The following is a 55,470-nucleotide window of genomic DNA, read 5'->3' as shown; positions in this document are numbered from 1 at the left end:
CGGCCCGGACAGGGCGCGGAACGCCGGCGTGACCCTCATGGTCTACACCGACAGCAACACCGCCTACACCGACCTCCTGGCCGGCAACCTCGACCTCGTCGACGACATCCCCGCCGCGCAGCTGAAGAACGTCGAGGGCGACCTGGGCGACCGCTACATCAACACCCCCGCGGGCATCATCCAGACCCTCGCCTTCCCCTACTACGACAAGGCCTGGAACCGGCCGGGCTCGGAGAAGGTCCGCACCGGTCTGTCCATGGCGATCAACCGCAGGCAGATCACCGACACCATCTTCCGCGGGACCAGGACCCCGGCCACCGACTGGACCTCCCCGGTCCTCGGCCCCGGGGGCGGCTTCAAGGCCGGCCTGTGCGGCAGCGCCTGTGACTACGACCCCGTCCGGGCGAAGCAGCTGATCAAGGAGGGCGGCGGGATCCCCGGCGGGCAGGTGAAGATCACGTACAACGCGGACTCGGGTTCGCACAGACAGTGGGTGGACGCCGTGTGCAACTCCATCAACAACGCCCTCGGCAACGACCGGGCCTGCGTCGGCAATCCCGTCGGCACCTTCGCCGACTTCCGCAACCAGATCGGACAGCACAAGATGACCGGGCCGTTCCGGGCGGGCTGGCAGATGGACTACCCGCTCATCCAGAACTTCCTCCAGCCGCTCTACTACACCGGCGCCTCCTCCAACGACGGCAAGTGGTCCGACGCGGAGTTCGACCGGCTCGTGGACCTGGCCAACGCCGAGACGGACACCGCCAGGTCGGTCGCCGGCTTCCAGAAGGCCGAGAAGGTCGTCCGGGACAACATGGCCGCCATCCCGCTCTGGTACCAGAACGGCAGCGCCGGCTACTCCGCCCGGCTCTCCCACGTGGCGCTCAACCCCTTCAGCGTCCCCGTCTACAACGAGATCAAGGTCGGCTGAGCCGTCATGGGGCGTTATGTCGTCCGGCGGCTGCTCCAGATGATCCCGGTGTTCATCGGTGCCACGCTGCTGATCTTCCTGATGGTGAACGTGATGGGCGATCCCGTCGCCGGTCTGTGCGGGGAGCGGGCCTGCGACCCGGCGACGGCCGCCCAGCTGGAGAAGGAGTTCGGCCTCGACAAGCCGCTGTGGCAGCAATACCTGACCTACATGGGGAAGGTCTTCACCGGCGACTTCGGCACCGCCTTCAACGGGCAGCCGGTCACCGAACTGATGGCCACGGCGTTCCCCGTCACCGTCCGGCTGACCGTCGTGGCCATCTTCTTCGAGATCGTCATCGGCGTCACGCTGGGCGTCGTGACCGGACTGCGGCGCGGCCGGCCCGTCGACAGCGGGGTGCTCCTGGCCACCCTGGTCGTGATCTCCGTCCCCACCTTCGTCACCGGTCTGCTGCTGCAACTGCTGCTCGGCATCAGATGGCAGTGGATCAGCCCCTCGGTCCGCTACGGCACCCTCGACGAGCTGATCGTGCCCGGCCTTGTCCTCGCCTCCGTCTCGCTCGCCTACGTCACCCGGCTGACCCGCACCTCCATCGCCGAGAACAAGCGGTCCGACTACGTCCGCACGGCGATCGCCAAGGGCCTGCCCCGCCGCCGGGTCACCACCCGGCACCTGCTGCGCAACTCCCTGATCCCCGTGGTCACCTTCATCGGCACCGACATCGGCGCGCTGATGGGCGGCGCGATCGTCACCGAGCGGATCTTCAACATCCACGGCGTCGGCTATCAGCTCTACCAGGGCATCCTGCGCCAGAACACCCAGACGGTCGTCGGCTTCGTGACCGTGCTCGTGCTGGTCTTCCTGGTCGCCAACCTGCTCGTGGACCTGCTCTACGCCGTACTCGACCCGAGGATCCGCTATGCCTGAGCAGCCGCACCAGCCCGAGGGCGCGATCGCCGGCACCGGCATGGGCGGCGCGATGGACCTGGGCGCGAGCGAGGCCGTCACCCTGGAGCGGGCCCCCGGCGGACCGCCGGGCACGGGCCCCGCGGGCAGGCCCCGCTCCCTGTGGTCGGACGCCTGGCGGGACCTGCGCCGCAACCCGGTCTTCCTGCTCTCCGCGCTGGTCATCCTCTTCCTGGTCTTCATCTCCCTGTGGCCCTCGGCGATCGCCTCCGGCTCCCCCCTGACGTGCGACCTGGCCAAGTCCCAGGACGGCCCGGGGCCGGGCGCCCCCTTCGGGTACGACGGGCAGGGCTGCAACGTCTACACGCGCACCGTCTACGGCGCCCGTGCGTCCGTCACGGTCGGCCTGTGCGCCACGCTCGGCGTGGCCCTGCTCGGGTCGGTGCTCGGCGGACTCGCGGGCTACTTCGGCGGCACCTGGGACTCGCTGCTCTCCCGGCTCACCGACATCTTCTTCGCCATCCCGGTCGTCCTCGGCGGTCTCGTCCTCCTCTCCGTCGTGACCTCCAATACGGTCTGGCCGGTCGTCGGGTTCATGGTGCTGCTCGGCTGGCCCCAGATCTCCCGGATCGCCCGCGGCGCGGTCATCACCGCCAAGCAGAACGACTACGTCCAGGCCGCCCGCGCCCTGGGCGCCTCCGACTCCCGCATCCTGCTCCGGCACATCGCCCCGAACGCCGTGGCGCCCGTGATCGTCGTCGCGACCATCGCGCTCGGCACGTACATCGCCCTGGAGGCGACCCTGTCCTACCTCGGAGTCGGCCTCAAACCGCCCAGCGTCTCCTGGGGCATCGACATCTCCGCCGCCTCCCCCTACATCCGCAACGCGCCGCACGCCCTGCTGTGGCCCGCGGGCGCCCTCGCCCTCACGGTCCTGGCCTTCATCATGCTCGGCGACGCGGTCCGCGACGCCCTCGACCCGAAGCTGAGGTGATGGTGCCGTGCTGCTCGACGTACGGGACCTGCACGTGGAGTTCCGCACCCGGGACGGGATCACCCATGCCGTCAACGGGGTGGACTACGCGGTGGACGCGGGGGAGACGCTGGCCGTGCTCGGCGAGTCCGGGTCGGGCAAGTCCGTCACCGCGCAGGCCGTGATGGGCATCCTGGACACGCCGCCGGGCCGGATCACCGCCGGCCGGATCCTGTTCCGCGGGCAGGACCTGCTGACGCTGAAGGAGCAGGAACGGCGCAGGATCCGGGGCGCCGGAATGGCGATGATCTTCCAGGACGCGCTGTCGGCCCTCAACCCGGTGCTCTCCGTCGGCGACCAGCTGGGGGAGATGTTCGTCGTGCACCGCGGGATGTCCCGCAAGGACGCGCGGGCGCGGGCCGTCGAGCTGATGGACCGGGTGCGCATCCCGGCGGCGGCGCAGCGGGTGCGGGACTACCCCCACCAGTTCTCCGGCGGCATGCGCCAGCGGATCATGATCGCCATGGCGCTGTCCCTGGAACCGGCGCTCATCATCGCCGACGAGCCGACCACCGCCCTGGACGTCACCGTCCAGGCCCAGGTCATGGATCTGCTCGCGGAGTTGCAGCGCGAGTACCGCATGGGACTGATCCTGATCACCCACGACCTCGGGGTGGTCGCGGACGTCGCCGACCGGATCGTGGTGATGTACGCCGGGAAGATCGTCGAGTCGGCGCCCGTGCACGACCTCTACAAGGCCCCGGCACACCCCTACACCCGCGGACTGCTGGATTCCGTGCCCCGCCTGGACCGCAAGGGACGGGAGCTGTACGCCATCAGGGGCATCCCGCCGAACCTGACGCGCATCCCGCCGGGCTGCTCCTTCCACCCCCGCTGCCCGATGGCCCAGGACGTCTGCCGCACCGACGAGCCCCCGCTGTACGCGGTGTCCGACGGACGGGGCAGCGCCTGCCACTTCTGGAGGGAGTGCCTGCATGGCCCCGACCACTGAGCCGATCCTGGAAGTCGGCGGCCTCGTCAAGCACTACCCGCTGACCCGCGGCATCCTGTTCAAGAAGCAGATCGGCGCGGTGAAGGCGGTTGACGGCGTCGACTTCACGCTCGGCCGGGGCGAAACCCTCGGCCTCGTGGGCGAGTCGGGCTGCGGCAAGTCGACGGTCGCCAAGCTGCTGTGCAGCCTGGAGCGCCCCACGGCCGGCTCCATCCGCTTCAAGGGCGAGGACATCACCGGACTGTCCGGCAGGGCCCTGAAGGCCGTGCGCCGCAACATCCAGATGGTCTTCCAGGACCCGTACACCTCGCTCAACCCCCGGATGACGGTCGGCGACATCGTCGGGGAGCCGTACGAGATCCACCCCGAGGCCGCGCCCAAGGGCGACCGCCGCCGCAGGGTCCAGGAGCTGCTGGACGTGGTCGGCCTGGACCCGGAGTACGTCAACCGCTATCCCCACCAGTTCTCCGGCGGCCAGCGCCAGCGCATCGGCATCGCCCGGGGCCTGGCGCTGCGCCCCGAGGTCATCGTCGCCGACGAACCGGTGTCGGCGCTGGACGTCTCGGTGCAGGCTCAGGTGATCAACCTGCTGGACCGGCTCCAGTCGGAGTTCGACCTGTCGTACGTCTTCATCGCGCACGACCTGTCGGTCGTGCGGCACATCTCGGACCGGGTCGGGGTCATGTACCTGGGCCGGATCGTGGAGATCGGCCGGGACGCCGAGATCTACGACCATCCGACCCACCCCTACACCCAGGCCCTGCTCTCCGCCGTGCCGGTGCCCGACCCGGAGGGCCGCGCGCACCGCGAGCGGATCATCCTCACCGGCGACGTGCCGTCGCCGGTGGATATCCCCTCGGGCTGCCGCTTCCGCACCCGCTGCTGGAAGGCCCAGCCGCGCTGCGCCCGGGAGGTGCCGCTCCTGGCGGTGCCCGCCGCCTTCCGCGCCACGCCCGGCCCCGCGGCCCACCCCTCGGCGTGCCACTTCGCGGAGGAGGCCGTGCCGATCACGCCCGCCCCGCCGCGGGAGCACGGGGTGAACGGCGACGGGCCGAGGTGACATGGTGCACCCCGGCCCGTCTACGGCACCCGCACGGCCGTACGGAGTTCAGCCTTCCCTGTCCGTATATCGGTGCCGCTTCCGCGAAGTTGCCTGCGTGTTAACGCAGTTCACGGGCGACCGGCCGGGGGGAGGGAGCGCCGGAGGAAGTCCAGCTGAAGCCGCAGCAGGTTCTCCGCGACGGTCTCCTGCGGGGTCATGTGGGTCACTCCGGACAGGGGCAGCACCTCGTGCGGGCGGCCGGCGGCCAGCAGGGCCGAGGACAGCCGCAGGGAGTGGGCGACGACCACGTTGTCGTCCGCCAGCCCGTGGACGACCATCATCGGGCGGTGCGGCTCGGCCGCCTCGACCAGGCCCGCGTCGTCGATCACCGAGTTGCGGCGGTAGATCTCCGGCTGCTCGCTCGGGTCGCCGAGGTAGCGCTCCTGGTAGTGGGTGTCGTACAGCCGCAGGTCGGTCACGGGTGCGCCGACCACCGCCGCGTGGAAGACGTCCGGCCGGCGCAGCACCGCCAGCGCCGCCAGGTAGCCGCCGAAGGACCAGCCCCGGATCGCCACCCGGCCCAGGTCCAGCGGATACCGCTCGGCGAGCGCGTGCAGCGCGTCGACCTGGTCCTGGAGCACCACGGCCGCCACGTCGTCCCGGATCGCCTTCTCCCAGGCCGGCGAGCGGCCCGGGGTGCCCCGGCCGTCGGCGACGATCACCGCGAAGCCCTGGTCGGCGAACCACTGGGAGGTGAGGTGAGCGTTGTGCGCGGCCACCACCCGCTGGCCGTGGGGGCCGCCGTAGGGGTCCAGGAGGACCGGCAGGGGAGTGTCCCCGTGGTAGTCCCGTGGCATAAGCACGGCGCACGGAATTTGGCGTGCGCCCCCCTCGGTGAGCGTCACCCGCGGGGACAAACCGGGATCTTCGGCGTACGACCGGACAGTCGCCGCCGGTTTTCCGTCACTCAGCACCTGGACACGAGTGCCGGGCCTGTCCAACGCCGCGGACACGAGGACGGTCACGTTTCCGGCGCGCACCGCCGAGTGCACCCCGGGCTCCTGCGACAGCCGTTCCACGCCCAGCTCGTTCACCCGGTACACATGGACTTCGCCAATCTCCGGCGCCGGGGCCTCCGCGCCCGCCGAGGCGGAAACGAGTACGTCCTCCGCACCCACGTCCAGAACCGCGCGGATGTGCAACTGATCGCTGGTCAGCGGCCGTTCCCCGACCGCCAGCACCCGTGCGCCACCCTCGTCCGCGATCCGGACGAGCTGCCCGGACGGGCTCCAGCAGGGCACTCCGGCGAACAGTTCAAGCCAACTTGGATCTTCATCCGCGTGCACCATCCGGGTGGTCCCCGTGTCCGGGTCCACCGCCAGGAACAGCTGGCTGCGCTGATCCCGCGCCTGCACCAGCAGCAGCGGCGCACCCGCGGCTGACCAGTGCACACGCGCCAGATACGGATAGCGTGCCCGGTCCCACGCGACCTCCGTGCGCTCCCCGTCGAGGCCGATGACGAACAGTCGCACCTCCGCGTTCGGTGTGCCCGCCGCGGGGTACCTGACGTTACTTGGCTCACGCTCGGGGCGGGCCGGATCCGAGATCCACCACTGCCGTACCGGCGTGTCGTCCACGCGCGCCACGAGCAGCCGGTCCGACCGCGGCGCCCACCAGAAGCCCCGCGAGCGGCCCATCTCCTCGGCCGCGATGAACTCCGCGAGACCGTAGCCGGCCTCCGCCGACTCCGGCTCGGCCAGCGCCCGGTCGCCGCCGCCCTCGGCGCCCACCACCCGCAGCGCACCCCCGCAGACGTATGCGACATGTCGGCCGTCGGGGGACGGACGCGGATCGATCACCGGCCCCGGAACGGGGAGTTCACGCGCCGTGCCGGCCCGCAGCTCCGCCGTGAAAAGCCGCCCTGACAAGGCGAAAGACGCCAACTCCACGGCGCCGTCGGTGGCGTAGCCGACGATGCCGGCGCCGCCCTCGCGGCTGCGCTCGCGGCGGGCCCGCTCCTCGGGCGGGAGTTCTTCGGAGGCGCCCTGGAGGAGGGTGCCGGGGTCGGCCGCCAGGCGCTCGGTGCCCTCCGGAAGATCCAGTACCCACAGGGAGTTGGCCCGGTCGGTGCCGGAGCCGGAACGCAGGAAAGCGACACGCGAACCGTCGGGTGCCACGGTGAACGCACGCGGCGCGCCGAGCGTGAACCGCTGGGTCCGGGCGTGCCGACGGGGGAAGGAGTCAGCCTCGGTCGTCATACCCCGACCATATTGGCCATGCGCCCCCTTGTGCGGCCGTGCGCCGAGCGATGCGCGAGCACGGATAGTTATGATCACTACCGCACTGTGGGTATGAACCTGCTGGCGTCTGCATGGATTTGCTCAACTGATCTAGAACCCGCGTCCCTGGGATCTTTGGAGGTGAGCCGCCGTGGCACTCTCGATTTCGGCGGTGGTGCTGCTGGCGATCATCGTCTTCTTGTTGATCAAGAAGTCAGGTCTGAAGGGCGGTCATGCGGTCGTCTGCGTCCTGCTCGGCTTCTATCTCGCATCGTCGACCGTCGCGCCCACGATCAGCGAGTTGACGACCAACGTCGCCAGCATGATCGGCAGCATCAAGTTCTGACGGCCGGCGGGTCCCACGGGCTCCAAATCGGCGCGGCCGCGGTTCCGGCGGGCGGCGGGATCACGGTTCTGACGGCCGGTGGGGCCTGGAGGGCGTCTCGGCCGCTGACGGGCCCCGCGCCTGGCTCCGGCGACCATCCGGCGCCGCCACGGCCTCCACGGCCCGCACGGAGACGCGGTGGCCGCTTCTGCGGGTGGCGCGGCGGCTGTACCGGAGGGCTGGGGGCGGGTGACCCAACCGCCGGGTCAGTCCTCGGACGCGTACGACACGAAGCGGGCCCACGTCCCCGGCGCCAGCGCGAGCCGGGGGCCTTCGGCGTCCTTCGAGTCGCGGACGTGGACGGTGCGGGGGGCGAGGGCGACCTCGACGCAGTCCCCGGGGTCGCTGTTGTCGCTGTAGCTGCTCTTGAACCACGCCAGGCCCGAGGTGTCCCCGGTGGAGTCCCTGCGGATCATGTTTCTCCCAGCAGTTGTCTGATGAAGGCTTCTGACTCCCGCGGGGTCAGGGCCTCTGCGCGGATGCTGCCATAGCGCAGCTCAAGGATTCGCAGCTGCCTCGGCTCGGAGACGGGGCGGCCGCCGTATCCGTCGTCCATACGGCCGACTGCTGTGCCGTCCTCGAACTTCAGGACCTGGATCCGTCCTCCCATGCCGGGATGGTCCCAGCGGTCTGTCGGCATCACCTGGATCTGTACGTGCGGTAACTGGCACATGTTCAAGAGGTGTTGGAGCTGCCTGCGCAGTACCGATGTGCCCCCGATGGGGCGCCTTAATGTCACCTCTTCCAGCACGAAACTCAGTTCAGGAGCGGGGGAGCGCTGGAAGATCTTCTTCCGGCTCAAGCGCCCGGCCACCGCCTGCTCCAGTTCGGCCTGGGGGAGCTTGGGGCGTTGCGACCCCATCAAGGCCCGCATGAACTCCTCCGTCTGCAGCAGCCCGTGCACATGATGATTGCCGTACGAGAGCAGTTCGACGGCCTTGCCCTCCAGATCAACCAGCGCCCGGACCTTCTTCGGGTACCGGACCCTGTCCACGTCCTCCTTCATCGCCGCGAGCAGGCCGCCTGCGCTCAGGACTTCATCCGCCCGGTCGAGGAACTCCGGCCGGGGGATCCGCTTCCCGCTCTCAATTTTGTAGACCATGTCCTCGCCGTAGCCGACCGCCTTGCCGAAGTCGGCGGCCCGCATCCCCACGGCCTCGCGGCGCAGCTTCAGTTGCCGGCCCACGGTCGTGATGACCGCGACTCCCCACTCGTCGTCCGGGTCGACTTCCCACCCGGGCTCGCTCACGGACTCCGTGTCCACCGACATCCGCGCCCTCCGTCGTATCCGTGGTTCTTCATCACGGTAAGTGCCGACGGCGACACGGAGTGATGCGAACGCCGGAACCCGACCCCACGAGTTCCGGTGGCGTCGGCCGCCTAAAAGCCAAGGACGGACGGGGGAAAAGAACCCCCACCGAGCCCCACCCCTCCCGCCCGGAGCGCACGCTCACTCGGGTGGGTGAATATGCCCCGGTCAGCTGGATTCTGTGGCCACAGGCGGCTCTACGCTCGGCGCAACACAACCGCAGACATGCGACGGCCCCCGCCGGGACGGCAATCCCAGTGCGAGGGCCTGACCACCGAGGAAGGTAAGGACTTCCCGATGGGTACCCAGAACCCTAGCGCGCCCCCGCGCGCCCAGGCCCCCGTTGCGGGCGACAAGCACCCGATCCGGCGTCCCCGCTCCGGTGGGCTCACCCACGACAACACCCGCCACGCCAGCCGTTTCACGGTGATCGGCAACCACCTCACCCAGCACCCGGACCTCTCCCTCCTCGCGATCGGTCTGGCCTGTCACATCCAGTCGCTGCCGAGGGGCGCCCGCGTCGACATCAAGAGCCTCGCCGCACGGTTTCCCGAGGGGGCGACCCGTATCGCGGCGGCCCTGCGGGAGTTGGAGGCTCACGGTTACCTGCGGCGCGAGCGCGAACGCGTCCCCGACGGCCGCATCGTCACCCGGACGGTCTCCTGCAATCAGCCGACGACCGCCCACCACCGGCCCGCCGCCCACCCCCGGCCGGGGGCCCTCGACCGGCCCGCCGCCCTCGACCGGCCCGGGGCCCACGGCCGCCCGGAGTCCCGGGCGGCGGCTCCACGGCGGCGGGAGACGTGCGAGGGCGGCGAGACGAACCCCGCACGGTCGGCGCGCGAGGAGCGAGCGCCCCGCAAGCCGCTGCCGGCCGTGCCGAGCCCCGGGTACGCCGCCCCCGCGCTCCTGGAGGCCGCCACCGGCCTCCTGGCGGACCTCCACCGCCACGACCCGCGGTTGCTCCTCTCCGCCCGTGACGCCGCCCACCTGGCCCCGGGCGTCGCCGCCTGGCTGGAGCGGGACGTCGCCCCCGCCGCCGTACGCCGCGCCCTGACCGCCGACCTGCCCCCCGAGGGCGTACGCCGCCCCGCGGCCCTGCTGGCGCACCGCCTCGCCGCCCAGCTGCCGCCCCCGCCGCCGTTCCGTGCGCCGGCCGCTCCGCAGTCACCCCGTCACCCGATGCGGAACTGCGACGGCTGCGACCGCGCCTTCCGCTCACCCGCCCCCGGAACCACCCGCTGCCGCGACTGCCGAACCGACTCGCTGGGGGCCGCCTAGCATGAAAGCGACGATCCTTGCCCCTGGGCACAGACGACGAGGAGCGAGCGCCATGACCATCGCACCGGACGACGCGCGCCAGGGTGCCTCCCACATCTACCGAGCCATGCGGGATCTCGTTCAGTCCATGGACGACACCATTCCGGGCAAGTTCGAGATCACGAAAAAGGGGATCGTCCACGACATGACGGCGCCGATCGGTCCGCACGAGCTGACCACACTGCACGTCCGGAAGCGGCTTGAAAAAGTCATGCCGGACGAGATCGTGGCGCACACCGGAGAGCCCGACGTCGAGAACGAACTCGAGGGCATTCTCCGGCGACCCGATGTGATGGTGATCGCTTGGGAGGACATGGACGTACCAGGCTCCTTCGACCCCCGCACGCTGTTCGCCGCCGTCGAGATCGTCTCCCGCTCCAACCCCGACAACGACTGGGTGGGCAAGGTCCGCGACTATCCCCTGACGGGCGTCCCCGTCTACGCGGTCTTCGACCCCCGGACCGGTACCGGCGCCGTCTTCTCGGACATCCACCCCACCCCCGGCGGCCCCCGCTACGCCACCCGCAAGGACTTCGTCTACGGCGAGGACGTCACCATCGCCGACTGGACCATCTCCACCGAGGGCCTGCCGCGCTACGAGGACCAGAGCGCCCGGGAACCCGGGCCCTGATGTCGAAGCGTGCCTTCCGGATGGGGATGGGCCGGTTTCGGCCGACTTGGCCGGGAGGGACGGCGCCCCCCACCTCGTAGGGTGGTCCCATGACGGAACTGCCCGCGCGGCGTCTGCTCCTGGTGCACGCGCACCCGGACGACGAGTCGATCAACAACGGCGCGACCATGGCCAGGTACGCGGCCGAGGGTGCGCACGTGACCCTGGTCACGTGCACCCTGGGCGAGCGGGGCGAGGTCATTCCGCCGGAACTGCGGCACCTGACGGGCCCCGCCCTGGGCGCGCACCGGCGCGGCGAGCTGAGCGCCGCCCTGGCCGCGCTCGGCGTCACGGACGGCCGGCTGCTCGGCGGAGCCGGGCGGTACGGCGACTCGGGCATGACGGGCCTCGCCGACAACGACGACCCCGGCTGCTTCTGGCAGGCCGACGTGGACGAGGCCGCCGGACGGCTCGCCGAGGTGATCCTGGAGGTCCGCCCGCAGGTCGTCGTGACGTACGACGACAACGGCGGCTACGGCCACCCGGACCACGTCCAGGCCCACCGCGTCGCCATGCGCGCGGTCGACCTCGCGGCCGAACGGGGCCACCGGGTCGACAAGGTGTACTGGAACCGCGTCCCGCGAACCGTCGCCGAAGCCGCTTTCGCCCGCCTCCAGGACGAGCTGTCCGCGCTGCCGTTCGAGAAGAGCGCGGCCGTGGACGACGTACCCGGCGTGGTCGACGACGAGCGGATCACCACCACGATCGACGGCACCGCGCACGCCGCCGCCAAGGCCGCCGCCATGCGTGCCCACGCCACCCAGATCGAGGTGGCCGAGCCGTACTTCGCGCTCTCCAACCAACTCGCGCAGCCCCTGTTCACCACCGAGTACTACGAGTTGGTGCGCGGAACGGGACAGCGCGGGGAGACCGACCTGTTCGCCGGCATCGAGGAGGCGTCATGAGCAACGGCGGACCGGGCTCGCTGCTCGCCCAGCCGCTGCGGCCGCCCTCCGCGGGGCGCGCCGCCGCCCACGTCGGCCTGGTCCTGCTCGGCGCGGTCACGGGCCTCGCCGGGGCCCTGGTGCAGGCCGCCTGGTTCCCCGGCGGGCTGCTGCTCGCCCTCGCGGGCTCCGCCGGGCTCTTCCTCGGCGGAGCGTACGCCACCAGGAGCCGGAGCGGGGCGGTCGCGCCGGCGGCGGGCTGGATCGTCGCCGTCATCCTGCTCACCACCACCCGCCCGGAGGGCGACTTCCTGTTCGGCGCGGGCATCGGCTCCTATCTTTTCCTGCTCGGCGGCATGGCTGTCGCTGTGATCTGTGCCACCGTCGGCGCCGGACGGCAACCCGGTGCCGACTCCGCCCGACTTGGCAAGTGACGTACCACTTCGCCGTGCGGCGCGCGTGCGAGTCCCGTGTGGGTTTCCTCAGCGGTCCTGGGATAAGCGTCAGAAGCGGCCAGTATGGTGGTGCGCGCCGCCGAGCCTCCCCCAAGTTCTCGACTGCGCTCGAACAGGGGGTACCCCCACCTGAGGTCGAAACGGGCGGCGGAGCCAACCGGGAGAACCTGCCTTGAGTCGTGAAACTGACACTCCGTCCTCCGGGCCCAACGGGCGCGGAGGAGCCGCATACCCCTCCGGCACGCCGCCGTACGGGACCCCCATGGCTCCCGATGACGGTACGGACGCCGGCCGTTCGGGAACGCGGCCGGAGGAGAAGAAGACCGAGACCACGCTGACGACCCGGATCCGGATCAACATCCCCGGATCCCGGCCCATCCCGCCGGTCGTCATGCGCAAGCCCGTCGGGGACGGCGAGAGCACCGTGGACGAGGCGCCCGCCGCCGAACCGCGGCCCGCGGCCGACCCGGCGCCCGCCGGCCCGGCCGGCACCACCGACGCGCCGGCCGAGCCCGCGGCCCAGGCGGAGGAGAAGGCCAGCGACTGGTTCGCGCCCCGCAAGTCCTCCGCCCCCAAGGGCGGTCCGGGCGCCGGCGGCACGAACGGCGCCGGAATCCCCGGCGGTTCCGCCCCCTCGGCTCCCTCCGCCGCAGCGCCGGGCCCTCGTAAGGGTGGTCCTGGTGCGTCCGGCTCGGCCGGTACCACCGGCGCGCGCCCCGGCGGCGGCCGTCCCGGCGGCGTGGTCGGCTCGATGAGCGTGCCCGGCGGCACCCGCTCCGGCGCCACGAACGGCAAGGGCCTGCCCGGTGCCACCGGCGGCCCGGTCGCCCCGGGACACGGCGGCGGCACCGGCTCCTTCGACGTGACCGAGGCGCTGACCGCGGGCCCGCTGGGCGGCGGTTCCCGCCCCGGCTCCGCCGGCCCCGGCGAGCCCCGCCGGGACGACCTGCCGTACTTCTCGGAGAACCGGCCGGAGAACGGCGACGGCTTCGGCGCCGGTACGCCGGGCGAGAACGGACGCGACGGCTTCGGCGGTGCGGCGGGCGGTGCCCACGGGCACGGCGGTGCCGGCGGCTTCGACGGCCCCGGCGGCGCCAGCGGCTTCGACGGACCCGGTGGCCCCGGCGCCCCCGGCGGCCCGCAGGGCCCGGCCGGTCCCACCAGCGGCCCGGTGACCGGCGACGGCACCCTCGTGCCGCGCGCAGCCGGCCGCGGCACGGGGCCGGGCGAGCCCTTCGACGGCCCGGCGGTGCCCGGCTTCGCCGGCCAGGGCACCCCGCCCGCCCGCAGCGCCCTCGCCGATCTCGCGGACCTCGACGGACCCGCCGGCTTCGGCGGGCCGGGAGCCGGCCCGGCCGGCGGCCCCGCGGGCACCCCGCCCGCCGGCGGACTGAGCGACGACACCGCGATCCTCACCCCGCAGAAGCCGGCCCCGGAGCCGGGCGCGCCCGGTTACCGCTCCCCGGCCGCCGACAACGTCTCCGGACACACCGTCACCAGCGGTATCCCGGTCGTGCCCGGCGCGGGCAAGCCCCCGTTCGGCACGCACGCCGACGGCCCGGCGACGGCCCCGGCGCCCAAGCCCGAGCCGGCCGCCGCACCCAAGGCCACGGCCAAGCCGAAGAAGAAGGGCCGCAGCAAGCTGGTGCTGCTCGGCGTCGGCGTGGTCGTCGTCGCGGGCGGTGCCTACGGCGCCGGACTGCTGATGAACCACACCGACGTGCCCAAGGGCACCACCGTCCTCGGTGTCGACATCGGCGGCGGAACCCGTGACGACGCGGTCAAGAAGCTGGACGACGCGTTCGGCGGCCGGGTGAACAAGCCGCTCAAGCTGGCCGTGGGCGGCAAGACGGTCACCCTCACGCCGGAGAACGCGGGTCTGCAGTTCGACTACCAGGCCACGGTCAGCGAGGCCGCGAAGAGCGACTACAACCCGGTCAACGTGGTCGGCTCCCTGTTCGGGGAGAAGCGCGTGGTCGAGCCGGTCATGCCGGTCGACGAGGAGAAGCTCCAGGCCGCCCTCCAGCAGGCCGGCGGATCGGGCTCCGGCGCGCCCGGCGACGGGACCATCGAGTTCAAGTCCGGCAAGGCGGTGGCCGTCTACGGCAAGGCGGGCAAGGCCATCGACGCCGGCCGGTCCACCCAGGCGGTCGAACAGGCCTACCGCACGCTGGTCGAGACGGGCAGCCCGGCCCCGGTCACCGTACCGACCACCACCAAGCAGCCGACGGTCTCGAACACCGAGGTCGACCGGATGATGAAGGAGTTCGCGCAGCCGGCGATGTCGGGCAGGGTGACCGTGCAGACGGACGCGTCCCACTCCGTCCCGCTCAGCCCGCAGAACTCGCTGTGGAAGTTCCTCAGGGTCACGGCCGTCGACGGCAAGCTGGTCGACAAGCCCGACCTGAACGCCCTCAAGCAGCTGTACGGCCAGGCCTTCGACGGGGTGCTCATCACCCGCGGCAACGGCAAGAAGACGCCCGTCACCCCCGAGGACGTCTACGCCGCCCTGCGCCCGGCGCTGATGAGCAAGACCAACCGGCTCGGGATCATCGCGACGAACCCGAGTTAGCCGTCACCGCACGCACAGGGGCGCCCTCGGCCGGGGGCGCCCCTGTGCCGTTCCGTCGTCGGGTCACCTTCGTACCGTTCCGTCGTCCGGTCGCCTTCCTGCGGTCGCCGTCATCGGGGCGCGCCTTCCTGCGGTCGCCGTCGTGGGGTCGCCCTCGTCGCGGCGCCTTCGTGCGGTCGCCGTCGTCCGATCGTCGTCATCCGATCCGCATGACATCTGTCATCCGGTGGTCAGGACCGCCGACACTGCCCGGCACCCGGCCCTCACCGCGACCATGGTCGCCATGACGACGACAGCGGCACCGGCCACCACCCCGGTGGTCGGGTTCGACCAGGTGACCAAGACGTACGGGGACGTGCGGGCCGTCGACGGCCTCTCGCTCCGGCTGTACCCGGGCGAGACCGTCGCCCTCCTCGGCCCGAACGGGGCCGGCAAGTCCACCACCCTGGACCTGCTCCTCGGGCTCAAGCCCGCCGACGGCGGCACGGTGAGCCTGTTCGGGACCAGCCCGCGCGAGGCGATCGTCGCCGGGCGGGTCGGGGCCATGCTCCAGAGCGGCGGGCTGATGGACGGGGTCACCGTCGCCGAGCTGGTGAAGCTGTCCTGCTCCCTGCACCCGCGGCCGTACCCGGTGTCGGACGTGCTGGCCCGCGCCGGCATCGCCGCGATCGCCGACCGCAAGGTCGACAAGCTCTCCGGCGGCCAGGCCCAGCGGGTCCGGTTCGCCCTCGCCACCGCCGGCGACAGCGACCTGATCATCCTGGACGAGCCGACCACCGGCATGGACGTCTCCGCCCGCCAGGCCTTCTGGGCCACCATGCGGGAGCAGGCCGACCAGGGCCGCACGGTCCTCTTCGCCACCCACTACCTGGAAGAGGCCGACGCCATCGCCGACCGGGTGCTGGTGCTGCACCGCGGCCGGCTCCTCGCCGACGGCACGGCCGCCGAGATCAAGGCCAAGGCCGGTGACCGCCGGGTCTCCTTCGACCTGGAGGGCGCGATCGACGAGACGGCCCTGCGCGGCCTGCCCTTCCTCACCTCGATCGACGTGTCGGGCCAGACCGTCCGCATCCAGTCCTCCGACGCCGACGCGACCGTCCACGGGCTGTACGGCCTCGGCGTCTACCCCCGCAATCTCGAAGTCGCCGGACTCGGCCTGGAGCAGGCCTTCGTCGCCATCACCGCCGCCGAGGAGGCGAAGCAGTCGTGAACAGCCTGATCAAGCTGGAAGTGTCCCGCGCCCTGCGGAACCGAAAGTTCCTGTTCTTCTCCGTGATCTACCCCGCCGGACTGTTCCTGCTGATCGCGGGCGGCTCCGACGGCCACGACAAGATCGACGGCACGGGCCTGACCCTGCCGACGTACATGATGGTCTCGATGGCCTCCTTCGGCGCCCTGACCGCCGTTCTCATGGGCAACAGCGAACGCATCGCCAAGGAGCGCGAGAGCGGCTGGGTACGGCAGCTCCGGCTGACCACCTTGCCCGGGCGCGGGTACGTCCTCGCCAAGACCGCCAGCGCGGCCGTGGTGAGCCTGCCGTCCATCGTGGTCGTCTTCGTGGTCGCCGCGGCCGTGAAGGACGTACGCCTCGACGCCGGGCAGTGGCTCGGCCTGACCGGCGCCATCTGGGCCGGCAGCCTGGTCTTCGCCGCGCTCGGTGTCGCCCTCGGCTACCTCGCCAGCGGGGACGCGGTCCGCCCCATCACCATGATCATCTACTTCGGTCTGTCCATGCTGGGCGGCCTGTGGATGCCGACGACCACCTTCCCGCAGTGGCTCCAGGACATCGCCGAGTGGCTGCCCACCCACGCGTACGCTTCCCTGGGGCGCGCGATCGAGGAGAGCCGGGCACCGCATGCCCAGGACCTCACCGTCCTCGCCGTCTCCTTCGTCCTCTTCGCCGGCGGCGCGGCCTGGCTGTACCGGAAGGACACGCTGAAGGCGTGAGCACGATGACGGATGACCGGCAGGCGGCAACGCCGAAGCACACGCCCGTGGGCTGGCCGCCCCGCAACCGGCGCGAACTGCTGGTCAAGACGCTGTGGATCGGGGTCTGGCTGATCTTCCTCAGCTCGCCGGTCGAGGACCTGGTCGACGGCGGCCACGGCACCGGCGCCACGGTGGCCGGCGCACTCGGCCTCACCGTCTTCGTCGGGGTCTATCTGACGCTGGTCTTCCGCAACATGGGACGGCCGTTCGCCCCGCGCCACGTGTACACCCTGGGCGGGATCCTCGGCGTGCTCGCCCCCGTACTGGCCTCCACCCTCGGCAGCGCCTGGCTCGGCCTCTTCGTCTACCTGTCGGTCGCCTGGGGGGCCACCCTGCCGCTGCGGGCGGCCTACTGGGCCATTCCCGCCTCCGGCGTGGTGATGTACCTGATCGGCCTCGGCTTCCACGAGGAGAAGGAGGCCAGGGGACTGCTCGTGCTCGTCGTGCTCATCGGGTTCGCGATGACCGGCGTCGGCCAACTCGTGCGCACGACCATCGAACTGCGCAAGGCCCGGGCCACCGTCGCCCAGCTCGCCGCCAACGAGGAACGCCTCCGCCTCGCCCGCGATCTGCACGACCTGCTCGGCCACTCCCTCTCCCTGATCACGCTGAAGAGCGAGCTGGCCGGCCGGATGCTGCCCGGCCACCCCGACAAGGCCGCCCAGCAGGTCGCCGACATCGAACAGGTCAGCCGGCAGGCCCTGGTGGACGTCCGGGAGGCCGTCACCGGCTACCGGCGGCCCCGGCTCGCCGCCGAACTCGCCGGCACCCAGGTGGCTCTGACCGCCGCCGGGGTGGTGGCCGAGATGCCCGCCGAACCCGATCTCACCGGCACGCCCGAGGAGTCCGAGTCCGCGCTTGCCTGGGCGCTGCGCGAGGCGGTCACCAACGTGGTCCGGCACAGCGGCGCCGACCGCTGCGTCGTCCGGCTGGTGCACCGCCAGACCCTGGACGGGCCGGTACTCGAACTCAGCGTCGAGGACAACGGCTCCGGCGGCTCCGGCAAGGGCCCCGGCAACGGTCTGACCGGCCTGACCGAGCGGCTGGAGAAGGCCGGCGGCACCCTGGAGGCGGGCCGGGTCAAGCACGGATTCCGGCTGGTCGCCCGCGCGCCCACGGCCCTCGCGGCCGACGTAGGATCCGGTGCATGACGAGCACGATCAAGGTCCTGCTGGCCGAGGACCAGTCGATGGTCCGCGAGGCACTGGCCGCGCTGCTCGGCCTGGAGGACGACATCGAGGTCGTCGCCCAGGTCGCGCGCGGCGACGAGGTGCTCGCCGCCGTCGGCGCGCACGGCGTGGACGTCGCGCTGCTCGACATCGAGATGCCCGGCTGCACCGGCATCGAGGCCGCGGCCCGGGTCCGCCGCGAGTTCCCGCGCGTCAAGCTGGTCGTCCTCACCACCTTCGGCCGGCCCGGCTATCTGCGCAGCGCCATGGAGGCCGGCGCCGACGCCTTCCTCGTCAAGGACGCCCCCGCCGCCCAGCTCGCCGAGGCGATCCGCAAGGTGCTGGCCGGCGAGCGGGTCATCGACCCGACCCTGGCCGCCGCCGCGCTCGCCGAGGGCGCGAACCCGCTCACCGAGCGCGAACGCGAGGTGCTCCGGGCGGCGGCCGACGGCTCCACCAACGCCGAACTGGCCCGCGCCCTCCACCTGTCCCAGGGCACGGTCCGCAACTACCTGTCGACGGCCATCCAGAAACTGGCGGTACGCAACAGGGCGGAGGCGGTACGTACGGCCCGGGACAAGGGCTGGCTGTGAGCATGTGCGCTGTCTGCGGGCGCCTGGCTGCGGTACGGGGCAGTGCGGAGGCGGTTCGGGCGGTCCGGGGCAAGGGCTGGCTGTGAGCATGTGCGCGGTCCGCGGGCGCCTGGCCGCGGTACGGGGCAGTGCGGAGGCGGTTCGGGCGGTCCGGGGCAAGGGCTGGCTGTGAGCGCGTGCGCGGTCCGCGGGCGCCTGGCCGCGGTACGGGGCAGTGCGGAGGCGGTACGGACGGCCCGGGACAAGGGCCGGCTGTGAGCATGCGCGCGGTCCGCGGGCTCTGGGCCGCGGGTGGGCGGACGGGTTCGTCAGGAGGGCGCGTGGGCGCGTCGGCGGGGCCGGCGCACGAGACCCCGGGCCGCCGGCACCTCAGTTGAGCTTGGCCCGCGCGATACGGGCCTCCTGCCGCACCTTCCCGGCCGCGGACTCGTCGACCACCTCGATCAGGTCGGCGTACGCGACAAGTTCGTCGGCGCCTGCCATGAACTCCCCGCGCTGCACCAGCAGTTGCCCGCGCTCGTAGCGCAGCCGCGCCGGATGCGAGGGGATCAGCAGCGCCAGCTCCACCGCCCGCAGCGCGACATCCGACCGCTCCGGCCGCGCCGCCGCCCACGCCCGGATGTTGTTCAGAACGCGCTGCACGACCTCCAGGGGCGGCGCCGGCTCCAGCATCGAGGGCTCCAGCGGCGTACCCGTGGCACCCACCACCAGCAACTCGGCGTCCGGCCCGGTCAGCACCCGCCCGGTGTCGAACGGATCGGCCAGCACCTGCTCCGCCGCCGTCCCGAACCCGACCACGAAGTGCCCCGGCAGCGCGACCCCGTACACCGGGGCCCCCGCCCGGCGCGCGACCTCCAGCCACACCACCGACAGCAGGATCGGCAGTCCGCGCCGCCGCCGCAGGACCTCGTGCAGCAGGGACGACTCCAGCCGCTGGTAGTCGCCCGGCGTGCCGTGGAACCCGTAGCGGTCGCCGAGCAGCCGGCGTACGGCCTCCGCCCACGCCCGCGGCCCGCCCGGCCGGTACGGCAGCTCGCCCGCCAGCCGGTCCAGCTCCGCCTGCGCGGCGTCGATGCCGGTCTCGTCCAGCGAGCCGTCCGTCTCCGCGCCGATCAGCAGGCACAGCGCCGACAGGTCCGGCCGCTCGGACCGGGCCTCCTCGGCGAACCGCCGCCGCAGCTCGGCGGAGCGCTCGGGCGGGGGCGGGTACGGGGGCGGCAGATACGGGTGACGCATGGCAGGCTCATGCCCTTCCACGGCGGGTTCTACGAGCGTTCGGGAGCAACGGATGTCTCCGGCTCCGGCGCCCGGTAGTGGTGGTAGGCGTGGTGCGGGACGAAGCCGAGCGCGCGGTAGAGCGCCCGGGCGCCCTCGTTGTCCGCCTCCACCTGCAGCCAGGCCGCCGAAGCGCCCTCGTCCAGCGCGCGCCGGGCCAGTGCGGCCATCACCTCGGTGGCCAGCCCCTGCCTGCGCCGGGCGGGGTCCACCTCGACCGCGGCGAACCCGGCCCACCGCCCGTCCACGACACACCGTCCGATCGCCGCCGGCGGCTCGCCGGCACCGGCGCCGGGCAGGGCCGCGAACCACACCGACGGTCCCGGCTCCCGCCCGGCCTCGCCCGAGCGGGGGGATTCCGAGCCGAGCACCCGCAGGGCCACCTCGCTCACCCCCTTGCGCCGGTACCGGGCGAGCCACGCCTCGTCCACCGTCCGGGACAGGACCACACCCGCGCCCTCGGCCCGGTCCGCGACCGGCGCCAGCGCACCGGTCCACAGCTCGGCGGTCACCTCACGCACCCAGCCGCGCCGCTCCAGCTCGGCGCAGAGCAGCTCCTGCGTGCCCTCGGCGCCGGTCGCGGTCTGCACGTAGGCGGGCAGGCCACGCTCGCCGTACCAGCGTCGTACGGCATCCAGGGCCGCGTCGAGGGGAAGCCCGGGATCACCGAGCGGCAGCACACTGTTGGCCCGCCGGGTGAAGCCCGCCCGGCGTCCGGTCACCGCCCCTGCCGGACGCCCCGCCCCTGCCGGACGCTCAGCCCCTGCCGGACGCTCCGCCGGTGCCGGGGGCGCGGGGGTGCCCTCGTCGTGCGGCACGTCCTGGACCGCCGCCCGCAGCTCCCACTCGCCGAGCCGCTCGCTCTCCACCGGCCGCCACGCCCGGGCGGCGATGCGCGCCAGCTCCGGGTACGAGGCGGCGGGACCCCGGCGGCGCGCCGGAGCGGACGGCACGACCTTCCCGGCTACCAGAGCCGACTGGGGAATCCTGACACTTTCCCCGTCCCGTCGTGTGATCATGAGCACGCCGCCGTCCCATGATGTGAGAACACCGACCGTGTCAGTGAACTTCTCCGGCCCAGCACCAGGTTCGCCCAAGCGCCTTACGACCACCCGTTTCCCCACGTCAGACGGGGTAATTCGGACTTCAAGGCGTCCTGTCGCCGAGATTTCCACTGGTCAATTCACCCCTCCTGTGCGGATCATGCTCCGGAACGGAGATACTAGGGGCGGGCATCGACGACGCCGCGCTCCCGCGCGCCAGGCGGCGGAGCCTGAGGAGGCCCGCCAGCGCCCTATCGAGGAGGAACGACAGCGTGACCTACGTCATCGCGCAGCCTTGTGTCGACGTGAAGGACAAGGCGTGCATCGAGGAGTGCCCGGTCGACTGCATCTACGAGGGCCAGCGGTCCTTGTACATCCACCCGGACGAATGCGTCGACTGTGGTGCCTGTGAGCCGGTCTGCCCGGTCGAGGCGATCTTCTACGAGGACGACACTCCGGAGGAGTGGAAGGACTACTACAAGGCGAACGTCGAGTTCTTCGACGAGCTGGGCTCGCCCGGCGGCGCCAGCAAGCTGGGCCTGATCGAGCGCGACCACCCCTTCGTCGCCGCGCTGCCGCCGCAGGGCGGCGAGTGACCGTCTGAACGTCAGCGGCCGACCCCCCGGTTCCCGGCTCCGCGCGGCCCGGGGGACCTCGGCGCCGCCTCGGTCCCGTACGGCCCGATCACCCTGATCGGCGCCGCACGGGACCGAGGCGTTTGCCGCCCCGTACGAAAGTGAGCCTGATTTCCGTGTCCGCAGTCTCCGACCGGCTCCCCACCTTCCCCTGGGACAAGCTCGAGCCGTACAAGAAGACGGCCGCCGCGCACCCCGACGGGATCGTCGACCTCTCCGTGGGCACCCCGGTCGACCCGGTCCCCGAGCTGGTCCAGAAGGCCCTGATCGACGCGGCCGACTCCCCGGGCTACCCGACCGTCTGGGGCACCCCCGCCCTGCGCGACGCGATCACCGGCTGGCTGGAGCGCCGTCTGGGCGCCCGCGGGGTCACCCACCGCCACGTCCTGCCGGTCGTCGGCTCCAAGGAACTGGTGGCCTGGCTGCCGACCCAGCTCGGCCTCGGCCCCGGCGACAAGGTCGCCTACCCGCGCCTGGCCTACCCCACCTACGAGGTGGGCGCCCGCCTCGCCCGCGCCGGGTACGAGGTCTACGACGACCCGCGGGAGCTGGACCCCTCGAACCTGAAGCTGCTCTGGCTGAACTCCCCGTCCAACCCGACGGGCAAGGTCCTGTCCCGGCAGGAGCTGACGGAGATCGTCGCCTGGGCCCGCGAACACGGCGTCCTGGTGTTCTCCGACGAGTGCTACCTGGAGCTGGGCTGGGAGGCCGACCCGGTCTCGGTCCTGCACCCGGACGTCAACGGGGGCTCCTACGACGGCATCGTCGCCGTCCACAGCCTCTCCAAGCGCTCGAACCTGGCCGGCTACCGCGCGGCCTTCATCGCCGGCGACCCGGCCGTCCTGGGACCGCTGCTGGAGATCCGCAAGCACGGGGGCATGATGACCTCCGCGCCGACGCAGGCCGCGGTGGTGGCCGCCCTCGGCGACGACGCCCACGTCCGGGAGCAGCGCGAGCGCTACGCGGCCCGCCGCGAGGCCCTGAGGGCGGCGCTCCTCGCCCAGGGTTTCCGCATCGAGCACAGCGAGGCGAGCCTCTACCTCTGGGCCACCCGGGACGAGTCCTGCTGGGCCACGGTCGCCGGCCTGGCCGAGCTGGGCATCCTGGTGGCTCCGGGCGACTTCTACGGCGAGGCGGGCGAGAAGTTCGTCCGCGTGGCCGTCACGGCGACGGACGAGCGGGTGCGGGCGGCGGTGTCCCGCCTGACGGCGTAGCCGCCCACCGCAGGGCGAAAGCCGAAGGGGCCCGGGCGGGAAGGCCCCGGGCCCCTTCGGCGGTCACAGCCGGGCGCTCAGCCGCCCAGCGGCAGCCCCTTGGTCGGCAGGGACGACGTCGGCAGCCCGCCCTTGGTGAGCGAGCCCGTCGGCAGTCCGCCCTTCGTCGCACCGGCGGCGGCGTCCCCGAGGGCGGACCCCGCGGTCCCGGCCGCGGCCCCCGCGGCCTTCTGCGCCACCGGCGCCGCCTTCTTCACGGCACCGCCGCCGGTCTTGCCGGCGGCCGGCACCGCCTGCTCGACCGCCTTGCCGCCCGCGTGGCCCGCGAGCTGGGTGACGTTCTGCGCGGCACCGTCGACGGTGTTTCCGACGTGCGCCCCGTCCAGCGCGGTCACGCCGCCCAGGTTCGGGGTGGCCGCCGGCAGGTTCGTGGCCGCACCGGCGGAGCCGGCCGCACCGACCCCGGCAGCCGCTCCCGCTGCGACGAGCAGCGCGGCACGGGCGATCCGGCGGGTCAGAGGGAGGGACATGATGCTCCATTCGACGGGAGAGAACGGTGTGTGTGTCCGGGCTCGTGTCCGGCTCGGACGCCGTGACTACCGCTCGAAGCCCGCGAAGGTTGCGGACGCCCTAGGTAAAGAATGGGTAACGCATCGCATTATCAGGTGTGGATAAAAACGGGCAAAGAGCTTCTGTCCCGCCCTGTGCAGAATCCTTCCGGCCCGTGATTTCCAAGGGTTTCCGTGCCGGGCGCACCGCCCGCCCGGACGGCCGGGCCGCCCGGCGCCGCACAACCCGCCGGGGTGACCCGCCGTACTACTGTCCGGTCAGGATCCGGACCGCCTCCGCGGACCTCTCCGCTCCCGCGGCCCCCTGCGAGCGGGCCGTCCGCCACTCGTCGCTGCTGCTCCCCGCGGTCCACTCCCGCCCCGCGTACGACACCCGCTGGATGTGCAGGGCCGACGAGTTGGCGACCGCCCACTGCGCCAGCTGCCAGCCCCGCGCGCCCTCGTCGCGCCCGGTCGCGGCCGCCCGCGGGCCCTCGCTCACCGGAACGGTCACCGTCCGCCCGCGCGCGGTCGCCGTCACGCTCGGCGACGGAGACGGCGACGGGACCGGCGTGCCGCCGACCACCGCCCCGGTCTCCTGGAGCGCGTCCCGCCCGAAGTCCCGTACCAGCGCCGCCCGCACCGCCTGCGGACCGGTCGCCGAGGCCGTGCGCTGCGGGCGCCCGTCACAGGTCAGCGTGGCCGCCGCCCGCCCGGTCAGGGCCGCCGACAGCAGCGTGGCGTCCGTCTCGTGCTTGGCGTACGCCTCCGGGTAGCCGCTGCGCTGCACCCGCTGTGCGGCCACCGTCAGCGGCAGGTCGGTGTAGTCGGGCACCTTGGCCAGGTGCGCGTAGAAGATGCCCGCCGCGTACGTCGGGTCCATGATCTGCCGCTCGGTGCCCCAGCCCTGCGAGGGCCGCTGCTGGAACAGGCCCAGCGAGTCCCGGTCACCGTGCTCGATGTTGCGCAGCCCCGACTCCTGGAGCGCGGTCGCTATCGCGATCGTCACGGCCCGCTCGGGCATGCCGCGCCCGGTGCCGACGGCGGCGATCGTCGCCGCGTTGCTCGCCTGCTCGGGCGTGAACTCGTACGACGAGCTGCCGTCGGAGGCCGAGACCACCTTGCAGCCGCGTGCTCCGCCGCCTCCGGTGATGTACTGCACCACGAGGTACGCGACGACGCCGCACAGGACCAACAGGGCCGCGGTGAAACGGAAGAGGCGACCGCGACGCTTGGGACGGGTGGGGGACGGCTCTGGCACGCGTACAAGGTACTGGAGCCCTGCCCGGCCCTCGCGGGGGGTCCGCGTCACGCGCCGGGACCGGCCCCGGCGAGCGGCGCGCTAGGGTCGTGGCCATGGCCGACACCTCGCTTGATCTCACGCTGGACGCCGCCTCGCTCACCGCGCGGCTCGTGGACTTCCCGTCCGAAAGCGGAACCGAGAAGCCGCTCGCGGACGCGATCGAGACCGCCCTGCGGGCCCTGCCGCACCTGACGGTGGACCGCCACGGCAACAACGTGATCGCCCGCACCGACCTGGGCCACGCCGAGCGCGTCATCCTGGCCGGCCACATCGACACCGTCCCGATCGCGGACAACGTCCCCTCGCGGCTCGACGAGGACGGCGTGCTGTGGGGCTGCGGCACCTGCGACATGAAGTCGGGCGTTGCGGTGCAGCTGCGCATCGCGGCCACGGTGCCCGCCCCCAACCGCGACCTGACCTTCGTCTTCTACGACAACGAGGAGGTCGAGGCGGAGCGCAACGGGCTCGGGCACGTCGCCGAGGCCCACCCCGCGTGGCTGGCGGGCGACTTCGCGATCCTGCTCGAACCCTCCGACGGCGAGGTCGAGGGCGGCTGCCAGGGCACGCTGCGGGTGCATCTGAAGACCAAGGGCGAGCGGGCCCACTCGGCACGCTCGTGGATGGGCTCGAACGCCATCCACGCGGCGGCCCCCATCCTGGCCCGTCTGGCCTCCTACGAGGCGCGCCGGCCGGTCATCGACGGCCTGGAGTACCACGAGGGCCTGAACGCGGTGGCCGTCCGCGGGGGAGTGGCCGGCAACGTCATCCCCGACGAGTGCGTGGTGACGGTCAACTTCCGCTACGCCCCCGACCGCACCGAGGAAGAGGCCGTCGCGCACGTCCACGAGGTGTTCGCGGACTGCGGCGTCGAGGAATTCGTGGTCGACGACCACAGCGGCGGCGCGCTGCCCGGACTCTCCCACCCGGCGGCGGCGGCCTTCATCGAGGCGGTGGGCGGCACCCCGCGGCCCAAGTTCGGCTGGACGGACGTGTCCCGTTTCTCCGCGCTCGGCGTCCCCGCAGTGAACTACGGACCCGGCAACCCCCACTTGGCCCACAAGCGCGACGAGCGCGTGGAGACCGCGAAGATCCTCGCGGGCGAGGAGCGCCTGCGGAACTGGCTCACCGCATAGCGGACGCCCGCCGCCGCACGCATGGCGGACATGCGCGGGTCCCCCCTCCGCAACCCGGCTGGATCTAGTCTGAGATCGAACTACCGGCAAGCGGAGGGAGCGCACATGGCTACCGGCAACCCCCAGGGGAAGAAGCAGCCGCCGGACGAGCAGCGGCTCGGACCGGTCCTCCGGCGGCGGGGCCAGGTCACCGCGAGTACGACCGACCAGCGGCTGCTCGACGCGGGCGGCCCCTCGGACTGGGTCCACACCGACCCCTGGCGCGTGCTCCGCATCCAGTCGGAGTTCATCGAAGGCTTCGGCACCCTGGCCGAACTTCCCCCTGCCATCAGCGTGTTCGGATCGGCGCGGACGCCGGTGGACTCCCCGGAGTACGACGCGGGCGTGCGGCTCGGCCGAGGGCTGGTGGAGGCGGGCTGGGCGGTCATCACGGGCGGCGGGCCGGGAGCCATGGAAGCGGCCAACAAGGGGGCGTGCGAAGCGGGCGGCACCTCGGTCGGCCTCGGCATCGAGCTGCCCTTCGAGCAGGGGCTGAACCCCTACGTCGACATCGGCCTGAACTTCCGGTACTTCTTCGTCCGCAAGATGATGTTCGTGAAGTACGCGCAGGGGTTCGTGGTCCTGCCCGGCGGCCTCGGCACCCTCGACGAGTTGTTCGAGGCCCTGACCCTGGTCCAGACCCAGAAGGTCACCCGCTTCCCGATCGTCCTGTTCGGCAGCGAGTACTGGGGCGGGCTGGTGGAGTGGCTGCGCAGCACGGTGGTCGCCCAGGGCAAGGCGGCGGAGAAGGACCTGCTCCTGTTCCACGTGACGGACGACGTCACGGAGGCCGTGGCCCTGGTCTCGAAGGAGGCGGGCCGCTAGCGCGGGGCTCCGGCCGACATCGCTTCCCCGCCCACCCGCCCGGCCCGGCCGGCCGCGCACCCCAGTCCGCCGGGAGCGGGGCGGGGCCGGTCAGGCCAGGCCGCGGCGTGCCACCGCGGGGACCCGGTGGCCGGCGATGGACGCCACCATGTCCAGCACCTGACGGGTCTCGGCCACCTCGTGCACCCGGTACACCTGCGCCCCGAGCCACGCGGAGACGGCCGTCGTCGCCAGCGTGCCGATCAGCCGTTCCTTCACCGGCCGGTCCAGCGTCTCGCCGACGAAGTCCTTGTTGGACAGCGACACCAGCACCGGCCAGCCCGTCGCCACCATCTCGTCCAGCCGCCGCGTCGCCTCCAGGCTGTGCCGCGTGTTCTTCCCGAAGTCGTGCCCGGGATCGATCAGCACGGACTCCCGCGGCACACCGAGCGCGACCGCCCGCTCCGCCAGCCCGAGGGTCACCTCCAGGATGTCGGCCACGACGTCGTCGTACGTCACCCGGTGCGGACGCGTACGCGGCTCCACACCCCCGGCGTGCGTGCACACCAGCCCCGCCCCGTAGCGCGCCGCGACCTCCGCGAGCCCCGGGTCGACCCCGCCCCACGCGTCGTTCAGCAGATCCGCGCCCGCCTCGCACACGGCCTCGCCGACCTCGGCCCGCCAGGTGTCCACGCTGATGATCACATCGGGGAACCGGCGCCGTACCTCCGCGACGAAGCCCACCGTCCGGCGAGCCTCCTCCTGGGCCGTGACCTCCTCGCCGGGTCCGGCCTTGACCCCGCCGATGTCGATGATCGCGGCGCCCTCGGCCACCGCCTGCTCGACGCGCGCCAGGGCCGGCTCGTCGCGGAACGTGGCGCCTTGGTCGTAGAAGGAATCCGGCGTCCGGTTCACGATCGCCATGATCACCGGCTCGTGCGGCCCGAATTCCCGCCTGCCCAGCCTGAGCATCCGCTGTGACCTTTCCTAGTACGTCCCGCTGTACGGCCGCCTGTGACCCTAACTGTCAGACTCGCATGGCACGATCGGAGCCTGACAGATTCTGCTTCCGGCACAGCGTCCGGTACCGAGCGTGGGGACCCCTGGCGATGCTGATGTTCTTCTTCCTGGTCGTCGCGCTGGCCGTCGTGGTCGCCGCGGTGACCCTGGCCGTGGTGGGCGGCGGCGAGAGCGCCCCGCTGCCCGAGGCGGCACCCGAGCGGCTCCAGGACCCGCTGCCCGTGGACCGCCCGGTCGGCCGCACGGACGTGGAGAGCCTGCGCTTCCCCCTCGCGCCGCGCGGCTACCGCATGGCGGACGTCGACGACGCGCTCGGCCGGCTCGCCGCGGAGCTGGGCGAGCGGGACGCCCGTATCGCCGATCTGGAGTCGGCGCTGGCCGGTGCCAGAGCCGCCGCGGCGCACGAGCGGCACGGCCGGCCGGACAAGACCGAGGGTCCGGAGGACCAGCGATGACCTCCGGTGCCGCCGTCGCCGGTCCGGACGGCGCCCTGCGCTGCCCGTGGGCCCTGTCCACCGACGACTACGTGTCGTACCACGACGAGGAGTGGGGCCGTCCGGTCCACGGCGACGACGCCCTCTTCGAACGGATCAGCCTGGAGGCCTTCCAGTCGGGCCTGTCCTGGATCACGATCCTGCGCCGCCGTCCGGGCTTCCGCACGGCCTTCGCCGACTTCCGCATCGAGAAGGTCGCCGCCTTCACCGACACCGACCGCGAGCGCCTCCTGGCCGACCCGGGCATCATCCGCAACCGGGCCAAGATCGACGCCACGCTTTCCAACGCGCGCGTTCTCGCCGACTGGGCCGAGGGCGACCTGGACGAGCTGATCTGGTCCCACGCCCCCGACCCGGCCACCCGCCCGGCCCCGAAGACCCTCGCCGACGTCCCGGCGGTGACGGAGCGGTCCACGGCCCTGTCCAAGGCCCTGAAGAAGCGGGGCCTGAGATTCGTCGGCCCGACGACGGCGTACGCGCTGATGCAGGCCTGCGGCCTGGTCAACGACCACTTGGAGACGTGCGTGGCGAGGAGCGCCCCGTAAGGGACGCGACCGTATCGCCATGCGGGTCCGCCGCAGGGGCGAGAGCCCGCCGCGGCGCACCGGCGGGCGGGCTACCGCCCCAGGTACTTGGGCCTCTCCTTGTTCACGAACGCCTGGACGGCGATGGCGTGATCCTCGGATGCCCCGGCCCGCGTCTGGAGTTCGTCCTCCTTCTCCAGCGTCTCTTCGAGGGAGTGCGTCAGGCCGTAGGCCACGGCCTCCTTGAGCGCCGCGTACGCCACCGTCGGCCCCTCGGCCAGCGCCCGGGCCACCTTCTCCGCCTCGGCGCGCAGCTCCGCGGAGGGGACGACCCGGTTGGCGATGCCCAGCTCCAGCGCGTCCTGGGCGCTGATGCTGCGCGGGAAGAGGAGGAGGTCGGCGGCGCGGCTCGGGCCGATCACCCGGGGCAGCGTCCAGGAGATGCCGGAGTCGCCGGTCAGGGCCACGCCCGCGAACGAGGTGTTGAAGGCGGCGGTGTCGGCCACCAGCCGGTAGTCCGCGGCGAGCGCGAAACCGAACCCGGCCCCGGCCGCGACGCCGTTCACCGCCGCGACCACCGGCTTCGCCGCCCCGGCGAGCGCGCGCACGATCGGGTTGTAGTGCTCCTTGACCGTGTTCATGGTCTGCCGCGTCCCGGTCTCCCGGTCACTGACCAGCAGCCCGATGTGCTCCTTGAGGTCCTGGCCCACGCAGAACGCCCGGTCCCCGGCGGCGGTCAGCAGGATCGCCCGTACGGCCGTGTCGCCGGCCGCCGATTCCGCCGCCTCCCGGAGAGCGACCTTGGTCGCGACGTTCAGCGCGTTCATCGCCTCGGGGCGGTTCAGCGTGATCGTCGCGAGTCCGTCGCTCACCTCGTAGAGCACGGTGTCGGCCATGGCGGATCCCCTCCGGTGTTCGCGGCTGGTGACGTACCGCTCAGTACGTCCATGTCTGAGGACAGCATGGCGGACATCACCGGCCGAGGACCGGACCGGACGTGTGACCTGCGTCAAAGAATTACGGAGCGGAGCCGGTCGGCGGATCTTCGTGCGGTGGCGCAGTATCGCAGGCACATCGCCGAATTGGGTGGTTTTGCTCGCGCGCGTTGCCCAAGCGATGCCTACTGATGTTGGTCATCGGGTCCTGCGATGCGGGATAATGGCTGGGAAGCAATGTGTTCGATGCCGGTGTCGCGTGTCCGTTTCGGATGGCGGGTGCCCTCGTGGGGCCGTCGGCAGACGATGAGCTGGTTTCAGGAAGGGGAACGAGCATGGCGGCCATGAAGCCGCGGACGGGTGATGGCCCGCTCGAGGTGACCAAGGAGGGGCGGGGCATCGTCATGCGCGTTCCGCTCGAAGGCGGCGGTCGACTCGTCGTCGAACTGACCCCTGACGAGGCCGAGGCGCTCGGAGACGCCCTCAAGAAGGTCGTCGTCTGACGTCCCAGTGATCCTGTTCTCGCGCCTGCCCCGGCATCGTACGCGGTGTCGGGGCAGGCGCGTCCCCGGGGGCCGTCGCGCCCCGGATCACCGCTCGGCGGCGCACAGCGGTCCGTCTACCGCTCGGCGGCGCACGACAGTCCGTACAATCGCCCGACGGCGCACAGCAGTCCGTCCTACCGCTTGACGGCGCACAGCAGTCCGTCGCCCACCGGCAGCAGCGACGGGACCAGCTCCTGGCTCTCCCGGACGGTGCGCAGCAGCTCCCGCAGCCGCAGCACCTCGGTCGGCTGCGGACCCGAGTCCACCGTGCGGCCGTTCGCGAAGACGCCCTCGAAGACCACCAGGCCGCCCGGCCGCAGCAGGCGCAACGATTCAGCGAGGTAGTCCGGGTACTCCAGCCGGTCCCCGTCGCAGAAGACGAGGTCGTAGCCGGCGTCCGCCAGACGCGGGAGCACCTCCAGGGCCCGGCCGGGGATGAAACGGGCCCGGTTGCTGGCGAAGCCGCAGACCCGGAAGGCCTGCCGGGCGAACTGCTGGTGCTCCGGCTCCGGATCCACCGTGGTGAGCACCCCGTCCGGCCGCATCCCGTGCAGCAGATGGATCCCGGACACCCCGCAGCCCGTGCCGATCTCCGCGACCGCCTTCGCGTCCACGGAGGCGGCGAGCAGTCGCAGCGCGGCGCCCGTGCTGGGCGACACCGAGCGCAGCCCTGACTCCCGGGCCCGGTCGCGGGCCCAGTGCAGCGCTTCGTCCTCGGCGACAAAGGCGTCGGCGAACGCCCAGCTCGTCTGCCGGTTGCCGGTAATGACCCTCTCCTGTCCCCGTGGTTGCCTGGGCGTGACTGTATCCGTTGGCGCCGGGAACCCGCAGATGGGACCAGGCGTTTATAGGGATGAGACGGTGGCCGTGGATGCGACGGGGGGCGAGAGGTGGAGCAGGGCGCCGAGCAACTGCTGACGCAGCAGTATCAGCGTGTATCAAATTCTCGTAAAACCGCTTATCCGGAGCTAACGGGCGAGGTGGCTATGGTAGGGGCTCCACTGGACACCACCAGAGCCGACAGGGGAGGTGCGGCTGCGCCCGGGGACCGGGGCGGAGTGCTGCGGCGCTTCCTCGGGTCGGCGGGCAGGCCGAAATCCGTGACCGACACCGCTGCTGACAGCCGCGCCGCCGCCGCAGGCGACGCCCAGACCGCGACCTTCGCCACCGACGCGGACGGGCAGGCGTGGACTCCGCCCACGTGGGACGAGATCGTCAGCACGCACAGCGGCCGGGTCTACCGACTCGCCTACCGTCTGACGGGCAACCAGCACGACGCCGAGGACCTCACCCAGGAGGTCTTCGTCCGCGTCTTCCGCTCCCTGTCGACGTACTCGCCGGGCACCTTCGAGGGCTGGCTGCACCGCATCACCACCAACCTCTTCCTGGACATGGTCCGGCGCAAGCAGCGCATCCGCTTCGACGCCCTCGGCGAGGACGCGGCCGAGCGCCTGCCCAGCCGCGAGCCCACCCCGCAACAGCTCTTCAACGACGCGCACTTCGACGCCGACGTCCAGCAGGCCCTCGACACCCTGGCGCCCGAGTTCCGCGCCGCCGTCGTCCTGTGCGACATCGAAGGACTGTCGTACGAGGAGATCGCCGCCACCCTCGGCGTGAAGCTGGGCACGGTCCGCTCCCGTATCCACCGCGGCCGCTCCCAGCTCCGCAAGGCCCTCGCGCACCGCTCCCCGGAGGCCCGCGCGGCCGAGCGGCGCTCCTTCCTGGCCCGTGTCCCCGCTCTGGGGGGAGGGGGCGCGACCGCGTGAGTGGATCTCGGCCGAAACCTGTCGAGGAGGCACACCTCGCAGAGCAGCACCTGGGAGACCGGCTCTCCGCCCTGGTGGACGGAGAGCTCGGTCATGAGACGCGTGAGCGTGTCCTCGCGCACCTGGCCACCTGCGCCCGGTGCAAAGCCGAGGCGGACGCCCAGCGCGCGCTGAAGAACGTCTTCGCGGAGGCGGCCCCGCCCCCGCCCTCGGCGAGCTTGCTGGCCCGTCTCCAGGGCCTCCCCGGAGGAGGTGACCTGGACGGCGGCGGCACGCCGTCGCCCGGGGGCGGATTCCTCGGCGGCGGGTCCGCCACCGGGGCCTTCGGAGTGAGGCGGGGCGAGCGCCTCCCGTTCGGGTACGTCCCCGCCCCCGCGCACGGCTTCGTCCCCGCCGCCGCGGACGGCACAGCCGGACCAGAGGGCGGCGGCTTCCGCATCCACCCCGTCGGCCGCCCGGACGACGGCCGCTCCGCCTCGCGCGGGCTGCGGTTCGCATTCGCCGCCGCCGGCGCGGTGTCGCTGGCCGCGGTCGCCCTCGGCGGCGTGACCACCGCCTTCCCCGGCGACCTGACCACGGACGCCCGCGGCGGCTCCGGCAACGGCAGCAATGTGACCCCGTCGCGCTCGGCGGGCAACGGCGGGGGCGGGGGCGCGGCCACGCCCGACAGCCAGCGCCGGCGTCCGGCCGGACCGCTGCTCGCCCAGGGGGGCGCGCTGCTCGGCCCGGCCCCGGTGGCGCCGACCACCCTGTCCGCGCCGCTGCTGCCCGGCATGCCCGTCACGGCCACCGGACAGGCCCCCACCGGGGCGGTACGCGGCCTGACCGCGCCGGTGTTCGCCGGTGCGGCCGCCGTCTCCCCGCTGATACGCCCGCTCGACGAGACGGTGGCCCTCCCGCTCGCCGACTGGTCCACGACTCCCGGAGCCACCGGCCCCGGTCTGCTGTCCGCCCCCGTCCCCGACACCACGCCCGCTCCCTCCGCAGCCCCGGTCTCCCCGGTTCCTCCCACCGCGCCCCACGGGTCGCCCTGACCGGTCACTGCGCCCCGGCCCGCGAACCTGGTTCAATCCTGTGAGGCCGTGCCCGCGGCGACGACCCCGGGGCGGTGGACGACGTCCCGTGGCCGTGGCAGTGCGCGGTCGCGGCTCAGCCGTGGGGAGAGCATGAACGAGGGGAACCGTGTCCCGCCGGTGGAAGAACCGGAGGGAGCGGCGGATGCGACACCGGCCGGCCGGACGGAGAGCGCCGACCGGCCCGTCAGCACCGGGGGCGCCGTACCGGACGCCACCGGGGCCGACGGGGACTTCGAACTGGCCAAGCCGGTCCCGGCCCCGCCACCCGCCACCGACGGCGAGACCGCGGAAGGGGCCGGGGAGAGGGCCGTAGCGGTTTCAGGGACTGCCGTGGCGGCCGGGGAGACCGCCGTGCCGTCCGTCGCGGAGCGGCCCGAGCCTCTTGCGGCGGGCCCCGAGCCTGACGCCGAGCGGTCCGGACTCGTCGCGGAGCGGTCCGAGCCCGCCGGGGAGACCGCCGTAGCGGCGTCCGGTGAACGGCCCAAGCCGTTGCACGACCCCGATCCCTACAGCACCCCGCCGTACGGCGAACCCGGGCCCTGGGCGCCCGCGCCGCCGGTGCAGCACCCGGTGGCCGCCTCGGCACCCGGGACGGCCGTACCCCCGCCCGCGGTCCCGCCGGCGCCCCTGCCCACGCCGGCGCCCGCGCCCCACGTACCGGGCCCGGCGTCGGCGCCCGCGCCCCACGTACCGGGCCCCGCTTCGGTGCCCGCGGCTGCCGTGCCCGGCGGTGCGGCACCGGCGCCCACGACTGCCGTACTCCCCGGTGCCGTCCCGGCCTCCGTACCCGCGGCCTCCGTACCCCCCGCCGCCGTACCCGCGGCTTCCGTGCCCCCGGTCGCCGGCTCCGTTCCGCAGGGCGGCGACGCCTGGGGCCGTTACGATCCCTGGGCCGGCGGCTCCCCCACTCAGCAGGCGCTCGCCCGGGGGCCGTTGCAGCAGACCGGTGAAGCGGTGCTGACGGACGGCCGGCGCAATCGCCGGGCGCGGCGCCTCGCCGTCGTGTGGACCCTCCTCGTCGCCCTCGTCTCCGCGGGCATCGGCGGAGCCGTCGGCGCCTACGTGGAACGCGACGGTCTCGGCGCCGACATACGGCTGCCGCAGGCCGGGAGCGTGCCGGCCGGCCGGACACCGGACAGTGTGGCCGGGATCGCCGCCCGCGCCCTGCCCAGCGTGGTCACGCTGCACGTCAGGGGGGCCGACGAGGCGGGGACCGGCACCGGTTTCGTGCTCGACGCCCAGGGCCACATCCTCACCAACAACCACGTGGTCGAGCCCGCCGGGACGGACGGCGAGATATCCGTGACCTTCAGCAGCGGCGACACCGTCAAGGCCAAGGTCGTCGGCCGGGACAGCGGCTACGACCTCGCCGTCGTCCAGGTGCACGGCGTCCGCGGACTCACCCCGCTGCCCCTCGGCAACTCCGACGACGTCAGGGTCGGCGACCCCGTCGTCGCCATCGGCGCCCCCTTCGACCTCGCCAACACGGTCACCTCCGGCATCATCAGCGCCAAGGAGCGGCCGATCACGGCCGGCGGGGGGAAGAGCGACGGCAGCGACGTGTCGTACGTCGACGCCCTCCAGACCGACGCCCCGATCAACCCCGGCAACTCCGGCGGTCCGCTGCTCGACTCCCGGGCCCAGGTCATCGGCATCAACTCCGCCATCCGCTCCGCGGGCAGCGGCTCCGACTCCTCGGGCGGCGGCCAGGCCGGCTCCATCGGCCTCGGCTTCGCCATTCCCGTCAACCAGGCCAAGCGTGTCGCCGAGGAACTCATCAACGACGGCCGCGCCACGCACCCTGTGATAGGCGTCACCCTCGACATGGGCTACACCGGCGACGGCGCCCGTATCGACGCCAAGAGCGCGAGCGGCGGTCCCGCCGTCAACCGGGGCGGCCCAGGTGAGCGGGCCGGTCTCAAGCCGGGCGACGTGGTGACCGGGGTCGGTGGAGAACGTGTCCACACCGGTGAAGAGCTGATAGTCAAGATCCGCGCCCACCGGCCCGGCGACCGGCTGCGCCTGACGGTCGAACGCGGCGGGACCGAGCGGGAGATCTCACTCGTGCTGGGCGCCTCGGAGCAGAACTGACAGAAGTCTCACCAAGGGACGGTACCGGTCGGACGGTGACGCCGGGTACCGTTGAGCGACCGAGGACATCGCAAGGAGCGTCAGGTGTTCAATGACATAGGACCACTGGAGCTGGTGACGATCGTCGTGCTCGCCGTGCTCGTCTTCGGTCCGGACAAGCTCCCGAAGGTGATCCAGGACGTGACGCGGACGATCCGGAAGATCCGCGAGTTCTCGGAGAGCGCCAAGCACGACATCCGCAGCGAACTGGGCCCGGAGTTCAAGGACTTCGAGTTCGAGGACCTCAACCCCAAGACCTTCATCCGCAAGCAGCTGGACAACGATGACCTGGGGCTGAAGGAGATCCGCAACGGATTCGACCTGAAGAAGGAGATGGCCGAGGTCACGGACGCGGTGAACAGCCGCGACAGCGAGGCGTCCTCCTCGTCCTCGCCGTCCTCCTCGGCCCCTTCCTCCGGCGGGCGCATCGACATGGCCAAGAAGCCCGAGACGCCCGGCGACGACGACCGGCCGCCCTTCGACGCGGACGCCACCTGACCGCGCTCCTCCGACACGCGCACGCGGGCGTACGCCGCACACGTGACGCGTTTCATAGCGCACACCCGTCGCGCACGGCCTGAACAGGTCGTTCGTGCGACCCACGCATCCAGCGCCTGCCCTGCTGGTCTCAGCGGTGTGGATATGCTGCCGAGTTGTTGTGCGGACCGGACGCGTACGCCCGAAGGGGGGCGGGTCAGCCCGGTCCGACGAGAGCGAGGAGGCGTCCGGGCAGATGGAGACGACGAGTCGGGTGGGCGCGCAGGCGCCGGCCGCGGAGGGCGGACAGCAGTTCCCCTCCGCCCGGCGCACCATCGACGGTTACCTGAGGGCGCCCTTCCCGTGGTACGGGCTCGACGAGGCGTTCACGGGGCCTCGCTGGCTGATGCAGGTCGGTACGACGGCCGACGGCGCCGTCGAGCACGGTTCGATCGGGCACGGCGACGAGCCCTCGGTGCGCAACGAGTCCGGGAGCGCCGGTGAGCCGCGGGAGAAGTTCGCCGTCGTGGTGACGGTCGCCGCGCAGCCGTCCCGGCGGACCGCCGACGGCACGGGGCTGCTGGAGGCGACCTCAGTGTCCTCCGCGGCGTGGCTGGCGGGGGTGGGGCTGCTGTCGTTCACCTGGCCCGGCCAGATGGACCACAGCCTGCGGGACGACTGGCTGGAGCAGCAGACGGAGACGGCCTGGGCCCTGGCCGACGATCTCGACGGCCCGGAGTGGTCCAGGCTCTCCCTGCCGGTGGACGGCGTCGCGGCCCAGTTCCACTACCGGGAGTCGGAGTACGGGTGGGTGCTGGCCGGCACCACCGAGTCCGGGGTTCACCTGGGCGCGTACGGGCGGGGGATGAGCGCGTACGGACTCGGCTTCGCCGTGATCAAGGACATCGCCGTCTACGCGTAGACGGCGTCCCGGTCGCCGCCGCGGCGGCGACCGGACGACGGCGCCGGCGCCACCGAGAGCGCGGAAGCGCGCGACGTGGAACCGCCGGCGCCGCAGCACGCCCGCCGTCACCGGCTCCGTCGCTCCAGGGCGCCCGCCGTCGTCGCGGTCACCGGTGACGTGGATCCTCGGGCCGGCCCCCTGCCGATGACCGTCGAGGTGGCCGCCCGCCGGCGGTCCGGGCGTGGCTCAGCCGGGGCCGTCCGTGGCCGTCTCGGGTTTCGTGTACAGGACGTCGCGGGCCTGTTCCGCGGCGCGGGCGATGCTCTCGCCGACGAAGTCGAGGAAGCGGGCGATGTTCTCGAGGCGGACCGCGGCCGGAGTGTCGGGGCCGAGGACGCCCACGCCCTGACGTGCGGTCTCGGCGAGCCGGAAGTTGGACTGGGCGGCGGCGGCCATCGACTGGAACCAGATGTCGTCGTTGACGGCGTAGCGCTCGCGGCGGCGTTCGTCGCGCTCCCGGCTGATGAGCCCCTGGTTCTCCAGGAACGTGATCGCCTTGGACACGGACGCCGGGCTGACCTGGAGACGCTGGGCGAGTTCGGACGCGGTGAGGCTGCCCGCGTCGGTGGTGAAGAGGCAGGTCAGCACCCGGGACATCATCTTCGGCAGGCCCTGTTGCATGAGGAGGGCGGTGAACGCCTCCTCGTACTCGCGTACGGCCTCGGGGTCGCGGCCGTCGTCGGCGCGCGGGGGCGCCTCCGCCCCCCGGGGCGCGGCCTGCCTGCGCCGGTGGGCGCGGCGTTCGGTGGCGTGGTGGGCGAGTTCGGCGCGGTAGGCGGTGGGGCCGCCGTTGCGCATGACCTCGCGCGTGACGGTCGAGGTCGGGCGGTCGAGGCGCCGTGCGATCTCCGCGTAGGCGAGGCCGTCGGCCAGCCCCAGCGCGATCTGCTGACGCTCCTGCTGGGTGAGTCTGCCTCCCGGCATCGCGGTCTCCTTCGTGTTGCTCGGCTGCCTCCACTATAGCGTTCACTTCCGAGTCATTGCAACGGTAGGAGTGGTGATTGTTGCGTTCTCATCAGGTCCATTGCAACAATTTCTAGGCATTGACCTGCATATATGGCATCCGTGCGCAACGAATGCGTTGCTCAATCCTTGAACGCAACGTAGCGTTTCCAGTGTCAGAAACGACGGGCCGACGGAGTGCCCGACGCAGACGAAGGAGCGCACGATGCAGAAGTTCGACACCCCCGCCCCGGTTTCCGCCGTCCTCGACATCCCCGCGGGACACATCCGGTTCATCGCCGCCGACCGGGCCGACACCACCGTCGAGATCCTCCCCGCGGACGCCTCCAAGAGCCGCGACGTGAAGGCGGCCGAGCTGGTCGAGGTCGTCTACGGCGACGGGGTGCTGAGGGTCGAGGCCCCGGCGGCCAAGAACCGGCTCCTCGGCCACTCCGGGGCCGTCGAGGTGACCATCCAGCTGCCCGCCGGCTCCCGCGTCGAGGCGAAGGCCGGCGCCGCCGAGTTCCGGGGCGTGGGACGGCTCGGTGACGTCGTCTTCGAGGGCGGCTACCGCTCGGTCAAGGTCGACGAGGCCGCGAGCGCCCGCCTCACCGCCCACGACGGCGACGTCTCGGTCGGCCGGCTGTGCGGCCCCGCCGAGATCCGCACCCACAGGGGCGACATCCGGATCACCCAGGCCGTGTGCGGCACGGTCACCCTGCGCACCGAGCAGGGTGAGATCTCGGTCGGTGCCGCCCGCGGAGTCTCCGCCTCCCTGGACGCCGGCACCGGCTACGGCCGGGTGAGCAACTCGCTCCGGAACGCCGACGGTGCCGACGCCCCCCTGAACATCCGGGCGACCACCGCCTACGGCGACATCACCGCCCGCAGTCTGTGAATCCGCAGTCAACTAGAGCGAACAAGGGGGCACCTCTCATGACCCACCCGGCCATCGCGGCACACGGGCTGCGCAAGTCCTACGGCGACAAGACCGTCCTGGACGGCGTCGACCTGGCCGTCGGGGAAGGCACGATCTTCTCCCTGCTCGGCCCGAACGGCGCCGGCAAGACCACCGTCGTCAAGATCCTCTCCACCCTCGTCTCCGCCGACCCCGCCTCCGGCCCGATCCGCGTCGGCGGCCACGACCTCGCCGCGGACCCGCGGGCCGTGCGGGCCGCGATCGGTGTCACCGGGCAGTTCTCCGCCGTCGACGGCCTGATCACCGGCGCGGAGAACATGCTCCTCATGGCGGACCTGCACCACCTCTCCCGCGGCGAGGGGCGCCGGGTCACCGCCGAGCTGCTGGAGCGCTTCGACCTCACCGAGGCCGCGTCGAAGCCCGCCTCCACCTACTCCGGCGGCATGAAGCGCCGCCTCGACATCGCCATGACCCTGGTCGGCAGCCCGCGGATCATCTTCCTCGACGAGCCGACCACCGGACTGGACCCGCGCTCCCGGCACAACATGTGGCAGATCATCCGCGAACTCGTCACCGACGGCGTCACGGCCTTCCTCACCACCCAGTACCTGGAAGAGGCCGACGAACTCGCCGACCGCATCGCCGTGCTCGACAACGGACGCATCGCCGCCGAAGGCACCGCGGAGGAACTCAAGCGGCTCATCCCCGGCGGACACGTCAGGCTCCGCTTCACCGACCCGGCCGCCTACCGGAACGCGGCCTCGGCGCTGCGCGAGGCCACCCGGCACGACGAATCCCTCGCCCTCCAGATCCCCAGCGGCGGAAGCCAGCGCGAACTGCGCTCCCTCCTGGACTGGTTGGACGCCGCCGGCATCGAGGCCGACGAACTGACCGTGCACACCCCCGACCTGGACGACGTCTTCTTCGCCCTGACCGGCCCCACCGGCATCCCCGACCAGCACAAGGAGACCGCCCGATGAGTTCCCTCTCCCTCGCCGTACGCGACTGCTCCACCATGCTGCGCCGCAACCTGCTGCACGCCCGCCGCTACCCCTCCCTCACCCTGAACCTGCTGCTCACCCCAATCATGCTGTTGCTGCTCTTCGTCTACATCTTCGGCGACACCATGAGCGCGGGCATCGACGGCGGAGACCGCTCCGACTACGTCGCCTACATCGTGCCGGGCCTGCTGCTGATGACCATCGGCTCCACCACGATCGGCACCGCGGTCTCCGTCTCCAACGACATGACCGAGGGCATCATCGCCCGCTTCCGCACGATGGCGATCCACCGCCCCTCGGTCCTCGTCGGGCACGTCGTCGGCAGCGTGCTCCAGTCGGTGATGAGCGTCGTCCTCGTCGGCGCCGTCGCCGTGGCCATCGGCTTCCGCTCCACGGACGCCACCGTCCTGGAATGGCTCGCCGCCTTCGGGCTCCTCGTGCTCTTCGCCCTGGCCCTCACCTGGATCGCGGTCGGCATGGGCCTGATCAGCCCCAACGCCGAGGCCGCCGGCAACAACGCGATGCCGCTGATCCTGCTGCCGCTGCTGTCCAGCGCCTTCGTCCCCCTCGACTCGATGCCGGGCTGGTTCCAGCCGGTCGCCCGGTACCAGCCGTTCACCCCCGCCATCGAGACCCTGCGCGGCCTGCTGCTCGGCACCGGGATCGGCGACAACGGCTGGCTCGCCGTCGCCTGGTGCCTGGGTCTGGCCGTGCTCGGCTACTTCTGGTCGGCCTCGAAGTTCGACCAGGACCCGAGGTAGCCGCCGTGACGACGCGGGCCACGTCCCCGCAACCGCTGCCCCGTCGCTACGCCGACCTCAGCGCTGACTGTTGCGGAATCCGATCACCACGGCACCCCACCAGCAGACCTGAGACACGAGAGCTGTCGCGGCTGCCCGGGCGAGGAAGCGCGGGGCAAGCGTGGCAGAGCACTGTTGCGTCATGCGCCTGTTCAGGAGCCCGGCCTGGAGGCCGTTGAGCGTGAGGACGAGCACCAGCCCCAACTTGATGCGGGTGAGGGCGGAGCCAAGGTCTGGGTGGAGCATCACGCCACTGGCTACCAGACCGACGAGGCCGGTCCAGATGGGGACGTGGAGGCGGCCCGCGCTGTTCAGGGCGTCACTCAGGGTGCAACGGCCCGTCAGGCACAGGAGAGCGTAGTAGTCGGCCACCAGGACCGCTCCGAAGCCGAGCACCAGCGAGGCCAGATGGGCAAAAAGCGCCATGGTGTGGAGGGCGGCATCCACGCGCAGGTGCAGGGATATCCAGGCACATGCCGAGAGACCCAGGCAGGCGGCGAGTGCGGCGGCTCCGACCGTCCACCACGTGTCGTACAGCCCCAGCCGCCGGGTGGGCGCCGTCTGAGGGGACATGGACGACTCCGGGGGCAGCACGGACACAGACGACTCCTAGGACAATCACAGGTGAGGTTTAGGTAAGGCTCACCTAACAGTGATTTCAAGTCAAGGTCGGAAAGTGAGCGGGGTTCCAGCCGCGACGCAAGCGTGATCAGGGCGTGCCACTCCCGCGACCTGCCCTTGAAGGGCGCGGCTGTACAGCAGCGAAGTACAGCGACCCCGCCGACCAGCACCGACCGTCCATGCCCTTCCCGGCTCGCATGGCCCCAGCAGGTCCCAGCGACCTTCGTGCCCGTAGTTCGCATCGAGGGGCATGCCGCGACACCCCCACTCGGGCCGTCTCCGGGCCGTGCGGGGGCGCTCGACGACAACAAACGTTGACAAACGGTGACGGCTCCGCCGCTGGTCAGAAGGTTGACCAATGACGGAGCCGCAGATCGCAGACGTGCGAATTCAGAACTTGTTCTTCGGCGTGATCCCCAGCGAAAGGCCCGACAGGCCGCGCTGGCGGCCGCCCAGCTTGCCGGCGATCGCGCGCAGGGCCGAGCCCGCCGGGGAGTCGGGGTCGGTCAGGACGACCGGCTTGCCCTCGTCACCGCCCTCGCGGAGGCGGACGTCGATCGGGATGTTCCCGAGGACCGGGACCGTCGTACCGGTGGTGCGGGTCAGGCCGTCGGCGACCAGCTGGCCGCCGCCCGTGCCGAAGACGTCGACCATCTCACCGCAGTGCGGGCAGGGCAGGCCGGACATGTTCTCGACCACACCGACGATCTTCTGGTGGGTCTGCACGGCGATGGAGCCGGCCCGCTCGGCGACCTCGGCCGCCGCCTGCTGCGGGGTCGTCACGACCAGGATCTCGGCGTTCGGGACCAGCTGGGCCACGGAGATCGCGATGTCGCCCGTGCCGGGCGGCAGGTCCAGCAGCAGGACGTCCAGGTCGCCCCAGTAGACGTCGGCGAGGAACTGCTGGAGTGCGCGGTGCAGCATCGGGCCGCGCCAGACGACCGGCGCGTTGCCCGGGGTGAACATGCCGATGGAGATGACCTTCACGCCGTTCGCGGACGGCGGCATGATCATGTTCTCGACCTGGGTGGGCCGGCCGTCGGCGCCGAGCATGCGCGGCACGCTGTGGCCGTAGATGTCGGCGTCCACGACACCGACCTTCAGACCGTCGGCCGCCATCGCCGCCGCCAGGTTCACCGTCACCGAGGACTTGCCGACGCCGCCCTTGCCGGAGGCGACCGCGTAGACGCGGGTGAGATTGCCCGGCTTGGCGAAGGGGACCTCGCGCTCGGCCTGGCCGCCGCGCAGGGCCGCCGCCAGCTCCTTGCGCTGCTCGTCGCTCATCACGTCCAGGGTGACGTCCACGCGGGTGACGCCCTCGACCCGGGAGACCGCCTCGGTGACGCGCTGCGTGATGGTGTCGCGCATCGGGCAGCCGGACACCGTCAGGTACACGGTGACCGCGACCGCTCCGTCCGCGCCGATCTCCACCGATTTGACCATCCCGAGTTCGGTGATCGGGCGGTTGATCTCGGGGTCGTTCACCGTCGCCAGTGCCTCGCGCACCGCGTCTTCCGTAGCCATAAGGACGATGGTACGGCGCGCCGAGGGGCCTTCGGGATGCCCCTCAGCGGTCGTCTGTGTCACGTCCTGGTGGGCGTTCCGCCCGTTCCGCCGGGAATACGACATGGCCGGCGTGTCCGTCGTGGTGGCGGCGCTCCTCCAGTTCCTTCATCAGGTCCTGGAGCTCCGAGCGGATCCAGTCCCGGGTGGCCACCTCGCCCAGGCCCATGCGCAGCGCGGCGACCTCCCGGGTCAGGTACTCGGTGTCGGCGATGGACCGCTCGTTCTGCTTGCGGTCCTGCTCCAGGTTGACCCGGTCGCGGTCGTCCTGCCTGTTCTGCGCGAGCAGGATCAGCGGGGCCGCGTAGGACGCCTGGAGGGACAGCATCAGGGTCAGGAAGATGAACGGGTACTGGTCGAAGCGCAGCGTCACCGGGGCGGCCACGTTCCACAGCACCCACATGATGATGACGACCGTCATCCACACGATGAAGCGTCCGGTGCCCAGGAACCGGGCGATCTTCTCCGACAGGCGGCCGAAGGCCTCCGGGTCCCACTCGGGCAGGAACCGCCGGCGCGGCGGGCGCGGCTGGTCCAGCCGGGGCGTCCGGGGCCGGGGAGCGGCCGTGGCACCCGCCGGATGACGCTCGCGGGACGCGGTCTCGCGCTCAGGAGCCATGGGCGGGCGCCTCCTCTCCCTCGTTCAGATGGAACTCCGTCTCCCGCCAGTCGTCGGGCAGCATGTGGTCCAGTACGTCGTCCACCGTCACCGCGCCGAGCAGCGACCCGGACTCGTCCACCACGGGCGCCGCCACCATGTCGTAGGTGGCGAAGAACCCGGCGATGACCGGCAGGGTGGCGTCCGGGTCCAGGGGCAGCAGATCGTCGTCCAGAACCGAGCTGACCAGCGTGTACGGCGGGTCGCGCAGCAGCCGCTGGAAGTGGACCGTGCCGAGGTACTTGCCGGTCGGGGTCTCGTCGGGCGGGCGGCAGACGTAGACCTGGGCGGCGAGGGCGGGGGAGAGGTCCGGGTTGCGGACCCGGGCGAGCGCGTCGGCGACGGTGGCGTCGGGCCGCAGCACGATCGGCTCCGTCGTCATCAGACCGCCGGCCGTGTGCTCCTCGTACGACATCAGGCGTCGCATGTCGGCCGCGTCGGCGGGCTTCATCAGGCTCAGCAGCCGCTCCTTGTCGGCCTCGGGCAGTTCGGAGAGCAGGTCGGCCGCGTCGTCCGGGTCCATCGCCTCCAGCACGTCCGCCGCGCGCTCCTCCTGGAGCTTGCCGAGGATCTCGATCTGGTCGTCCTCGGGCAGCTCTTCGAGCACGTCGGCGAGCCGGTCGTCGTCCAGGGCGGCGGCGACCTCGGCCCGCCGTTTCGGGGACAGGTGGTGCAGGACGTTGGCGAGGTCGGCGGGGCGCAGCTGCTCGAAGGTGGCGAGCAGGCTCTCCGCGCCCTGCCCGTGCTCCTCCAGGGAGAAGCCGGTGACGGCCGACCACTCGACGGTCAGCGTCTCACCCTTCGCCCGCCGGAAGGCACCGCCCTTTCTGCCCTTGCGGAGGAAGACGCGGTCGACCTCCCAGTCCCGGCGGGCGGGCAACTGCTGCACGGACAGGTCGAGCACGGTGACCTCCTCACCGGTCTCCACCAGCGTCACCCGCCGGTCCAGCAGCTCGCCGAAGACCAGCCGCTCGGTGGGGCGCTGCTCGAAGCGGCGGACGTTCAGCACGCCGGTGGTGATCACCTGGCCCGACTCGACGCCGGTCACCCGGGTCATGGGCAGGAAGATGCGGCGCCGCGTGGACAGCTCGACGACCAGTCCGAGGACGCGCGGGGGCCGCCGCCCGACGCGCAGCATGACGACCAGATCACGTACGCGGCCCACCTGGTCGCCGGCCGGATCGAAGACCGGGACCCCGGCGAGGTGCGAGACGAAGATCCGGGGGGCGCCGGCTGCCATGGCTCTGCTTCCTTTGCCTGGGAAACGAGGGGGACTGGGGTGGGTGGAATTTGCTCGGATTTGCCCGCTCGGGTGCGCTTCAGGCTAGCCCGTACCGCTCGGATACGCCCTGGTGGGGGGTCCGGACGGACTGGCTCCGTCAGGCGGCCGACGCACCGGTACGCTGCGGTACGCCGCTCAGGAACCGTCAGAAAGGCAGCCCCACCTGTGACTGCGATTCCCCCGGGCCGTACCCGCCGGACCGCACTGGCGACCGCGACCTGCGCGCTGGCCGTGGCGGGAGCGATGGTGCTGTCGGGGTGCGGCGGCGACGATCCGGACGCGGGGACGAACGGGGTGGGCAAACTGCCCCCCGACAAGATCCAGGCGAAGACGCGGGCCGCGGCGGACGGGGCCGCTGCCGTACGGCTGTCCGGGACCGTGGTCACCAGTGGTCGTACGTACCGGCTGGACATGCAGCTCAAGGCCGACGGCGGGACCGGTTCGGTGACCTCGCAGGGGGCGACGTTCAAGCTGCTGCGGGTGGGCGAGAAGCTGTATCTCAAGGCCGACGCGGACTTCTGGAACCACGCCGACCGCAGCGACGGCGCCACGGGCAAGCTGGACGGCAAGTATGTGAAGGTGCCGCAGGGCGACCCCGCGTACAAGAAGTTCAGCGGCTTCACGGACAAGGACGTCCTCCTCGACGGTCTGCTGACGCTGCACGGGGCGTTGGCGACGGACGGCCACCACGCCGATCAGTCGGGTACCCCCACGATCCGCATCACCGGCGACGAGGGCTCCGGCGGCACGCTGGACGTCTCCCTCCAGGGCCGGCCGTACCCCCTCCGCCTGGTCCGCGGCGGCGACGCGGGCACGCTCCGCTTCTCGGACTGGGGCAAGGACTTCACCGTCAAGGAACCGGCCGGGTCGGACACGGTGGACTACGGCAGACAACTCCCGACGTCATAACCCACCCGCTCCCCACACCCAGCGAAGGACGCGGCAGCCGGGGCACCATGACGACGCCCCACGCTGCCACCCGCTCCCCACACCCACCGAAGGACGCGGCAGCCGGGGCATGCTGGGCAGCGGCGGACGGTTCCTGGGGGATGGGCAGGATCGACCATGACGACACCCCGCTCCCCACACCCTGCGACCGGCACCACAGCCGGGGGCGCCAGCGCGTCGCCCGCACCTCGGGTCCGCCGCGACGGCGCTCGGCCCCAGCGGCGGGATCCGGCGGTCCGGACGGCGCTCGGCCCCAGCGGCGGGATCCGGCGGTCCCGACGGCGCTCGGCCCCAGCGGTGTGGCCCGGTCGTGTCGGCGGCGCTCAGCTCCCGGCGGTCACTTTCTCTTCCGGCGCTTGAACAGCAGTTTCGGCAGGGCCGCCGGTACCGGGCGGCGGGTCGTCGCCGGTGTCGGCACGGGCCGCTCGGCCAGGCTGTCGGCCGGGACCGGGTTCACGGCCCCCGTCGGCACCAGGCGGAGCACCCGGCACTCGCGGGCCCAGCGGGCCGGCATCTCCTCGCCGTCGGGGGCGTTCAGCCGCTTGCCCTTCAGCTCGGCGACCACCGCCTCCCACTCCTCGGAGCCGGACGCCAGCTCGGACACGGTCACCGGGAACGACACCAGCCGGCCGCCCTTGTCCTTGCTGCGCACGCTCACCTCGGCGGCGCCGCCGTCGGCCAGCCCCTCCAGCGGCTGCTCACCGGGCCCGTCGCCGACCACGCACACCGCGCCCTCGTGCCACACATGCCACAGCGCACGCGCGGCCGGGGCGGCGGCGCCCCGGACCCAGATGAGGCCGGACTTCTTCGAGGCCTCCTCGATGAGGGCCCGGTCGAGCAGCTCGCTTGTCATGCGCCCCAGCCTATCCAGGCCGTCCGCGCCCGCTCACAGCCAGCCGTTGCGCTTCAGCGTGCGGTGGATGCCCAGGCAGATGACTCCGGTGATGGCCATGATGACCGGGTACCCGAACCGCCAGTGCGTCTCCGGCATGTAGTCGAAGTTCATGCCGTACACCCCGCACACCATCGTCGGCACGGCGACGATCGCGGCCCAGGAGGTGATCTTGCGCATGTCCTCGTTCTGCGCGACGGACGCCTGCGCGAGATTGGCCTGGAGGATGGAGTTGAGGAGTTCGTCGAAGCCCAGCACCTGCTCCTGAACACGGGCCAGGTGGTCGGCGACGTCCCGGAAGTACTTCTGGATGTCCGGGTCGATCAGCCGCATCGGCCGCTCGCTCAGCAGCTGCATGGGCCGCAGCAGGGGCGCCACCGCGCGCTTGAACTCCAGCACCTCGCGCTTGAGCTGGTAGATCCGCGCGGAGTCCACACCACGCGAGACCCCGCCCTTGCGGCCGGGCGAGAAGACCTCGGTCTCCACCTCGTCGATGTCGTCCTGCACCGCGTCGGCGACCGCGATGTAGCCGTCCACGACGTGGTCGGCGATGGCGTGCAGGACGGCCGAGGGGCCCTTGGCGAGCAGCTCGGGGTCGTCCTGGAGGCGGTGCCGCAGCGCCCTGAGCGAGCCCTGGCCGCCGTGCCGGACGGTGATGAAGAAGTCCCGGCCGGTGAAGCACATGACCTCGCCGGTCTCCACGACCTCGCTGTTGGCGGTGAGCCGGTCGTGCTCGACGTAGTGGATGGTCTTGAAGACGGTGAACAGCGAGTCGTCGTACCGCTCCAGCTTGGGCCGCTGGTGCGCCTGTACCGCGTCCTCGACGGCCAGCGGGTGCAGCCCGAACTCACTGGCGATACCGGCGAATTCCGATTCGGTCGGCTCGTGCAGGCCGATCCAGACGAACCCGCCGTCGCGGCGCACCAGCCGCATCGCCTCCTGCGGGGTCAGCGGCTTGGCGCTCTGCACGCGGGCGCCGTCGCGGTAGACGGCGCAGTCGACGACGGCCGAGGGCGTCGCGGGGTCGCGCGTGGTGTCGTAGGACGCGCTGGTGTCCTTGCGCAGCGAGACGCGGGACGACGGGCGGACCACGGCGCGCAGGTCGCGGATCATCGACATGGGCAGGCTCCTTCGCGGGCGGGCAGCGAAAGCGCCGGGCAACGGGTGGAACTACCCGGAATGGGGACGTCCTTCAGGGGTCTCCCGCCCTTGGTGAAGGGAAGGATGTTTGGCACGTCCGCAAAGCGGGGAGCACCGCACCGTCGCGGTGGCGACTTCGCTACTGATGCAGAACTGATTCAGATCAGACAGATCAGGCAAAGCGAGACGAAGTGCTCTTCCGAACGACGACGCGCAAGGGAAGGCGGCGGCCAGCCGGTAATTACATCAGCAGCCGGAAGAGCGAGTGGTACTGCACGGTCGACTTCGATCCATGACAGCCCCACCTCCTCCGGCCGGTCCCTCGTAAGGGAGTCTCATCGGTGTCGGGACTCCGCGGTGACTTCCCGGTGCCCGAAGGGCTTGGGGGCCAGGCGCGCTGCCCCGAACCACCGGCTCAGAGTACCAGCCGCCCGTACTGTCAAGGCGACGCTTTGCCCGCTGCTGACGAGTTCTATGCTCAGCGCATGGCAGATGTTCTTCCTCTGGTCGAGGCCCGGTTGAGCACCGCACTGGGCGAACCGGACGCCCGCGCCGCGGTCACCTTCCTCGGCACGGACCGCATCGAGGTGCTCCGTTTCCAGGAGGGGGACGTCGTCCGGTACGCCACCCTCGGCATGTCCCGGCAGCCCATGGCGGACCCCACGGCGGTGCTGGCCGACCCTGTCAAGGGCCCCCGCGCCGAACTGGTCCTGTCCGTACGCGCAGGGCTCGCCGACACCGACAAGGTGCTCCGGCCGCTGGCAGTCCTCGCCGCGACCCCGCAGGTGGAGGGCCTCGTGGTCACTCCGGGTGCCTCCCTGGACGTGGGCGAGCCGCTGTGGCCCGGCGCCGGCTTCACCTCCGTGCTCGTGGGTGAGCCCGGCGGGCTCGTGGAGGACCTGGAACTGGACGCTCCGATGGACCCCGTACGGTTCCTGCCGCTGCTGCCGATGACCCCGAACGAGGCCGCCTGGAAGCGCGTGCACGGTGCCCAGGCCCTCCAGGAGCGCTGGCTCGCGAACGGCACGGACCTGCGGGACCCGGCCCGCGGATCCGTCCCGCTGGACTGACTCCGACCGCCCGCCGAGTGACTGATCTCACCCCAACATAAGGCCGGAAACGGTCAGTTGGTGAAGGTGCCGACTCCGTCCTCGGCCGCGTGCCGGGGCTCCTGTTCCGCCGCCATGGGGATCCCTCCGCTCGAGTGAAGCCGAGAGTGGGGGAGGGTGAGGGCCCGGCGCCGTACGAGGACCACGAGCGCGCCCAGCACCGCGGTGACGGCCGCGACCACGAACGGGACGTGGATGTCGGTCCACTCCTCGATCCGCGGTGCGAAGTAGGGCGCCGCGGCGGCGGCGAACCAGCGGACGAAGTTGTAGCCCGCGCTCGCGACCGGGCGCGGTGCGTCCGACACGCCGAGGGCGAGTTCGGTGTAGACGGTGTTGTTCACGCCGATGAACGCACCGGACAGGACCGTGCAGACGACGGCCGTGGTGTGGTCGCCGTAGCCGAGTACGAGCACGTCGGCCGCGAGCAGCACCAGCGAGCCGCCGAGCACCTTCAGCGAACCGAACCGGGTCTGCATGCGCGGGGCCACGATCACCGAGAAGACGGCGAGCAGCACGCCCCAGGCGAAGAACACCGCGCCCGAGCGGTACGGCGTCATGTCCAGCACGAACGGCGTGAAGGCCAGCACGGTGAAGAACGTGTAGTTGTAGAAGAACGCCGAGACCGCCGCCGAGGCCAGGCCGCCGTGGCCGAGCGCCTTGAGGGGGTCCAGGACCGAGGTCTTCCGGGCCGGCTTCGGCTGCTCCTTCAGGAACGCCGTGATGCACAGGAAACCGATCGCCATCAGCGTGGCCGTACCGAAGAACGGGTAGCGCCAGCTGACGTTGCCGAGGACCGCGCCGAGCAGCGGGCCGCAGGCCATGCCGAGGCCGAGGGCGGACTCGTAGAGCAGGATCGCCGCCGCGCTGCCCCCGGCCGCCGCGCCGACGATCACCGCGAGGGCGGTCGAGACGAACAGTGCGTTGCCGAGGCCCCAGCCGGCCCGGTAGCCGACGAGCTGGCCGACCGAGCCGGAGGTGCCCGCCAGGCCCGCGAAGACGACCACGAACGCGAGGCCGAGCAGCAGTGTCCTGCGGCCGCCGATGCGGCTGGAGACGAAGCCGGTCAGCAGCATCGCGACGGCGGTGATCAGGAAGTACGAGGTGAAGAGCAGCGACACCTGGCCGGCGGTGGCGTGCAGGCCCTGGGCGATCGACGGCAGGATCGGGTCGACGAGGCCGATGCCCATGAAGGCGACGACGGAGGCGCCGGCCGTGGCCCAGACGGCCTTGGGCTGTCGCAGGAGGCTGCCGGTTCCCGCGTCGAAGGGGTCCATGTGCTTCTCCCGTCCTCACTGGATGGTTGGGTTATGCACATAGTAAGTTAGCGCATCTAATTAATGCAAGATGCAACCATTTTGGCCGGTCGGGCATATGGTCGGGTCTTCCGTCCGGACGGGTGATCGTCCTTGACGTGGGCGTGCGGGGGTAGGACCGTGGGGCCCTATGAGGGGCGAACCCAGTTGCCCGAAGTGCGGTGGCCGGGTCAGGGCTCCCGGACTCTTCGCCGATGCGTGGCAGTGCGATGTGCATGGCACGGTGTATCCGCTTCAGCCCGTGATCCCGCCCAGCGTCGAGGCGCTCAACGTCGTCGTGCACCGCACGCAGGTGCCGGTCTGGATGCCGTGGCCGCTGCCGGTCGGATGGCTGTTCACGGGTGTGGCGTACGCCGGTGACGACCGCAGCGGCGGCCGCGCGACCGCCGTGGCCTGCTCGGGTCCCGGGCCGCTCGGCGGTCCCGGGGAGATGATCCTGATCGCCGAGGAGCTGGGCGTCGGACTCGGGGCGTACTACGCCGGCATCGACGGCCCGGACCCGGGGTCGTTCATGAACGTGGAGAAGCCGCCCCAGGCCAAGGTGCTGGCCGCGGGCCGTCCGACCCCGCTCTGGCACGTCTACCGCACCCCCGACGACCGGGCCGTCTTCGCGGGTGAGGCGCTCGGGATGTGGCTGTGGGCGGTGATGTGGCCCGAGCAGGCCGGCCTGCTCATGTACGACGAGCTGGTGCTCACCGACCTGCGGGACGCGGGGGCGGAGATAGACCTGGTGCCCTGCGGGGCGTTGTCGCCGCGCCTGCTCCGGCCGTAGCGCCCAGCGGGCGGATCGGCGGCGACGGCGACTGCGCTCTGTCCCGACGCCTGTGGCCCCCTCGTGGGGCGTAGAAGTAAAGGGCGCCGGCCGGTTTCGGGTGTGACAGTGAGGGTGGAAATCCCGGCTATCCTTAGGTGTCCTCTTCCGTCCGTCACCCGTCAGGAGTTCGCGTGCGCATCGATCTGCACTGCCACTCCACGGCCTCCGACGGTACGGACACCCCGGCCGAGCTGGTGCGTCATGCCTCCGCGGCCGGACTGGACGTCGTCGCGCTGACCGACCACGACACCACCCGCGGGTACGCCGAGGCGATCGGCGCGCTGCCCGAGGGGCTGACCCTGGTCACCGGCGCCGAGCTGTCCTGCCGTGTCGACGGCGTCTCGATGCACCTGCTGGCCTACCTCTTCGACCCCGAGGAGCCCGCCCTGCTCGCCGAGCGCGAGCTGGTCCGGGACGACCGGGTGCCGCGGGCCCAGGGCATGGTCGCCAAGCTGAACGCGCTGGGCGTGCCGGTCACCTGGGAGCAGGTCGAACGGATCGCCGGCGGGGGTTCCGTCGGGCGTCCGCATGTCGCGACCGCGCTGGTGGAGCTGGGTGTCGTGCCGACGGTGAGCGACGCGTTCACCGAGGAGTGGCTGGCCGACGGCGGGCGGGCCTTCGTGGAGAAGCACGAGACCGACCCCTTCGAGGCGATCCGGCTGGTCAAGGCCGCGGGCGGGGTCTGCGTGTTCGCGCACCCGGCCGCCGCCAAGCGCGGCCGCACCGTGCCGGAGTTCCGTATCGCCGAGATGGCCGAGGCCGGCCTGGACGGCATCGAGGTCGACCACATGGACCACGACCTCGACGCCCGGGACCGGCTGCGGGACCTGGCGAAGGAACTGGGACTGCTGGTCACGGGCTCCTCGGACTACCACGGCAGCCGCAAGACCGTGGCGCTGGGCGCGTACACGACCGACCCCGAGGTGTACGGGGAGATCACCCGGCGGGCCACCGGGGCGTTCCCGGTGCCGGGTACCGGCGGAGCCTGAGGCCCTCCGGGGCCGTTCCGCGCCGGCTCACGCCGCCCTCACACCCGTATCTCTTCTTTCTCGCAGCAAGGCCTGTAGCACCCCCATGTTCGACATCGCCATCTTCGGCTCCCTGTTCCTGACCCTCTTTGTCATCATGGATCCCCCAGGGATCACCCCGATCTTCCTCGCCCTGACCGCCGGACGGCCGGCCAAGGTCCAGAAGCGGATGGCCTTCCAGGCCGTCTGCGTGGCGGGCGGGGTGATCGCCGTCTTCGGCGTCCTGGGCCACCAGATCCTGAACTACCTGCACGTCTCCGTCCCGGCGCTGATGATCGCGGGCGGTCTGCTGCTCCTGCTGATCGCGCTGGACCTGCTCACCGGCAAGACCGACGAGCCCAAGCAGACCAAGGACGTCAACGTGGCCCTCGTGCCGCTCGGCATGCCGCTGCTGGCGGGCCCCGGTGCGATCGTGTCCGTGATCCTGGCCGTGCAGAAGGCCGACAGCGTGTCCACGCAGATCTCGGTGTGGTCCGCGATCCTCGCGATCCACGTCGTGCTGTGGCTGGTGATGCGTTACTCGCTGCTGATCATCCGGGTAATCAAGGACGGCGGTGTCGTCCTGGTGACGCGGCTGGCGGGCATGATGCTCTCCGCGATCGCGGTCCAGCAGATCATCAACGGCATCACCCAGGTGATCCGGGGGAGCTGAGCACGGCCCCCGTACGGAAGAGTCCGTACGGGGGCCGCGAAGCTTCGGCGGGAGTCCGCGTTACGAGGCCGGAGTGTCGGCCGGGCGGATCCACAGGCGCTGCCCGACGGCGGCGGCCTGCTGCACGATCCGGTTGACGGAGGCGGCGTCCACGACGGTGCTGTCCACGGTGGTGCCGTCGACCTCGTCGAGTCGCATGATTTCGAAGCGCATGGGCTTCTCCCTTCGTCTGGTCATCCTCCTGCGGAGAACTACTTGGAGTGACGTCTGTGTATCCAGCGTCGTACGTACTCAACGCGACGCTTGTTACAAACATTCCCTACGCTAAAGAAATTTTTCGAACGACTAATTACTGACTGGTAAGTGGTGGTGGAGGAGCCGACCGGGACCGGTTGTGTTCGCAGTGTGACCACCGGGACAATGGAGGCGATGAACGACGACCCGGCCGACCTCGGCGCCCGTATCGACCGCACGAACGAGCTGCTGGAACGCATGCTCGCCGAGGTGGCCAAGACACCCTCGACCCACGCGATCTTCGTCGACGCGGGCTACCTGTACGCGGCAGCGGGCCGGCTGGTCGCCGGAACCGAGGACCGCCGCGCCTTCGACCTGGACGCCGAGGGCCTGATCGACGCACTGATCGACAGGGCCCGCACGATCTTCGCGGACAGCCGGCTGCTGCGTGTCTACTGGTACGACGGCGCCCGGCGCCGCATCCACACCGCCGAGCAGCAGTCCATCGCCGAACTGCCCGACGTCAAGGTCCGCCTCGGCAACCTCAACGCCAACAACCAGCAGAAGGGCGTCGACTCGCTGATCCGCTCGGACCTGGAGTCACTGGCGAGGCACCGCGCGATCAGCGACGCGGCCCTCCTCGGCGGCGACGAGGACCTGGTCTCGGCGGTCGAGGCGGCCCAGGGCTACGGCGCCCGCGTCCACCTCTGGGGCATCGAGGCACCCGAGGGCCGCAACCAGGCCGAACCGCTGCTCTGGGAGGTCGACAGCCAGCGCACCTTCGACCTGGAGTTCTTCAAGCCGTACGTCTCCCGGCGCACGGCCGCCGCGTACGACGCCGGCAGCACCGCCCGCCCGACCCGCGAGGACGTGCGCTTCGTCGGCGCCCAGATCGCGGCACGGTGGCTCGCCTCCCGTGGCCGCGAAGCCCTCGTCGAGCTGCTCCCGGGCCATCCCTACCTGCCCGGCTCCGTCGACCAGGACCTGCTGGTCGAGGCCGAGGGGCTGCTCCAGTACTCCCTGCGCGGCCACGCGGACCTGCGGCGCGCCCTCAGGGACGGCTTCTGGGGCCATTTGCAGGCGCAGTACTAGCCGCCCGGGGACGGGTTCAAGCGGCCCCGGACGGGTTGCGGGGGTATCTACGCGCGCGGTACCAGCTGCCCGGTCTACGGGGCCGGCCGTTCCGCCGGGGTGTCGTCCCAGAAGCCGGCGATCGCCCGCGCCGTCTCCAGGGGGCGGTCGGTGTTGGGCGAGTGCTCGGCGCCCTCGATGACCGTCCGCCGCGCCTCCAGCCGGACCGCCATGTCGTCGAGCAGCGGCAGCGGCCAGGTGTCGTCCCGCGCACCCGACAGCACGTGGAACGGCAGCGGTACGGCCGCCAGTTCGGCCACCCTGTCCGGCTCCGTGCACAACTGAAGTCCGGTCGCGAGGAGTTGGCCGGGCTTGGTGGCCAGCCAGCGGCGCCGCAGGTCGTCCCGGTCGTCCAGTCCGCCGTCGAACGCGGGCGTGTCCGTCTCCTCCGGCGGCTCCATCGCCTGGATCGCCTCCCACACCTCCGCCATGCCCATCACGGCGAGCGCGTCCCGGAGCAGCTTCACGCGCTCCTGCTGGGATGTCGAGATCTGCGCCGGGCCGGAGGACATCAGGGTGAGCGACAGGAAGGGCGCGTGGTCGAGCAGTACGGCCGCGCGCGTGATCTGGCCGCCGAGGGAGTGCCCCAGCAGATGCACCGGGCCGCCGATCGCCTCCGCCTGTGCGAGCACGTCCCGCGCCAACTCCTCCTGCGCGTAAGCCGACTCGTCCGTCACGGGCCCGTCCGTCTCGAACTGGCCCCGCCCGTCCACGGCGACGGTCCGGTAACCGCGCTCGGCGAGCGGCACGTGCAGCGAGTTGAAGTCCTCCTTGCTCCCGGTGAACCCCGGCAGCAGCAGCGCGACGCCCCTGGGCTCAACGCCGACGGCCACGGGAGCGTCGACCACGGCGAACTCACCGCGAGCCGTCCGAAGAGGGTACGCGCGGGCGCCGGGCGGCGGGACGAAGGTGGGGGGCCTGCTCATGGAGGAGAGGCTATCCGGCGAAGGCGGCGATGCGGGTGCCGGGTGGGCGGCGCGGGCGCAGGGTGAACCTGAGTGGGCGGTGGGGCGCGAAGGACACGGCCGAAGCCCGCCGCTCGTCCTCTGACCGGCTCATTGCCATCAGTGCGTACGGGATGGGCGAGGCGCCGTTCGGGGTCTCGGTGGGCTCTTGTCGGGGTGCCTGGGGGTGGATGCGGTGCTGATTGGGCTTGGGTGAGCTTCTGTGGTGGGTGTGGGTATCAGGGGGGTGTGGTGCTGGTTGGGCTTGGGTGAGCCTCTGTGGTGGGTGTCTGGGGGCGGGTGTGGTGCCGGACGGGGTTCGGTGAGCCCCTGTGGTGAGTGCCTGGGTGGGTGTGGTGCTGGCCGGGGTTGGGTGAGTGCCTGGGGGGTGTGGTGCTGGTTGGGGTTTGGGTGAGCTTCTGTGGTGGGTGTCTGGGGGGGGCGGTGCTGGTCGGGGTTGGGTGAGCCTCTGGGGTGGGTGTCTGGGGGCGGGTGTGGTGCCGGACGGGGTTCGGTGAGCCTCTGTGGAGGGTGCGCGCGGGCCGCGCGGGGTGCCGGCCGGGGTTCGGGCGGGCTGTCGTGGGCTTTGCCGTGACCGGAGCTTGGTCGGGCGCTGCCGTGGGCCTTGCCGAGACCGGTGCCGTAGGGTGCCGGCCGGAAACGCCGACGGCCGGGTCCACTGTCGTGAACCCGGCCGTCGGACCGGCTTACGCCGCTGCCGTGCGGCGCCCGTGTCAGGCCTCGGGGGCCTCCACGGCCGCCGTGGCCTTACGGGCCCGGCGCGGCTTGGGCGTCGCCTCGGTGCTCTCACCGGCCGCCTCGGCAGCGGACGCCACCGTCTTGCGCGTCCGGCGCCGCGGCTTGACCTCGGGCTCCTCGGTGGCCTGCGCCGGAATCTCCGGAGCAGCCGCCTCGGCCACGGCCTTGCGGGTCCGTCGCGCCTTCGGAGCGGCGACCGCGTCCCCGTCGACCGCCTCCACGGCGGCGGTCGCCGCCTTGCGGGTGCGGCGGGGCTTGGCTTCGGCCTCGGGTGCCTCGACCGCGAGGGTCTCGGCTGCGGCCGTG

Annotated in this window: 55 protein-coding genes and 3 pseudogenes (1 of these 58 only partly in view); 36 read left to right on the top strand and 22 right to left on the bottom strand. The window is 72.0% G+C overall.

Going from position 1 to position 55,470, the window contains the following annotated elements:
- The 5 genes in view from JK361_RS36960 to JK361_RS36940 are tightly spaced (at most 7 nt apart) and all read left to right on the top strand, a layout consistent with a single transcriptional unit that may run on beyond the window.
- On the top strand, window positions 1-931 hold the 3' portion of the coding sequence (locus JK361_RS36960; protein ID WP_201826817.1) for a peptide ABC transporter substrate-binding protein. Its footprint begins 701 nt before the window's first position; only the last 931 of its 1,632 coding nucleotides appear in the window; the start codon falls outside the window, past its left edge; the stop codon is at window positions 929-931.
- Between the two features lie 6 nt (window positions 932-937).
- Window positions 938-1,858 (top strand): ABC transporter permease, encoded by a 921-nt coding sequence (locus JK361_RS36955; protein ID WP_201826815.1) that lies wholly within the window; start codon window positions 938-940, stop codon window positions 1,856-1,858.
- Entirely contained in the window at window positions 1,851-2,831 is a 981-nt protein-coding gene (locus JK361_RS36950) for an ABC transporter permease (protein ID WP_201826813.1), read from the top strand. The genes JK361_RS36955 and JK361_RS36950 overlap by 8 nt, the downstream gene beginning before the upstream one ends.
- A gap of 7 nt (window positions 2,832-2,838) precedes the next feature.
- The gene (locus JK361_RS36945; protein ID WP_201826811.1) at window positions 2,839-3,822 is read left to right on the top strand and encodes an ABC transporter ATP-binding protein; all 984 of its coding nucleotides are present in this window, start codon (window positions 2,839-2,841) and stop codon (window positions 3,820-3,822) included.
- Complete coding sequence (locus tag JK361_RS36940) at window positions 3,806-4,882, top strand: ABC transporter ATP-binding protein (RefSeq protein ID WP_201826809.1); 1,077 nt, start codon at window positions 3,806-3,808, stop codon at window positions 4,880-4,882. Before JK361_RS36945 ends, JK361_RS36940 begins: the two co-directional genes overlap by 17 nt.
- Before the next feature lie 110 nt (window positions 4,883-4,992).
- Here the strand turns inward: JK361_RS36940 and JK361_RS36935 are convergent, their stop codons facing one another.
- Complete coding sequence (locus tag JK361_RS36935; RefSeq protein WP_201826807.1) at window positions 4,993-7,122, bottom strand: S9 family peptidase; 2,130 nt, start codon at window positions 7,120-7,122, stop codon at window positions 4,993-4,995.
- Between the two features lie 172 nt (window positions 7,123-7,294).
- On the opposite strand from JK361_RS36935, the gene JK361_RS36930 reads away from it, so the two are divergent.
- The gene (locus JK361_RS36930; protein WP_161287201.1) at window positions 7,295-7,489 is read left to right on the top strand and encodes a hypothetical protein; all 195 of its coding nucleotides are present in this window, start codon (window positions 7,295-7,297) and stop codon (window positions 7,487-7,489) included.
- Between the two features lie 245 nt (window positions 7,490-7,734).
- On the opposite strand, the gene JK361_RS36925 is transcribed toward JK361_RS36930, so the two are convergent.
- Complete coding sequence (locus JK361_RS36925) at window positions 7,735-7,944, bottom strand: DUF397 domain-containing protein (protein WP_201826805.1); 210 nt, start codon at window positions 7,942-7,944, stop codon at window positions 7,735-7,737.
- Window positions 7,941-8,798, bottom strand: a complete 858-nt coding sequence (locus JK361_RS36920) for a helix-turn-helix domain-containing protein (RefSeq protein ID WP_201826803.1) — start codon at window positions 8,796-8,798, stop codon at window positions 7,941-7,943. The genes JK361_RS36925 and JK361_RS36920 overlap by 4 nt, the downstream gene beginning before the upstream one ends.
- 336 nt (window positions 8,799-9,134) lie before the next feature.
- Between JK361_RS36920 and JK361_RS36915 the strand changes: the two genes are divergently transcribed.
- The 9 genes from JK361_RS36915 (at window position 9,135) to JK361_RS36875 (ending at window position 18,489) form a co-directional block, all read left to right on the top strand.
- Window positions 9,135-10,118 carry a helix-turn-helix domain-containing protein gene (locus tag JK361_RS36915; protein ID WP_201826802.1) on the top strand — a complete coding sequence of 328 codons (984 nt, stop codon included), beginning with the start codon at window positions 9,135-9,137 and terminating at the stop codon, window positions 10,116-10,118.
- A gap of 52 nt (window positions 10,119-10,170) precedes the next feature.
- Complete coding sequence (locus JK361_RS36910) at window positions 10,171-10,788, top strand: Uma2 family endonuclease (protein WP_201826800.1); 618 nt, start codon at window positions 10,171-10,173, stop codon at window positions 10,786-10,788.
- Window positions 10,789-10,877: 89 nt separating this feature from the next.
- Entirely contained in the window at window positions 10,878-11,732 is an 855-nt protein-coding gene (mshB, locus tag JK361_RS36905) for an N-acetyl-1-D-myo-inositol-2-amino-2-deoxy-alpha-D-glucopyranoside deacetylase (RefSeq protein WP_201826798.1), read from the top strand.
- Window positions 11,729-12,145 (top strand): DUF6113 family protein, encoded by a 417-nt coding sequence (locus JK361_RS36900; protein ID WP_201826796.1) that lies wholly within the window; start codon window positions 11,729-11,731, stop codon window positions 12,143-12,145. Before mshB ends, JK361_RS36900 begins: the two co-directional genes overlap by 4 nt.
- A gap of 193 nt (window positions 12,146-12,338) precedes the next feature.
- Entirely contained in the window at window positions 12,339-14,738 is a 2,400-nt protein-coding gene (locus tag JK361_RS36895; RefSeq protein WP_201826795.1) for a peptidoglycan binding domain-containing protein, read from the top strand.
- 283 nt (window positions 14,739-15,021) lie between these two features.
- A complete protein-coding gene (locus JK361_RS36890) occupies window positions 15,022-15,948 on the top strand; it encodes an ABC transporter ATP-binding protein (protein ID WP_201826793.1) in 927 nt (308 codons plus the stop codon).
- Window positions 15,945-16,685, top strand: coding sequence for an ABC transporter permease (locus JK361_RS36885; protein WP_201826791.1), 741 nt, complete (start codon window positions 15,945-15,947; stop codon window positions 16,683-16,685). Before JK361_RS36890 ends, JK361_RS36885 begins: the two co-directional genes overlap by 4 nt.
- Window positions 16,682-17,878 (top strand): sensor histidine kinase, encoded by a 1,197-nt coding sequence (locus JK361_RS36880; protein ID WP_372448776.1) that lies wholly within the window; start codon window positions 16,682-16,684, stop codon window positions 17,876-17,878. Before JK361_RS36885 ends, JK361_RS36880 begins: the two co-directional genes overlap by 4 nt.
- Entirely contained in the window at window positions 17,875-18,489 is a 615-nt protein-coding gene (locus tag JK361_RS36875) for a response regulator transcription factor (RefSeq protein ID WP_201826789.1), read from the top strand. Before JK361_RS36880 ends, JK361_RS36875 begins: the two co-directional genes overlap by 4 nt.
- 369 nt (window positions 18,490-18,858) lie before the next feature.
- Here the strand turns inward: JK361_RS36875 and JK361_RS36870 are convergent, their stop codons facing one another.
- From JK361_RS36870 to JK361_RS42885, 3 genes and pseudogenes are all read right to left on the bottom strand, one after another.
- A complete protein-coding gene (locus JK361_RS36870) occupies window positions 18,859-19,725 on the bottom strand; it encodes a transglutaminase family protein (RefSeq protein WP_201826787.1) in 867 nt (288 codons plus the stop codon).
- Window positions 19,726-19,754: 29 nt separating this feature from the next.
- Window positions 19,755-20,471: pseudogene (locus JK361_RS42890) on the bottom strand (GNAT family N-acetyltransferase); the annotation flags it as partial.
- 120 nt (window positions 20,472-20,591) lie between these two features.
- Window positions 20,592-20,939: pseudogene (locus JK361_RS42885) on the bottom strand (putative acetyltransferase); the annotation flags it as partial.
- Window positions 20,940-21,079: 140 nt separating this feature from the next.
- On the opposite strand from JK361_RS42885, the gene fdxA reads away from it, so the two are divergent.
- Together fdxA and JK361_RS36855 are read left to right on the top strand one after the other, a co-directional pair.
- Window positions 21,080-21,403 carry a ferredoxin gene (gene fdxA / locus JK361_RS36860; protein WP_201826784.1) on the top strand — a complete coding sequence of 108 codons (324 nt, stop codon included), beginning with the start codon at window positions 21,080-21,082 and terminating at the stop codon, window positions 21,401-21,403.
- 155 nt (window positions 21,404-21,558) lie between these two features.
- Complete coding sequence (locus JK361_RS36855; RefSeq protein WP_201826782.1) at window positions 21,559-22,656, top strand: bifunctional succinyldiaminopimelate transaminase/glutamate-prephenate aminotransferase; 1,098 nt, start codon at window positions 21,559-21,561, stop codon at window positions 22,654-22,656.
- Window positions 22,657-22,733: 77 nt separating this feature from the next.
- Here the strand turns inward: JK361_RS36855 and JK361_RS36850 are convergent, their stop codons facing one another.
- Both JK361_RS36850 and JK361_RS36845 read right to left on the bottom strand, forming a co-directional pair.
- Complete coding sequence (locus JK361_RS36850) at window positions 22,734-23,186, bottom strand: ATP-binding protein (protein WP_201826780.1); 453 nt, start codon at window positions 23,184-23,186, stop codon at window positions 22,734-22,736.
- A gap of 286 nt (window positions 23,187-23,472) precedes the next feature.
- Window positions 23,473-24,465: a VldE C-terminal domain-containing protein gene (locus JK361_RS36845; RefSeq protein ID WP_201826778.1), complete on the bottom strand. Its 993-nt coding sequence runs from the start codon at window positions 24,463-24,465 to the stop codon at window positions 23,473-23,475.
- 95 nt (window positions 24,466-24,560) lie between these two features.
- On the opposite strand from JK361_RS36845, the gene dapE reads away from it, so the two are divergent.
- Window positions 24,561-25,640, top strand: coding sequence for a succinyl-diaminopimelate desuccinylase (gene dapE / locus JK361_RS36840; RefSeq protein WP_201826776.1), 1,080 nt, complete (start codon window positions 24,561-24,563; stop codon window positions 25,638-25,640).
- A gap of 105 nt (window positions 25,641-25,745) precedes the next feature.
- Window positions 25,746-26,504, top strand: a complete 759-nt coding sequence (locus JK361_RS36835; protein ID WP_201826774.1) for an LOG family protein — start codon at window positions 25,746-25,748, stop codon at window positions 26,502-26,504.
- A 90-nt stretch (window positions 26,505-26,594) separates the two neighbouring features.
- On the opposite strand, the gene folP is transcribed toward JK361_RS36835, so the two are convergent.
- The gene (gene folP, locus JK361_RS36830; RefSeq protein ID WP_201826772.1) at window positions 26,595-27,455 is read right to left on the bottom strand and encodes a dihydropteroate synthase; all 861 of its coding nucleotides are present in this window, start codon (window positions 27,453-27,455) and stop codon (window positions 26,595-26,597) included.
- Window positions 27,456-27,592: 137 nt separating this feature from the next.
- Here folP and JK361_RS36825 point away from each other — a divergent pair, with 137 nt between their 5' ends.
- Window positions 27,593-27,958, top strand: coding sequence for a DivIVA domain-containing protein (locus JK361_RS36825; protein WP_201826770.1), 366 nt, complete (start codon window positions 27,593-27,595; stop codon window positions 27,956-27,958).
- Complete coding sequence (locus JK361_RS36820; protein WP_201826768.1) at window positions 27,955-28,542, top strand: DNA-3-methyladenine glycosylase I; 588 nt, start codon at window positions 27,955-27,957, stop codon at window positions 28,540-28,542. The genes JK361_RS36825 and JK361_RS36820 overlap by 4 nt, the downstream gene beginning before the upstream one ends.
- 71 nt (window positions 28,543-28,613) lie before the next feature.
- On the opposite strand, the gene chcB is transcribed toward JK361_RS36820, so the two are convergent.
- The gene (gene chcB / locus JK361_RS36815) at window positions 28,614-29,417 is read right to left on the bottom strand and encodes a 2-cyclohexenylcarbonyl CoA isomerase (protein ID WP_201826766.1); all 804 of its coding nucleotides are present in this window, start codon (window positions 29,415-29,417) and stop codon (window positions 28,614-28,616) included.
- 374 nt (window positions 29,418-29,791) lie between these two features.
- On the opposite strand from chcB, the gene JK361_RS36810 reads away from it, so the two are divergent.
- The gene (locus JK361_RS36810; RefSeq protein ID WP_018544333.1) at window positions 29,792-29,959 is read left to right on the top strand and encodes a DUF3117 domain-containing protein; all 168 of its coding nucleotides are present in this window, start codon (window positions 29,792-29,794) and stop codon (window positions 29,957-29,959) included.
- Between the two features lie 176 nt (window positions 29,960-30,135).
- Here JK361_RS36810 and JK361_RS36805 read toward each other — a convergent pair whose 3' ends face one another.
- A complete protein-coding gene (locus tag JK361_RS36805) occupies window positions 30,136-30,834 on the bottom strand; it encodes an O-methyltransferase (RefSeq protein WP_307787419.1) in 699 nt (232 codons plus the stop codon).
- A gap of 225 nt (window positions 30,835-31,059) precedes the next feature.
- Between JK361_RS36805 and sigE the strand changes: the two genes are divergently transcribed.
- From sigE to JK361_RS36780, 5 genes are all read left to right on the top strand, one after another.
- On the top strand, window positions 31,060-31,767 hold the full coding sequence (gene sigE / locus JK361_RS36800; RefSeq protein ID WP_201826832.1) for an RNA polymerase sigma factor SigE: 708 nt from the start codon (window positions 31,060-31,062) through the stop codon (window positions 31,765-31,767).
- The gene (locus tag JK361_RS36795; protein WP_201826764.1) at window positions 31,764-32,801 is read left to right on the top strand and encodes a zf-HC2 domain-containing protein; all 1,038 of its coding nucleotides are present in this window, start codon (window positions 31,764-31,766) and stop codon (window positions 32,799-32,801) included. Before sigE ends, JK361_RS36795 begins: the two co-directional genes overlap by 4 nt.
- 132 nt (window positions 32,802-32,933) lie before the next feature.
- Window positions 32,934-34,934, top strand: a complete 2,001-nt coding sequence (locus JK361_RS36790; RefSeq protein ID WP_201826762.1) for a trypsin-like peptidase domain-containing protein — start codon at window positions 32,934-32,936, stop codon at window positions 34,932-34,934.
- Window positions 34,935-35,018: 84 nt separating this feature from the next.
- Window positions 35,019-35,471, top strand: a complete 453-nt coding sequence (locus JK361_RS36785) for a sec-independent translocase (protein WP_201826760.1) — start codon at window positions 35,019-35,021, stop codon at window positions 35,469-35,471.
- A gap of 235 nt (window positions 35,472-35,706) precedes the next feature.
- Entirely contained in the window at window positions 35,707-36,372 is a 666-nt protein-coding gene (locus JK361_RS36780) for a hypothetical protein (protein WP_201826759.1), read from the top strand.
- 228 nt (window positions 36,373-36,600) lie between these two features.
- Here the strand turns inward: JK361_RS36780 and JK361_RS36775 are convergent, their stop codons facing one another.
- A complete protein-coding gene (locus JK361_RS36775; RefSeq protein WP_201826756.1) occupies window positions 36,601-37,338 on the bottom strand; it encodes a GbsR/MarR family transcriptional regulator in 738 nt (245 codons plus the stop codon).
- A 244-nt stretch (window positions 37,339-37,582) separates the two neighbouring features.
- On the opposite strand from JK361_RS36775, the gene JK361_RS36770 reads away from it, so the two are divergent.
- The 3 genes from JK361_RS36770 to JK361_RS36760 are packed head-to-tail and all read left to right on the top strand — an operon-like array spanning window position 37,583 to window position 40,037.
- On the top strand, window positions 37,583-38,254 hold the full coding sequence (locus JK361_RS36770) for a DUF4097 family beta strand repeat-containing protein (RefSeq protein WP_201826754.1): 672 nt from the start codon (window positions 37,583-37,585) through the stop codon (window positions 38,252-38,254).
- A gap of 38 nt (window positions 38,255-38,292) precedes the next feature.
- Window positions 38,293-39,255, top strand: a complete 963-nt coding sequence (locus JK361_RS36765; RefSeq protein ID WP_201826752.1) for an ATP-binding cassette domain-containing protein — start codon at window positions 38,293-38,295, stop codon at window positions 39,253-39,255.
- Window positions 39,252-40,037, top strand: a complete 786-nt coding sequence (locus JK361_RS36760; RefSeq protein ID WP_201826750.1) for an ABC transporter permease — start codon at window positions 39,252-39,254, stop codon at window positions 40,035-40,037. The genes JK361_RS36765 and JK361_RS36760 overlap by 4 nt, the downstream gene beginning before the upstream one ends.
- A 57-nt stretch (window positions 40,038-40,094) precedes the next feature.
- Here the strand turns inward: JK361_RS36760 and JK361_RS36755 are convergent, their stop codons facing one another.
- From JK361_RS36755 to JK361_RS36740, 4 genes are all read right to left on the bottom strand, one after another.
- A complete protein-coding gene (locus tag JK361_RS36755) occupies window positions 40,095-40,649 on the bottom strand; it encodes a hypothetical protein (protein WP_201826748.1) in 555 nt (184 codons plus the stop codon).
- Between the two features lie 438 nt (window positions 40,650-41,087).
- Window positions 41,088-42,221 carry an Mrp/NBP35 family ATP-binding protein gene (locus JK361_RS36750; RefSeq protein WP_201826746.1) on the bottom strand — a complete coding sequence of 378 codons (1,134 nt, stop codon included), beginning with the start codon at window positions 42,219-42,221 and terminating at the stop codon, window positions 41,088-41,090.
- Window positions 42,222-42,264: 43 nt separating this feature from the next.
- Complete coding sequence (locus JK361_RS36745; protein WP_201826744.1) at window positions 42,265-42,879, bottom strand: DUF1003 domain-containing protein; 615 nt, start codon at window positions 42,877-42,879, stop codon at window positions 42,265-42,267.
- Complete coding sequence (locus tag JK361_RS36740; RefSeq protein ID WP_201826742.1) at window positions 42,869-44,158, bottom strand: magnesium transporter MgtE N-terminal domain-containing protein; 1,290 nt, start codon at window positions 44,156-44,158, stop codon at window positions 42,869-42,871. Before JK361_RS36740 ends, JK361_RS36745 begins: the two co-directional genes overlap by 11 nt.
- 207 nt (window positions 44,159-44,365) lie before the next feature.
- Between JK361_RS36740 and JK361_RS36735 the strand changes: the two genes are divergently transcribed.
- A complete protein-coding gene (locus tag JK361_RS36735; protein WP_201826740.1) occupies window positions 44,366-45,109 on the top strand; it encodes a hypothetical protein in 744 nt (247 codons plus the stop codon).
- Window positions 45,110-45,485: 376 nt separating this feature from the next.
- Here the strand turns inward: JK361_RS36735 and JK361_RS36730 are convergent, their stop codons facing one another.
- Window positions 45,486-46,001: a hypothetical protein gene (locus JK361_RS36730; protein ID WP_201826738.1), complete on the bottom strand. Its 516-nt coding sequence runs from the start codon at window positions 45,999-46,001 to the stop codon at window positions 45,486-45,488.
- 33 nt (window positions 46,002-46,034) lie between these two features.
- On the bottom strand, window positions 46,035-47,159 hold the full coding sequence (locus JK361_RS36725) for a magnesium and cobalt transport protein CorA (RefSeq protein ID WP_201826736.1): 1,125 nt from the start codon (window positions 47,157-47,159) through the stop codon (window positions 46,035-46,037).
- Window positions 47,160-47,665: 506 nt separating this feature from the next.
- Between JK361_RS36725 and JK361_RS36720 the strand changes: the two genes are divergently transcribed.
- Complete coding sequence (locus JK361_RS36720; protein WP_201826734.1) at window positions 47,666-48,250, top strand: suppressor of fused domain protein; 585 nt, start codon at window positions 47,666-47,668, stop codon at window positions 48,248-48,250.
- Window positions 48,251-48,303: 53 nt separating this feature from the next.
- Here the strand turns inward: JK361_RS36720 and JK361_RS36715 are convergent, their stop codons facing one another.
- A complete protein-coding gene (locus JK361_RS36715; protein ID WP_201826732.1) occupies window positions 48,304-49,563 on the bottom strand; it encodes an MFS transporter in 1,260 nt (419 codons plus the stop codon).
- A 169-nt stretch (window positions 49,564-49,732) separates the two neighbouring features.
- On the opposite strand from JK361_RS36715, the gene JK361_RS36710 reads away from it, so the two are divergent.
- The 3 genes from JK361_RS36710 (at window position 49,733) to JK361_RS36700 (ending at window position 52,096) form a co-directional block, all read left to right on the top strand.
- Entirely contained in the window at window positions 49,733-50,374 is a 642-nt protein-coding gene (locus JK361_RS36710; RefSeq protein ID WP_201826730.1) for a DUF6758 family protein, read from the top strand.
- A gap of 173 nt (window positions 50,375-50,547) precedes the next feature.
- Window positions 50,548-51,405, top strand: a complete 858-nt coding sequence (locus tag JK361_RS36705) for a PHP domain-containing protein (RefSeq protein ID WP_201826728.1) — start codon at window positions 50,548-50,550, stop codon at window positions 51,403-51,405.
- Window positions 51,406-51,490: 85 nt separating this feature from the next.
- A complete protein-coding gene (locus JK361_RS36700) occupies window positions 51,491-52,096 on the top strand; it encodes a MarC family protein (RefSeq protein WP_201826726.1) in 606 nt (201 codons plus the stop codon).
- Window positions 52,097-52,156: 60 nt separating this feature from the next.
- Here the strand turns inward: JK361_RS36700 and JK361_RS36695 are convergent, their stop codons facing one another.
- Entirely contained in the window at window positions 52,157-52,309 is a 153-nt protein-coding gene (locus tag JK361_RS36695) for a DUF8834 family protein (RefSeq protein ID WP_173860878.1), read from the bottom strand.
- Window positions 52,310-52,516: 207 nt separating this feature from the next.
- On the opposite strand from JK361_RS36695, the gene JK361_RS36690 reads away from it, so the two are divergent.
- Window positions 52,517-53,422: an NYN domain-containing protein gene (locus tag JK361_RS36690; RefSeq protein ID WP_201826830.1), complete on the top strand. Its 906-nt coding sequence runs from the start codon at window positions 52,517-52,519 to the stop codon at window positions 53,420-53,422.
- Between the two features lie 74 nt (window positions 53,423-53,496).
- On the opposite strand, the gene JK361_RS36685 is transcribed toward JK361_RS36690, so the two are convergent.
- Together JK361_RS36685 and JK361_RS36680 are read right to left on the bottom strand one after the other, a co-directional pair.
- A complete protein-coding gene (locus JK361_RS36685) occupies window positions 53,497-54,387 on the bottom strand; it encodes an alpha/beta fold hydrolase (protein ID WP_201826724.1) in 891 nt (296 codons plus the stop codon).
- 752 nt (window positions 54,388-55,139) lie between these two features.
- Window positions 55,140-55,470, bottom strand: a pseudogene (locus JK361_RS36680) (DEAD/DEAH box helicase); the annotation flags it as partial.

Source organism: Streptomyces musisoli, assembly GCF_016741855.1.
Taxonomy (GTDB): Bacteria; Actinomycetota; Actinomycetes; order Streptomycetales; family Streptomycetaceae; genus Streptomyces; species Streptomyces musisoli.
The sequence above is the reverse complement of the archived record's forward strand: the minus strand, read 5'-3'. Positions and strand labels throughout refer to the sequence as shown.

Excerpts from the sequence above, each read along its gene's own strand:
- JK361_RS36810 (WP_018544333.1), top strand. The coding sequence starts at position 29,792 with ATGGCGGCCATGAAGCCGCGGACGGGTGATGGCCCGCTCGAGGTGACC.
- JK361_RS36720 (WP_201826734.1), top strand. The coding sequence starts at position 47,666 with ATGGCAGATGTTCTTCCTCTGGTCGAGGCCCGGTTGAGCACCGCACTG.
- JK361_RS36775 (WP_201826756.1), bottom strand. The coding sequence starts at position 37,338 with ATGCCGGGAGGCAGACTCACCCAGCAGGAGCGTCAGCAGATCGCGCTG.
- JK361_RS36755 (WP_201826748.1), bottom strand. The coding sequence starts at position 40,649 with ATGTCCCCTCAGACGGCGCCCACCCGGCGGCTGGGGCTGTACGACACG.
- JK361_RS36915 (WP_201826802.1), top strand. The coding sequence starts at position 9,135 with ATGGGTACCCAGAACCCTAGCGCGCCCCCGCGCGCCCAGGCCCCCGTT.
- JK361_RS36935 (WP_201826807.1), bottom strand. The coding sequence starts at position 7,122 with ATGACGACCGAGGCTGACTCCTTCCCCCGTCGGCACGCCCGGACCCAG.
- JK361_RS36760 (WP_201826750.1), top strand. The coding sequence starts at position 39,252 with ATGAGTTCCCTCTCCCTCGCCGTACGCGACTGCTCCACCATGCTGCGC.
- JK361_RS36750 (WP_201826746.1), bottom strand. The coding sequence starts at position 42,221 with ATGGCTACGGAAGACGCGGTGCGCGAGGCACTGGCGACGGTGAACGAC.
- JK361_RS36695 (WP_173860878.1), bottom strand. The coding sequence starts at position 52,309 with ATGCGCTTCGAAATCATGCGACTCGACGAGGTCGACGGCACCACCGTG.
- JK361_RS36890 (WP_201826793.1), top strand. The coding sequence starts at position 15,022 with ATGACGACGACAGCGGCACCGGCCACCACCCCGGTGGTCGGGTTCGAC.
- JK361_RS36770 (WP_201826754.1), top strand. The coding sequence starts at position 37,583 with ATGCAGAAGTTCGACACCCCCGCCCCGGTTTCCGCCGTCCTCGACATC.
- JK361_RS36725 (WP_201826736.1), bottom strand. The coding sequence starts at position 47,159 with ATGTCGATGATCCGCGACCTGCGCGCCGTGGTCCGCCCGTCGTCCCGC.
- JK361_RS36790 (WP_201826762.1), top strand. The coding sequence starts at position 32,934 with ATGAACGAGGGGAACCGTGTCCCGCCGGTGGAAGAACCGGAGGGAGCG.
- dapE (WP_201826776.1), top strand. The coding sequence starts at position 24,561 with ATGGCCGACACCTCGCTTGATCTCACGCTGGACGCCGCCTCGCTCACC.
- JK361_RS36835 (WP_201826774.1), top strand. The coding sequence starts at position 25,746 with ATGGCTACCGGCAACCCCCAGGGGAAGAAGCAGCCGCCGGACGAGCAG.
- JK361_RS36685 (WP_201826724.1), bottom strand. The coding sequence starts at position 54,387 with ATGAGCAGGCCCCCCACCTTCGTCCCGCCGCCCGGCGCCCGCGCGTAC.
- JK361_RS36910 (WP_201826800.1), top strand. The coding sequence starts at position 10,171 with ATGACCATCGCACCGGACGACGCGCGCCAGGGTGCCTCCCACATCTAC.
- JK361_RS36820 (WP_201826768.1), top strand. The coding sequence starts at position 27,955 with ATGACCTCCGGTGCCGCCGTCGCCGGTCCGGACGGCGCCCTGCGCTGC.
- JK361_RS36715 (WP_201826732.1), bottom strand. The coding sequence starts at position 49,563 with ATGGACCCCTTCGACGCGGGAACCGGCAGCCTCCTGCGACAGCCCAAG.
- JK361_RS36925 (WP_201826805.1), bottom strand. The coding sequence starts at position 7,944 with ATGATCCGCAGGGACTCCACCGGGGACACCTCGGGCCTGGCGTGGTTC.
- JK361_RS36730 (WP_201826738.1), bottom strand. The coding sequence starts at position 46,001 with ATGACAAGCGAGCTGCTCGACCGGGCCCTCATCGAGGAGGCCTCGAAG.
- JK361_RS36850 (WP_201826780.1), bottom strand. The coding sequence starts at position 23,186 with ATGTCCCTCCCTCTGACCCGCCGGATCGCCCGTGCCGCGCTGCTCGTC.
- JK361_RS36700 (WP_201826726.1), top strand. The coding sequence starts at position 51,491 with ATGTTCGACATCGCCATCTTCGGCTCCCTGTTCCTGACCCTCTTTGTC.
- JK361_RS36745 (WP_201826744.1), bottom strand. The coding sequence starts at position 42,879 with ATGGCTCCTGAGCGCGAGACCGCGTCCCGCGAGCGTCATCCGGCGGGT.
- JK361_RS36690 (WP_201826830.1), top strand. The coding sequence starts at position 52,517 with ATGGAGGCGATGAACGACGACCCGGCCGACCTCGGCGCCCGTATCGAC.
- JK361_RS36870 (WP_201826787.1), bottom strand. The coding sequence starts at position 19,725 with ATGCGTCACCCGTATCTGCCGCCCCCGTACCCGCCCCCGCCCGAGCGC.
- JK361_RS36825 (WP_201826770.1), top strand. The coding sequence starts at position 27,593 with ATGCTGATGTTCTTCTTCCTGGTCGTCGCGCTGGCCGTCGTGGTCGCC.
- JK361_RS36950 (WP_201826813.1), top strand. The coding sequence starts at position 1,851 with ATGCCTGAGCAGCCGCACCAGCCCGAGGGCGCGATCGCCGGCACCGGC.
- JK361_RS36955 (WP_201826815.1), top strand. The coding sequence starts at position 938 with ATGGGGCGTTATGTCGTCCGGCGGCTGCTCCAGATGATCCCGGTGTTC.
- JK361_RS36710 (WP_201826730.1), top strand. The coding sequence starts at position 49,733 with ATGAGGGGCGAACCCAGTTGCCCGAAGTGCGGTGGCCGGGTCAGGGCT.
- JK361_RS36780 (WP_201826759.1), top strand. The coding sequence starts at position 35,707 with ATGGAGACGACGAGTCGGGTGGGCGCGCAGGCGCCGGCCGCGGAGGGC.
- mshB (WP_201826798.1), top strand. The coding sequence starts at position 10,878 with ATGACGGAACTGCCCGCGCGGCGTCTGCTCCTGGTGCACGCGCACCCG.
- JK361_RS36765 (WP_201826752.1), top strand. The coding sequence starts at position 38,293 with ATGACCCACCCGGCCATCGCGGCACACGGGCTGCGCAAGTCCTACGGC.
- JK361_RS36940 (WP_201826809.1), top strand. The coding sequence starts at position 3,806 with ATGGCCCCGACCACTGAGCCGATCCTGGAAGTCGGCGGCCTCGTCAAG.
- JK361_RS36875 (WP_201826789.1), top strand. The coding sequence starts at position 17,875 with ATGACGAGCACGATCAAGGTCCTGCTGGCCGAGGACCAGTCGATGGTC.
- JK361_RS36740 (WP_201826742.1), bottom strand. The coding sequence starts at position 44,158 with ATGGCAGCCGGCGCCCCCCGGATCTTCGTCTCGCACCTCGCCGGGGTC.
- JK361_RS36920 (WP_201826803.1), bottom strand. The coding sequence starts at position 8,798 with ATGTCGGTGGACACGGAGTCCGTGAGCGAGCCCGGGTGGGAAGTCGAC.
- JK361_RS36900 (WP_201826796.1), top strand. The coding sequence starts at position 11,729 with ATGAGCAACGGCGGACCGGGCTCGCTGCTCGCCCAGCCGCTGCGGCCG.
- chcB (WP_201826766.1), bottom strand. The coding sequence starts at position 29,417 with ATGGCCGACACCGTGCTCTACGAGGTGAGCGACGGACTCGCGACGATC.
- folP (WP_201826772.1), bottom strand. The coding sequence starts at position 27,455 with ATGCTCAGGCTGGGCAGGCGGGAATTCGGGCCGCACGAGCCGGTGATC.